Source organism: Saccharothrix sp. NPDC042600, from assembly GCF_040647305.1.
Classification (GTDB): Bacteria; Actinomycetota; Actinomycetes; order Mycobacteriales; family Pseudonocardiaceae; genus Actinosynnema; species Actinosynnema mutabilis.
In genome coordinates, this window is record NZ_JBEZBW010000069.1 from 1 (window position 1) to 44,727 (window position 44,727).

At 73.7% G+C, this 44,727-nt stretch carries 41 protein-coding genes; 16 read left to right on the forward strand and 25 right to left on the reverse strand.

Going from position 1 to position 44,727, the window contains the following annotated elements:
- Window positions 1-993, reverse strand: a 993-nt coding sequence (locus tag AB0A74_RS30355; protein WP_358254767.1) for an ABC transporter substrate-binding protein, incomplete at its 3' end; no start/stop codon positions are given.
- A gap of 48 nt (window positions 994-1,041) precedes the next feature.
- Between AB0A74_RS30355 and AB0A74_RS30360 the strand changes: the two genes are divergently transcribed.
- Entirely contained in the window at window positions 1,042-1,467 is a 426-nt protein-coding gene (locus AB0A74_RS30360; protein WP_358254769.1) for a MarR family transcriptional regulator, read from the forward strand.
- A 61-nt stretch (window positions 1,468-1,528) separates the two neighbouring features.
- Here AB0A74_RS30360 and AB0A74_RS30365 read toward each other — a convergent pair whose 3' ends face one another.
- Entirely contained in the window at window positions 1,529-1,933 is a 405-nt protein-coding gene (locus AB0A74_RS30365; protein WP_358254771.1) for a hypothetical protein, read from the reverse strand.
- A gap of 378 nt (window positions 1,934-2,311) precedes the next feature.
- Between AB0A74_RS30365 and AB0A74_RS30370 the strand changes: the two genes are divergently transcribed.
- Window positions 2,312-4,351, forward strand: a complete 2,040-nt coding sequence (locus AB0A74_RS30370; RefSeq protein WP_358254773.1) for a tetratricopeptide repeat protein — start codon at window positions 2,312-2,314, stop codon at window positions 4,349-4,351.
- A gap of 4 nt (window positions 4,352-4,355) precedes the next feature.
- On the opposite strand, the gene AB0A74_RS30375 is transcribed toward AB0A74_RS30370, so the two are convergent.
- Both AB0A74_RS30375 and AB0A74_RS30380 read right to left on the reverse strand, forming a co-directional pair.
- Window positions 4,356-4,805: a DUF1877 family protein gene (locus tag AB0A74_RS30375; protein ID WP_358254775.1), complete on the reverse strand. Its 450-nt coding sequence runs from the start codon at window positions 4,803-4,805 to the stop codon at window positions 4,356-4,358.
- A 95-nt stretch (window positions 4,806-4,900) separates the two neighbouring features.
- Window positions 4,901-5,272, reverse strand: a complete 372-nt coding sequence (locus AB0A74_RS30380; RefSeq protein WP_358254777.1) for an HNH endonuclease signature motif containing protein — start codon at window positions 5,270-5,272, stop codon at window positions 4,901-4,903.
- 90 nt (window positions 5,273-5,362) lie between these two features.
- On the opposite strand from AB0A74_RS30380, the gene AB0A74_RS30385 reads away from it, so the two are divergent.
- A complete protein-coding gene (locus tag AB0A74_RS30385; protein ID WP_358254778.1) occupies window positions 5,363-5,791 on the forward strand; it encodes an STAS domain-containing protein in 429 nt (142 codons plus the stop codon).
- A 305-nt stretch (window positions 5,792-6,096) separates the two neighbouring features.
- Here AB0A74_RS30385 and AB0A74_RS30390 read toward each other — a convergent pair whose 3' ends face one another.
- The gene (locus tag AB0A74_RS30390) at window positions 6,097-6,888 is read right to left on the reverse strand and encodes an SAM-dependent methyltransferase (RefSeq protein WP_358254779.1); all 792 of its coding nucleotides are present in this window, start codon (window positions 6,886-6,888) and stop codon (window positions 6,097-6,099) included.
- Window positions 6,889-7,400: 512 nt separating this feature from the next.
- Here AB0A74_RS30390 and AB0A74_RS30395 point away from each other — a divergent pair.
- From AB0A74_RS30395 to AB0A74_RS30405, 3 genes are read left to right on the forward strand one after another with little or no spacing between them, the layout of a single operon-like run.
- Window positions 7,401-7,949 (forward strand): sigma-70 family RNA polymerase sigma factor, encoded by a 549-nt coding sequence (locus AB0A74_RS30395; protein WP_358254781.1) that lies wholly within the window; start codon window positions 7,401-7,403, stop codon window positions 7,947-7,949.
- Complete coding sequence (locus tag AB0A74_RS30400) at window positions 7,949-10,243, forward strand: sensor domain-containing phosphodiesterase (protein WP_358254783.1); 2,295 nt, start codon at window positions 7,949-7,951, stop codon at window positions 10,241-10,243. Before AB0A74_RS30395 ends, AB0A74_RS30400 begins: the two co-directional genes overlap by 1 nt.
- Before the next feature lie 43 nt (window positions 10,244-10,286).
- Window positions 10,287-12,338 (forward strand): NB-ARC domain-containing protein, encoded by a 2,052-nt coding sequence (locus tag AB0A74_RS30405; protein WP_358254785.1) that lies wholly within the window; start codon window positions 10,287-10,289, stop codon window positions 12,336-12,338.
- A 14-nt stretch (window positions 12,339-12,352) separates the two neighbouring features.
- Here AB0A74_RS30405 and AB0A74_RS30410 read toward each other — a convergent pair whose 3' ends face one another.
- Together AB0A74_RS30410 and AB0A74_RS30415 are read right to left on the reverse strand one after the other, a co-directional pair.
- A complete protein-coding gene (locus AB0A74_RS30410; protein ID WP_358254787.1) occupies window positions 12,353-14,899 on the reverse strand; it encodes an ABC transporter substrate-binding protein in 2,547 nt (848 codons plus the stop codon).
- Between the two features lie 167 nt (window positions 14,900-15,066).
- Complete coding sequence (locus AB0A74_RS30415; protein ID WP_358254789.1) at window positions 15,067-15,813, reverse strand: DeoR/GlpR family DNA-binding transcription regulator; 747 nt, start codon at window positions 15,811-15,813, stop codon at window positions 15,067-15,069.
- Between the two features lie 49 nt (window positions 15,814-15,862).
- On the opposite strand from AB0A74_RS30415, the gene AB0A74_RS30420 reads away from it, so the two are divergent.
- Window positions 15,863-16,273: a DUF4406 domain-containing protein gene (locus AB0A74_RS30420; protein ID WP_358254791.1), complete on the forward strand. Its 411-nt coding sequence runs from the start codon at window positions 15,863-15,865 to the stop codon at window positions 16,271-16,273.
- On the opposite strand, the gene AB0A74_RS30425 is transcribed toward AB0A74_RS30420, so the two are convergent.
- From AB0A74_RS30425 to AB0A74_RS30440, 4 genes are all read right to left on the reverse strand, one after another.
- Window positions 16,270-16,704, reverse strand: coding sequence for a hypothetical protein (locus tag AB0A74_RS30425; RefSeq protein WP_358254793.1), 435 nt, complete (start codon window positions 16,702-16,704; stop codon window positions 16,270-16,272). The two genes, AB0A74_RS30420 and AB0A74_RS30425, sit on opposite strands and share 4 nt — an antisense overlap.
- Window positions 16,705-16,804: 100 nt before the next feature.
- Window positions 16,805-17,368, reverse strand: a complete 564-nt coding sequence (locus AB0A74_RS30430; protein ID WP_358254795.1) for a DJ-1/PfpI family protein — start codon at window positions 17,366-17,368, stop codon at window positions 16,805-16,807.
- A 129-nt stretch (window positions 17,369-17,497) separates the two neighbouring features.
- A complete protein-coding gene (locus tag AB0A74_RS30435; RefSeq protein WP_358254796.1) occupies window positions 17,498-19,450 on the reverse strand; it encodes a M12 family metallopeptidase in 1,953 nt (650 codons plus the stop codon).
- A 72-nt stretch (window positions 19,451-19,522) separates the two neighbouring features.
- Window positions 19,523-19,846, reverse strand: coding sequence for a hypothetical protein (locus AB0A74_RS30440; RefSeq protein ID WP_358254798.1), 324 nt, complete (start codon window positions 19,844-19,846; stop codon window positions 19,523-19,525).
- Between the two features lie 131 nt (window positions 19,847-19,977).
- On the opposite strand from AB0A74_RS30440, the gene AB0A74_RS30445 reads away from it, so the two are divergent.
- Together AB0A74_RS30445 and AB0A74_RS30450 are read left to right on the forward strand one after the other, a co-directional pair.
- On the forward strand, window positions 19,978-20,646 hold the full coding sequence (locus AB0A74_RS30445; RefSeq protein ID WP_358254800.1) for a hypothetical protein: 669 nt from the start codon (window positions 19,978-19,980) through the stop codon (window positions 20,644-20,646).
- Window positions 20,647-20,767: 121 nt separating this feature from the next.
- Window positions 20,768-21,856: an MFS transporter gene (locus AB0A74_RS30450; RefSeq protein WP_358254802.1), complete on the forward strand. Its 1,089-nt coding sequence runs from the start codon at window positions 20,768-20,770 to the stop codon at window positions 21,854-21,856.
- Between the two features lie 87 nt (window positions 21,857-21,943).
- On the opposite strand, the gene AB0A74_RS30455 is transcribed toward AB0A74_RS30450, so the two are convergent.
- Window positions 21,944-25,078: a BTAD domain-containing putative transcriptional regulator gene (locus tag AB0A74_RS30455; protein ID WP_358254804.1), complete on the reverse strand. Its 3,135-nt coding sequence runs from the start codon at window positions 25,076-25,078 to the stop codon at window positions 21,944-21,946.
- A 93-nt stretch (window positions 25,079-25,171) separates the two neighbouring features.
- On the opposite strand from AB0A74_RS30455, the gene AB0A74_RS30460 reads away from it, so the two are divergent.
- Both AB0A74_RS30460 and AB0A74_RS30465 read left to right on the forward strand, forming a co-directional pair.
- The gene (locus tag AB0A74_RS30460) at window positions 25,172-26,179 is read left to right on the forward strand and encodes an NADP-dependent oxidoreductase (protein ID WP_358254806.1); all 1,008 of its coding nucleotides are present in this window, start codon (window positions 25,172-25,174) and stop codon (window positions 26,177-26,179) included.
- Window positions 26,176-26,736 (forward strand): NAD(P)H oxidoreductase, encoded by a 561-nt coding sequence (locus tag AB0A74_RS30465; protein WP_358254808.1) that lies wholly within the window; start codon window positions 26,176-26,178, stop codon window positions 26,734-26,736. Before AB0A74_RS30460 ends, AB0A74_RS30465 begins: the two co-directional genes overlap by 4 nt.
- On the opposite strand, the gene AB0A74_RS30470 is transcribed toward AB0A74_RS30465, so the two are convergent.
- Window positions 26,733-27,638 carry an alpha/beta hydrolase gene (locus AB0A74_RS30470; protein WP_358254810.1) on the reverse strand — a complete coding sequence of 302 codons (906 nt, stop codon included), beginning with the start codon at window positions 27,636-27,638 and terminating at the stop codon, window positions 26,733-26,735. The genes AB0A74_RS30465 and AB0A74_RS30470 overlap by 4 nt on opposite strands.
- A gap of 91 nt (window positions 27,639-27,729) precedes the next feature.
- Window positions 27,730-28,632 (reverse strand): hypothetical protein, encoded by a 903-nt coding sequence (locus AB0A74_RS30475; RefSeq protein WP_358254812.1) that lies wholly within the window; start codon window positions 28,630-28,632, stop codon window positions 27,730-27,732.
- 220 nt (window positions 28,633-28,852) lie between these two features.
- On the opposite strand from AB0A74_RS30475, the gene coaD reads away from it, so the two are divergent.
- Complete coding sequence (coaD, locus tag AB0A74_RS30480) at window positions 28,853-29,263, forward strand: pantetheine-phosphate adenylyltransferase (protein ID WP_358254813.1); 411 nt, start codon at window positions 28,853-28,855, stop codon at window positions 29,261-29,263.
- Between the two features lie 152 nt (window positions 29,264-29,415).
- On the opposite strand, the gene AB0A74_RS30485 is transcribed toward coaD, so the two are convergent.
- Together AB0A74_RS30485 and AB0A74_RS30490 are read right to left on the reverse strand one after the other, a co-directional pair.
- On the reverse strand, window positions 29,416-29,796 hold the full coding sequence (locus AB0A74_RS30485; RefSeq protein ID WP_358254815.1) for an STAS domain-containing protein: 381 nt from the start codon (window positions 29,794-29,796) through the stop codon (window positions 29,416-29,418).
- Between the two features lie 33 nt (window positions 29,797-29,829).
- Entirely contained in the window at window positions 29,830-30,288 is a 459-nt protein-coding gene (locus AB0A74_RS30490) for an ATP-binding protein (RefSeq protein WP_358254817.1), read from the reverse strand.
- A 204-nt stretch (window positions 30,289-30,492) separates the two neighbouring features.
- Between AB0A74_RS30490 and AB0A74_RS30495 the strand changes: the two genes are divergently transcribed.
- Window positions 30,493-31,065: an EF-hand domain-containing protein gene (locus tag AB0A74_RS30495; protein WP_358254819.1), complete on the forward strand. Its 573-nt coding sequence runs from the start codon at window positions 30,493-30,495 to the stop codon at window positions 31,063-31,065.
- Window positions 31,066-31,071: 6 nt separating this feature from the next.
- On the opposite strand, the gene AB0A74_RS30500 is transcribed toward AB0A74_RS30495, so the two are convergent.
- Window positions 31,072-31,701, reverse strand: coding sequence for a hypothetical protein (locus AB0A74_RS30500; RefSeq protein ID WP_358254821.1), 630 nt, complete (start codon window positions 31,699-31,701; stop codon window positions 31,072-31,074).
- A 146-nt stretch (window positions 31,702-31,847) separates the two neighbouring features.
- On the opposite strand from AB0A74_RS30500, the gene AB0A74_RS30505 reads away from it, so the two are divergent.
- Complete coding sequence (locus AB0A74_RS30505; RefSeq protein WP_358254823.1) at window positions 31,848-33,131, forward strand: M14 family zinc carboxypeptidase; 1,284 nt, start codon at window positions 31,848-31,850, stop codon at window positions 33,129-33,131.
- A gap of 19 nt (window positions 33,132-33,150) precedes the next feature.
- Here AB0A74_RS30505 and AB0A74_RS30510 read toward each other — a convergent pair whose 3' ends face one another.
- A complete protein-coding gene (locus AB0A74_RS30510; protein WP_358254825.1) occupies window positions 33,151-34,551 on the reverse strand; it encodes a condensation domain-containing protein in 1,401 nt (466 codons plus the stop codon).
- A gap of 287 nt (window positions 34,552-34,838) precedes the next feature.
- On the opposite strand from AB0A74_RS30510, the gene AB0A74_RS30515 reads away from it, so the two are divergent.
- The gene (locus AB0A74_RS30515; RefSeq protein WP_358254827.1) at window positions 34,839-35,441 is read left to right on the forward strand and encodes a pyridoxamine 5'-phosphate oxidase family protein; all 603 of its coding nucleotides are present in this window, start codon (window positions 34,839-34,841) and stop codon (window positions 35,439-35,441) included.
- A gap of 108 nt (window positions 35,442-35,549) precedes the next feature.
- On the opposite strand, the gene AB0A74_RS30520 is transcribed toward AB0A74_RS30515, so the two are convergent.
- From AB0A74_RS30520 to AB0A74_RS30550, 7 genes are all read right to left on the reverse strand, one after another.
- Window positions 35,550-36,065 (reverse strand): GNAT family N-acetyltransferase, encoded by a 516-nt coding sequence (locus AB0A74_RS30520; RefSeq protein ID WP_358254829.1) that lies wholly within the window; start codon window positions 36,063-36,065, stop codon window positions 35,550-35,552.
- An 18-nt stretch (window positions 36,066-36,083) separates the two neighbouring features.
- Window positions 36,084-37,280, reverse strand: a complete 1,197-nt coding sequence (locus tag AB0A74_RS30525; protein ID WP_358254831.1) for a VWA-like domain-containing protein — start codon at window positions 37,278-37,280, stop codon at window positions 36,084-36,086.
- Complete coding sequence (locus AB0A74_RS30530; protein ID WP_358254832.1) at window positions 37,277-38,491, reverse strand: MoxR family ATPase; 1,215 nt, start codon at window positions 38,489-38,491, stop codon at window positions 37,277-37,279. Before AB0A74_RS30530 ends, AB0A74_RS30525 begins: the two co-directional genes overlap by 4 nt.
- Before the next feature lie 60 nt (window positions 38,492-38,551).
- On the reverse strand, window positions 38,552-39,967 hold the full coding sequence (locus tag AB0A74_RS30535; RefSeq protein WP_358254834.1) for a hypothetical protein: 1,416 nt from the start codon (window positions 39,965-39,967) through the stop codon (window positions 38,552-38,554).
- A gap of 81 nt (window positions 39,968-40,048) precedes the next feature.
- On the reverse strand, window positions 40,049-40,723 hold the full coding sequence (locus tag AB0A74_RS30540) for a class I SAM-dependent methyltransferase (RefSeq protein ID WP_358254840.1): 675 nt from the start codon (window positions 40,721-40,723) through the stop codon (window positions 40,049-40,051).
- 175 nt (window positions 40,724-40,898) lie between these two features.
- Window positions 40,899-41,612, reverse strand: coding sequence for a response regulator transcription factor (locus tag AB0A74_RS30545; protein WP_358254836.1), 714 nt, complete (start codon window positions 41,610-41,612; stop codon window positions 40,899-40,901).
- Between the two features lie 339 nt (window positions 41,613-41,951).
- The gene (locus tag AB0A74_RS30550; RefSeq protein WP_358254837.1) at window positions 41,952-42,671 is read right to left on the reverse strand and encodes a class I SAM-dependent methyltransferase; all 720 of its coding nucleotides are present in this window, start codon (window positions 42,669-42,671) and stop codon (window positions 41,952-41,954) included.
- Between the two features lie 460 nt (window positions 42,672-43,131).
- Here AB0A74_RS30550 and AB0A74_RS30555 point away from each other — a divergent pair.
- On the forward strand, window positions 43,132-44,727 hold a 1,596-nt coding region (locus AB0A74_RS30555; protein WP_358254838.1), incomplete at its 3' end, for an AMP-binding protein.

Sequence of the window (44,727 nt, forward strand, 5' to 3'; positions counted from 1 at the left end):
CGCCACGCGCCCCGCGTCCGACGCGGTGAGCCCGCCGGTCGCGGCCAGGGCGGCGGCCAGCAGCACCCCGTCGTAACAGCCCTCGGCGTAGGCGTCGAGCACCGGCGCGCCGCCGCCGAACAACGCCCGGTACCGCTCGGCCAGCGCGATCCGCCGGTCGTCGCCCTGGCCCGCGAACGACCGCATGGCCGCGTACAGCTCGCCGGTCTCGTCGCCGCCGGCGGCCAGCAGGACGTTCTCCTCCAGCGCCCCCGACAGCCGCACCACGCGCTGCGCCAGCGCCGACGCGGCGAACACCCGGTTGAACCGGGCCAGGTCCCGGCCGACCAGGCTGACCAGCACGGCCTGCGCCCGCGCCTGGGCCAGCGCGGCCACGATCCGCTCGGCGTCGATCCCCGGGTTCGGGAACGGCACCAACCGCTCCCACACCACCTCCGCGCCGACGTCCCGGACGATCGCCGACACCGCCCGGTGCACCGCCCGCGGCCAGATGTAGTCGCTGCCCACCAACGCCCAGCGGCGCAGCCCGCGCCCGGCCACCAGCCGGCGCACGGCGGGGGCGAGTTGGCGCGCCGGCGAGTCGCCGAGCAGCACGACGCCCGGCAGGCGCGACCCGCCCTCGTGCGGCGGGGTGAACACGTACGGCACGCGGCCGTTGAGGGAGCGTTCCAGCGCGCGGTGGACGTCGCTGGTGTGGAAGCCGACGAACGCGTCGACCAGCCCGACCACGCCGGCCGCGTCGGCGGCGACCTCGTGCGGCGCGCGCCCCGCGTCGAGCAGCACCAACTCCACCCGTCGCCCGCGCACCCCGCCCGCGGCGTTGACCTCGGTGGCCGCCAGCGCGGCGGCGGTCAGCCCCGACGGACCGGTCAACCCCAGCGCGCCGGACAGCGGCAGGAGCACGCCCAGGCGCAGCGCACCCGGGTCCGGACCGGTCACGGCGACCTCGACCCGGTCCCGCACGACCGCGCGCACGACCGCCGTGGAGTCCATGGGGGTCACAGTATGCTCGGTGTCCAGGCTCCCGGAGGAAGGCTCGTCATGGCTGGTCGGCGCGGCACCGAGGTCGGGCGTGCGGACCTGGTCGACCTGCTGATCCGGGCCCAGCGCGCGCTGGTCCGGGACCTGGGCGCGGTGCTGGAGGAAGAGGGCTTCACCGTCGACCAGTGGCGGGTCCTGCGCACGCTGGCGGCGGGCGAACGCACGATGGGCGAACTGGCCACCGCCCTGGAGATCCCGCACCCGACCCTGACCCGCGTGGTGGACGCGCTGGTCGACTCGGCGTTGCTGTACCGCTCGCAGTCCGACCAGGACCGCCGCCGCGTGTCGGTCCACGTCTCGCCGTTGGGCCACACCAAGCTGGACCGCCTGGAGTCCCTGGCCGCCGCGCACGAGGAGGCGCTGGGCGGACGGGTCGGCGCGGAGAACGTCAGCCGGCTGACCGACCTGCTGCGCACCCTGCCCTGATCCGCGGCCCAGTGGGCGTCGGTCCTCGCCGTGAGGCCGCCGCCCACCGGATTCGGCCGGGTCAGTCGAGGTAGCAGTACCAGCTGTAGGGATCCTGCTCGTTCCAGTAGCCGGGCTTGGCCCACTGCTTGTTGTACTGCCACTGGCAGGCGGCGTACATGTTGATGTCTTCCAGACCGCCGCCCTGCTTCACGCAGTACCAGGTCCACACGTTGTGCGGGTACTCGTTGGTGACGTCGGCGAAGCCGAGCTTGCGGCAGAACTCCCACAGGTTCACGCCGCCGAGCACTTGCCGCCGCGGGCTGTCCGCGGTGGCGACCCCGGTTTTCGCGGCGGCGACCCCGGTTTCCACGGCGGCGACCCCGGTGTCCGCGGCGGGTTCCGCCATCGCCGCGGCGGCCGGACCGAGGGTGAGCGCGACCCCGAGCAGAGCCGTCGCCAGCGCTCTCGCTGTTTTGGTCATCATCGACATCTCCTAGGATGGACGAAAATCACCGGGCGCACTGTTCGGCCCGACGCTTTCGAACATAGGAGCCGACTTTCCGTGTCGGCAATGCCCGCTTGGGGTGCACAAGGAACCGTTCCATGGAACCCGACAACCACCGGGAAGAGGTGAAGAAATGCGGTAACGCGCACAATTGGTGACTTTTTCCGGGCGGTTGACCAGGGCAGGCGTCACCCGCGCGTTCGACCGCCGGCGACAATGGCCTTTTCCGCATTTGTGCGTTGCGCGGACGGCCGGGAAGGGCTGGGGTGTCGGTGCTCGGCCGCCGGGGTCGGGTGGTGCGCCGGGGCGGGGTGGGCGTTGGTCGACGGTGGCGGGTACGCGTCGCAAGGGTCGAACGTGGTGCAGGTCGGGCGGGACCTCACGATCCAGGGTGACGTGGTGGCGATCGGTTCCGGGGCGCCCGCGATGGAGTCCGTGCCGCCCGTTCCATGGCTGGGGCGGGTACCGGCGGCACCGGAGTCGTTCGTGGGCCGCGAGGCGGAGTTGGCGCGACTGGCGGCGGCGGTCGCGGAGTCGTCGGGCCGGGCGGCGGTGGTGGCGGTGCACGGGCTGGGCGGCATCGGCAAGAGCACGTTGGCCGCGCGGTTCGCCGAGGTGCACGCGGGCCGGTTCGCGCCGGCTTGGTGGATCCTCGCGGACTCCCCGAGCGCTCTGGGCACCGGACTGGCGGACCTGGCGACGGCACTCGCGCCCGAGACGGCCGACCTGCCGGTCGAGCAGCGCGTCGAACTGGCCGTGCGGTGGCTGGCCTCGCACGACGGTTGGCTGCTGGTGCTGGACAACCTGACCGGGCCGCGGGACGCCGCCGGTGTGCTGGAACGTGTCCGGACCGGGACGGTCGTGATCACGTCGCGGCAGGTCGGCGGGTGGCGCGGCGTCCGAACGGTGCCGCTCGACGTGCTCACGGCCGAGGAGGCCGCCGACCTGGTGGCGCGCGTCGTGGCGGCGGAGTGGCCGGGCGCCGACCTGACCGGTGTGGACCGGTTGTGCGCGGAGTTGGGCCAGTTGCCGCTGGCGGTGGAGCAGGCCGCCGCGTACCTCGCGCAGGCCCGCATCACCCCGGAGGCCTACCTGGACCTGCTGGCCGGGTTCCCCGCGCGGATGTTCGCCGCGACCGCCGAGGGCGGTGACGCGCAGCGCGCCGTCGCCCGGATCTGGCGTGTCACGCTCGACCGCCTGGCCGACACCCCGGCGGCCGGCCGGCTGCTGCGGGTGCTGTCCTGGTACGCGCCCGACGACATCCCCCGCGACCTGCTCGCCGCGGCCCTCCCCGACCTCCCGGCCCCGGACCTGGTGGACGCGCTGGGCCGGCTGGCGGCCTACGGGATGATCACCCTCACCGCCGGCGGCGTCACAGTGCACCGCCTGGTCCAGGCGGTCACCCGGACCCCCGACCCGACCGACCCGCACCGCGCTCCCGAGGACATCGCCACGGCCCGCGAGAACGCCGTCACCGGCCTGGCCTCGACGCTGGACGGACTCGACCCCGCCGACCCGGCGGCATGGCCGGTGTTCCGGTCGGTCCTGCCCCATGTGCGCGCACTGGCCGACCGGACCACACCCGACACCGACAGCCGGGTGTTCTGCCCGGTGCTCCTGGCGATCGGCGCGTACCACTACCACCGGGGCGCCACGGCCTCGGCCATCTCCTGCTTCGCCCGCGCCGCCGAGAGCAGCGAACGCCTGCACGGGCACGACCACCCCACCACGATGGACTCGTGGAACAACCTGGCCAGCGCTCACGAGATGGCCGGCGACTCCGAGCGGGCCATCACCCTGCTGGAGGCGATCGTCGGCGACCGGGAGCGGGTCCTGGGCCAGGACCACCCCGACACCCTCCTCTCGCGCAACAACCTGGCCGGCGCGTACGAGCAGGCGGGTCGACTGGACGCGGCGATCGCCCTGTTCGAGGCGAACCTCGCCGACCGCGAACGGGTCCTGGGCCACGACCACCCGCACACGCTGCTGTCCCGCAGCAACCTGGCCGGCGTGTACGACACCGCGGGCGACCCGGCGCGAGCGATCCCGCTGTACGAGGCGGTGCTGGCCGATCGCGAGCGCGTGCTGGGACCCGACCACCCGGACACGCTGATCGTCCGGAACAACCTGGCCTACGTGTGCGGCCGGACCGGTGACCTGGACCGGGCCATCGGGTTGTACGAGACGACCCTCGCCGACCGCCTCCGCGTCCTGGGCCACGACCACCCGTACACCCTGGCCTCGCGGACCAGCCTGGCCGTGGCCTACGAACTGGCCGGCAGCGTCGAACGCGCAGTCCCGCACTTCGAGGCGGCCCTGCTTGAGTACGAGCGACTGCTGGGCCCCGACCACCCCGACGTGCGGACGATCCGCGCCGAGCTGGGCCGCCGCCGTTGACGCGTCAGAAGCTGAAGTGCCGGATCGCCGCGTCGCCCGCCGCCGCCGTCTCCGCGAAGAACGTCACCAGCGCCGGGTAGTGGTCCCGCAGGTAGTCGAGGTCGTCGGCGTCCCACATGGTCCCCATCGGGTAGACCTTCCCCTCGTTGAGGTTCTCCGGGGTGCAGTGCGGCTCCAGCACCGAGAACGGGGTCTCGCTGAGCCGCTTCGCGGTGGCGGCGACCATGGCCGCGTCCCACGCCATGAGGGTGGCCTCCTCGTCGATGGGGTCGCCGTCCTCGTACAGCTCGACGTACACGTCGGCCGAATTGAGCAGGTGCTGGATGCCGGCCCACGCCTTCTCCAGGAAGCAGTCCGGCCGCTCCTCGTCGTCCACCTGCTCCAGCGCCCACTCCGGGTCCTCGAACGCCTGCGCCAGCTCGTCCGGAGTCACCCGGGTGAAGGACAACGTCATGCCCACGAGGTCACCACTCCCCCATCAACCGTTCCGATCTCGACGCCCAGCCTCGCACGCCGGCGCCCGCCGTGGGGGCGGTTCGGTGATCTTGGTCAGTCGCTCGTGACGACCTCGGGACCGAAGCGCGGCGCCAACTCGGCCCGCACCCGCACGTGCCGCAGGAGGAACGCCCGTTCGTCCAACCGCTTGCGGCGCAGCCACCCGGTCACCTCGGCGTTGCACTTGCTGGCGTTGCAGGACGCGCAGGCGGGCACGATGTTGTCCATTGTGTACCGACCGCCGCGCGACAACGCCTGCACGCAGTCCTTCTGCAGCGGGGTCCCGGTGGCCCCGCAGTAGGCGCAACCGCCCCACGCCTCCTTCAGCGCGGTCCACTCCGCCGCGGACAGGTCGTTCTCGGCCCGCTCCATCCGCCGCTTCCGCTTGCGCGCCGCCCGCACCCGCCTGCTGCCACCCACAGCCATGCGCCGGACCCTACGCCCGGCGCGGCCGCGCGGGGACGAGGCCCGCCGGAGGCCGTTTCCGGGCGCCCCGCCCGGGGTACGTGCCAGGGCGTGAACCACGACCTTGAGCAACCAGGGTCCGTGCCGCCGGCCCGCCACCACCCCGACGCGGCGGTCCGGACCACCCGACGTCGGGGTGTGGTGTTCGCGCACGTGCGCGGCGAGGTGGACACCGCCAACTACGACGTGGTCCGCGCGGAACTGCTGGGCTGCCTGGACAACGCGTCCACGGCCCTGGTGGTGGACCTCGCGGACGTGGAGTTCTTCGGGTCGATGGGCATCGCCGTGCTGGTCGAGGTGCGCGAGCACGTGGACCGGCTGGGCATGGGGTTCGCGGTCGCCGCCGGGCACCGCGTGGTGGTCAACCCGATGCGCGTGACCCAGGTGGAACGCCTGCTGACCCTGCGCCCCACCCTGGAAGACGCCATCGCGGCCGTGGAACGCCCGCCGGACGGCGGTTTCTCGTGGTGGTCGCCGTAGCGGGAGGCGGCCCCTGACCATCGGGGGGAGAAGCCAGGGACCGCGTCCGACACCGGATCGGGGGGAGGTCCGGTGCCGCCAGGCAGTGTATGCGGCTGGGCGCAGAATTCAACAGTGCACGAATAGTGGCGCTCCTACTACGCACCGTAGTGGACGTCGCCCCTGCTCTGTCGTTCCGCCGGAACGGTGCGGCGTTGTGCGTCATATGACGCGGTGGGCCGCGGTGATCGGCGTCATTGTCGTGATCATGACCTTTGCGGACGACTCGCGGTCGATCCCCCGTCTCCCGGGGCACGGGCCTCTCCTCACGTCACCACTCCGACCGCGCAGATGACGTCGGACCGCTCCGGCGGGCGTGGTGTCGCCTCGTCCGGCCTCCACCGCCAGGGCGGCACGATGCCGGGTTCGACCAGGGTGAGCCGGTTCAGCCAGGTGGCGATCCGGTGCGGTGACCGGCGAGTCCGTTGCACCGGGTACAGCGCTGCCGGTCGCTCGTCCCGGCCGGCCGCGGGGTCCTCCTGGCCGCTGGCGTGGGTGATGGCCACCATGCCGCCGGTGGGACCGGCGGCGATGTAGGCGTCGACGGCCGCCCGGGCGCGGTCGTGATCGGCGCACGTGTCCAGCACGTCGATCGCGAGGATCCCGACCGGTCGCGTGAAGTCGAGCAGTCGTCGCGTCTCCGGGTGCCCGAGCACGGCGTCCGGGTCGAGCAGGTCGGCCTCGATGACGGTGCCGGCGGTGTCGCGGAGTATCCGCCGGCCGTGGTCGACGGTGGTCGGGTCGTGGTCGACGTAGACGACCGGGAGGTCGTCGTGGTGGTCGCGGGCCACGTCGTGGGTGGGGTGCACGGTGGGCAGCCCCGAGCCGAGGTCGAGGAACTGGCGGACACCGGTGGTGACCATGTGGTGGACGACCCGCCGGAGGAAGGCCCGGTGGTGTCGGGCGAGGTCGAGCAGTTCGGGTCGTCGGGCGACGGCCGCCGTGGCCGCGGCCCGGTCGACCGGCGTGTTCAGGGTTCCGCCGAGCAGGAAGTCGTGCATGCGCGCGGCGTTGGGCGAGGTGAAGTCGGTGGCGTGGCGGTCTGCGCGGTCGGACACGACAGGGTCCTTTCGCCGGGTCGTGGTCGGGCCCGGGCCCGGTGGCGGTGCGGACGGGATCCGTCGGTGGGGCGAGGAGATCTTCGTGTGATGACGCGGAAGGGTCCGCATTCACTCTGCCGGTGATTCCCATACCCGTCCGAGTGACTCCTTTGCTGGACACGGGCGGTCCTCGGCGTCCGTTCGAGTGAACCGGGGAAGTGGGTTCGGGATGTTCGACGGTTCGGAGGCTTGTTGGAGATGAACGTCCACACCGGACACCGTCCCCGTACGCGAGAGGGTTGAGCGTTGACCCACGAGATGAGCGCGACGAGTCTGCAGGGAACTCCCGGGTTCTCCACGTCGGGCGAAGCCGCGTCGTGCACCGTGGCGCCGAGCTTGCGCCCGCGTCGCGCGGTTCAGGACGTCACCAGATCGAGCCGCTCCGAGTTCCGCAGTCCTGCGGGAAGGGCCGAGTGGTCCGTCGTGCGCACACGGCGGTCGGGGGCTCGGACGGGGTGGGGCGTCGGTTCGTGACCCGTGTCTCCGCCGAGTTCAGCGACGAGTTCGAACGCTTCTACATCGACAACTACGAGGACGTGCGCGGCTTCATCAAGTTCCTCCACCCGAACGGCGACGACGAGGCGATCGCCCAAGAGGTGTTCATGCGCACCTTGCGGTGTTGGGACACGGCAAGGCGGAATCCGCGCGCTTATGTGTTCAAGGCCGCCCGGCACGAGGTCTACGCGACGCGGGAAAAGGCTCTGCGGCAGCCGACGGTCACCCTGCAGGACGAGCACCACGTGATGGCGGCGCCGACATCCGGGGTCGAGGACTGGCACGGTGTGCAGGAGGTGCTGGCCGACATCCAGCGCCTGCCGGAGAAGTTGGCGCAGGTGCTGATCCTCGACGTCATCGGCCTGGGCGTGGCGGAGATCGCCGAGGTCATGGCGTTGGACAAGCACACGGTGTCCAACTACAAGGTGGAGGCACGACGCCGGTTGCGGACCTCCGACCACCCCGGTGGCGGGCGCTCAAGGGTGCGTGGTGCGCGGGGGCGACAGGACAGGGGTGACGGGTGATGTGGCAGCGGGTTGTCGAGTGGGTCCCGGGCACGAGGGCGTTCGCGCGGCGTCGGGGGCTGGAAGCGCGGCTGCACCTGGCGGTCCGCCGGCTCAGGCCCGTGGTCAGTGAGGAGGACAAGGTGGCCGCCCTCCGCCGGATCGTCGCCGGGGTCGAGGCTCGGTCGGCGGCCGGGAACTCCCCCGCGGCCGAGGACGTGGAGGCCCGGCCCGTCCCCGTCACGGCGACCCGGGAGATGGTGCGGCTGTGGGCTTCCGCGATCGTCAACAGCAGTTGCCCGTCTACTTCCGTCGACACGCTGCGGGTCCGCCTGGAGGCCTTCGCCGAGGCGTTGGCGTCCCAGGCCGCGGGGGGCAACCCGCGGGAATGGCCCGCCCAGCGCATCGGCCGTGAGCTCGCGGTCCGGATGCGGTTGACGCCGCAGTCGTTCACCGACGTCCTGGAACAGGTGGTGCCGTGGCTGGAGAGCCTGCCCGGCACGAGCCCCGGCCGGCGCTCGGCGGCGATCGCGGGCTTGGCGGGCGGCTTCGCCGAGGGCGTCCGGGCGCGGGTGCTCGACGAGCAACTGGACATGGCCGAGGCGTTGCGGGAGGTGGCGCGCCGAAGCGCCCCGCCGACGACACCGCACGAACCGGAGTCCCGCACCCGGCCGACCGAGTGCGTCGTGGACGACGAAGGGCGCATCACCGCTGTGACATCGGCGTTGTGCGCCCTGTTGCACCTGTCCGAGGACCGGACGGTCGGCCGGTTGCTGCGGGGGTTCGGTGTCCGGGAACGGGATCGGGTGGCCGTGGACGCCGCGCTGCGCCGGGCCGCGGAAGCGCCGGGCCGCGCGGCGCGGGTCGAACTCGCCGTCGTCGGATCCGACGGGCGGGCTCCCATGTGGATCGCCGCGTCGGTGTTGTCGCTGGCGCCCGACACCGGTTACCGCGTCTCGATCCGCGACATGACCGCCCTGCGGGCTTGGCGGGACTCCCTGCTGCCCCGCAACACCCTCGACGAGGTCACCAGGCTGCCCGACGAGCGGAACTTCCTCGACCAGGTCCAGTCCACGTTGGACAGGATCGACGAGGAGGTCACCATCGGCATGTGCGCCCTGCGACTGCGCGACCTCAACCTCGTGACCCGCAGCATGGGACCGCAGGCGCGCGACCGCGTGGTCACCACGATCGCGTCACGGATCCAGGCCGCGGTCGCCGGGATCCCGGCCACCACGGTGGGCCGGTTGGACCGCGACACCTTCGCCGTGCTGGTGACCGACCGGCACAGTTGGAACGGCGTCACCGAGACGGTGCGCCGGCTGGTGGACTGGGTGTCGCAACCCCTGTGGGTGGACGGCGGCGAGATCGTCCTGGCCTCCGCCGTCGGGGTCGCCGAAGGCAGGCGCGGGATGAGCGCGACCCAACTGCTGGGCAAGGTGCAGGTGTCGCTGAACGTCCACGACGGCGGAGCCCGTGACCGGGTCCCGGTCCCCCAGCCGCGCTCCCGGGCGCACGACGACCCGCGGATCCACCTGTTGGCGGCCTTCCCCCAGGCGCTGGAGCGCGGCGAGATCGACCTCGCCTACACCCCGGTCGTCCGGCTGCGCGACGGCGTCCTGGCCGGGGTGGAGGTCAGCGGGGTGTGGCGGACCGCGGACGGCCGGCCGCGCCAGATCGACGACCTGATCGAGTTGGCGGACGACATCGGGCTCAACCTCGCCTGGGGTTCCTGGCTGCTGCGCCGGGTGGTCCGACAGGCTCGACGGTGGACGCAGACCCTGGGCGCGGCGGCGCCACGCGTCACCATGGCCGTACCCCGGCGGTTCGCGCGCGACGGCGACCTGGTCGGGCACGTTCGCGCCGCGCTGCGCGACACCGGGCTGCCGCCGTGGAAGTTGATGTTGTCGCTGCCCGAGTCCGCGGTCGTCGGCGACGACGGACACCCCCACCCGTGCCTGGTCGACCTGGGTGGCCTGAGCGTGCCGCTGGCGCTGGACGGGCTGGGCACCCGGTTCCGCCGCTACGACACGTTGCCCCACCTCGCCCTGCACACCATCGTGATCCCGCCCCAGCTCACCACCGCGCTCGACGGTCCCGACGACGGCACGACCCGCCGGGCGGTCGCGGCCAACCTCATCAGGATGGGCAACGACCTCAAGCACGAGATCGTCGTCAAAGGCGTCCTCTCCCGGACACAGCGCGACATCGCCCGCAGCCTCTCGGCCACGCTGGGCCAGGGCACCCTGTTCGGCGGCCCGCTGCCGCCGGACCGGATCCCGGACCTCGTCGGCGGGCAGCCGATCGCCGTGTGACCGCCCCTGATCGCGACTCGACCACCGGAAGCGCCCCGCACCCATGAACTCGTCCTCGCCACCAGCCGGCCCCGACGTCGCCAACCACTCGACCGGCGCCCGCGACTCGACGGTGCTGCAGATCGGAGCCGTGCACGGCGGCGTCGCGATCACCGACCACCACCGGCCCGAGGCCCCGGTCTCGATCGTGTCCACGATGCCGCCGCTGGACCGGTTGCCCACCGCCCTGTGCGGTCGGGAAGACCTGCTGGACACCCTCGCCGCGCACACGGCACGGCAGGCCGGCGCCCTCGTCGTGCTGCACGGCGTCGGCGGCAGCGGCAAGACCACCGCCGCGCTCGGCGCGGTCGCGCGCCTCGACCGCCTCCACCCCGACGTGCGGGTGTGGTGGCTCGACGCCTCCACCGACGCTGCCCTGTCCGCCGGGTTCCGGGAGGTGGCCCTGGACGCCGGCGCGCCCGTCGACCAGGTCGTCGCCGCGTGGACCGGTTCCCGCTCCCCCGCCGGCGTCCTCGCCCGCGCCCTGGCCGCCACCACCCGGCGCTGGTTGATCGTGGTGGACAACGCCGACGACACCCGACAGCTCACGCCGTGGCTGCCCGCCCTGCCGCGCCACAAGGGGGCCACGGTGATCACCAGTCGCGACGGCGCCCCGGTCGCCTGGCCCCCCTTCGCCGCACGCCACCAGGTCGGGCCGCTCGCCGACGACGACGCGGCGCGACTGCTCCGGGCCCTGGCACCGCACAGCGGCACCAGGCAGCAGGCGCTTCGGCTGGCCGCCGCCCTCGGCGGGCTCCCGCTGGCCCTCCACCTGGCCGGTCACTACCTCCACGCCGCGCGGCAGTTGCCGCCCGTCCACGGCGCGCAGGTCCCCATGGACTTCGACCAGTACCGCACCGCGTTCCGCGAACACTTCCCGGACGTCGACCACCTGCACGAACTCGCCGGCGGCCTGCCCGACCGGGCGCTGCTGCGCCGCACCTGGGAACTCACCCTGGACCACCTGACCGAGCGGGGACTGCACCACGCCCGGCCGCTGTTGCGGTGGCTGGCCTGCTTCGCCCCGGCCGCTCTGCCCTACGGCGCGCTCAGCGCCGACATCCTCAGCCGGTCACCGCTGTTCCCCGGCATCACCCCGGTGGAACTGCTGCGCACCCTCGGCACGCTCACCGACTTCGGGCTGCTCGACACCGTGTCCTACCGCGACCCCCGGGCGTCCACCGCCACCACGCCGTGCCTGCTGCTGCACCCGGTCGTGCGTGAGGCGAACCGCCACCAACCGGACGTCCGGACCGGTCCCCTCCCCTACGTCGCCCTGAGCGTCGCCGCCCTCGACGGCGCCACCGCCCACCTGTCCTGGGCGGACCCCGACGAACGGTCCCTGTGGGCGGCGTTGGTGCCGCACTGCGAGCACATCGTCGACCGCGTCGCCCGTGACCCGGCCGTCCCGGACGACTGGAACCTCTTCACCACGCGCCTGACCCGCGCCAACGCGCTGCTCGCCCAGCTCACCAACGCGCCGAAGCGGGCACGTGACCTGTTCACCCAGGCCCTCGCGACCCGCCGGCAGTACCTGGACGAGCACCACCCGGACGTCCTCACCCTCCGGCGTGACCTCGCCTGGCTGCGCTGTTCCACCCCTTCGACGGCACCCGACCACGTCCAACGGTGCTTCACCGAACTCGTGGCGCTGCTGCACGACTGCACCACGCACCTGGGGCCGGACCACGCGCTCACCATCGCCTGCCGGTTCGACCTCGCCTGGGTGAACTCGACCACCGACCCCGACGCCACGACGGTGATCGACCACCACCGGCAGCTCATCGAGGCCGAACACCGAGCCCTCGGTCACCACGCCCTCACCGGCCTCGTCGCGCAACTGACGATCGTCACCACCCTGTGGCGTCGGGAGCGTCATTCCCCGACGCCCGACACGACCACCGTCCTCGCCGAATTCGCCAAGCTCGACGCCATGCTGCGGGACCTCCGGGACCAGGACACGCGGCACCAGCTCCCGCTGCCGTTGGAGCAGGTCCAGGCCGTGATCACCCACACCCTCAGCACCTTCTCGATCAGCCGGCGGGACACCCGCTGAGCCCCGTCGGGCGGTCAGACGAAGGCTGCCGCGTAAGCGGCGACGACGGCCACGATGAAGGTCGGGTAGCCGATGCGCGCGGCGATGGCCAGGGTGTGTTCCGCCTGCGGTTGGCCCTGGTTGATCAGGCGTTTGCGGAGCATCGCGTTGAGCACGCACATCGCCGCCAGCAGGATGAACGCGTAATAGCCCCATTCCAGGGCCACCGTGTAGCTCACCGACGGCAGTTGCGACGTGACGTTGTTCAGCAGCACCGCCGCGCTGAGTATCGCCGTGATGCCCATCGACACCGGGGCCGCGCCGTCGGTGGCCTTGAAGAACAGCGACAGGTACGTCACCGCGATGAGCAGGGCCAGCGGGAGCAGGTTCTTGACCAGGAAGGGGCCCACGTCGCGGGCGATCTCGACTTCCACGGCGTACTGGCTGTAGTAGATGCCCGTCGCCGCGCCCACGACCTTGCTGTCGCCCAGCGCGTCGCTGCTCCCCACGGTCAGCTGGAAGAACCGCGCGGCGACGGCCTGCCAGTTCGGGACGCGGTTGATGCCGGACTCCGCGTCGGTGCCGCTGCGCAGGTAGTGGTCCGGGGTCTGGTTGAGGATCTCCTTGTCCGTCACGTACAGCACCTGGTCGGCGGGCTGGGTCCGGTTCTGCAGGCGGACCTCCAGGTGCTGCCGGTCGAACGGGAAGCTGCGGAAGTCGAAGCCCGCCTTGAACCGGCCGGCCACGCGGTACAGGCGGTAGGTCCGGCCGTCCTCGGTGATGTCGCGCAGGGGCGTGCCGGGGCGCAGGTCGGGGTTGACGGCGTTGACGAAGTGCACGTCGGCCGCGCCGTGGTCGCCGGTGTACTTCAGCCACAGGAAGAAGTCCACGTAGTAGGTGCCGTCGCGGGTGTCGAGGTCGCGGATCTCGTTGAGGTTGATGCCCGTGGACACGACCTGGCGGCGGCTCAGGTACCGGTCGCCGACGCCGATGACCGTGCCCTTGGCCAGCCCGTCGCGCAGCGCGGCCTCCGACGGCGGTTCGTAGAGGCCCAGTTGCACGGGCGCGGACATCAGCCGCGTGCCGTCGCTGGTCTGGAAGTGCACCGGCATCTGCGCGGAGCCGTTGGCGGTGAAGTACAGCGGTCCGAGCAGGGCGTGGAAGGAGTTCTTCTTGTCCTTCAACGCCGCCAGCGCGTCGCGGAGGAGGCGGCGGTCGTCGGCGCGGTGCGGTTCGTCGTACTTGAGGCCGCCGGTGGCCGCGGCGTGCAGGCCCACGTTGAGCGCCTGGCGGGCGGTGGCGGCGGGCCAGAGCGGGCGTTCGCCGTAGCGCTGCTCGTACTCCTGCGCCCACGCCAGCGCCGGGCCGGACAGCGCGTCCGCCGCCATGGGCGTGGCCAGGTGCAGCCCGCTGGTGAACAGGCCCGGCTTGCCCTGCTCGCGTTCGGCGGCGACCAGCGCGTCGTGCGCGGCCCGCGTGCCGACCGTGGCGGTGCCGACGATCGGCGCGGTGACGCCGGCGGCGCGCAGCCGTTGGATCATCCGGACGCCCTGGCGCTCCCCCGTGGCCAGCACGATCGGCATGGTCGGGTCCCCGCCGGCCAACGCCGCGACCGCGCGGTCGGGGTCGTCGGCGGCGATCGGCACCTCGGCCGCCACCGCGCCGAACCCGCCGAACACCGCGCCGAACCCGTCGCGGGTCGCCCGCCCGAACTCGTCGTCGTCGAACGCGACGGCGGCGGACTTCGCCCCGAGCACCCGCGAGGTGTAGACGGCGAGGAAGTCGTTCTGCGTGCGGCTGCCGAACATGCTGCGGAAGTACCACTCGCTCTCGTCGGTGATGCGGGAGGAGCCGGCCGTCGGCGTGATCGCGGGGATCCCGGCCTCCTTGTAGACCGGCAGGGCCGCCAGCGCGGCGTCGCTCGTGCGGTGCCCGACGACGAAGAGCACCTCGTCGTCGCGGACGATCTCCTCGGCGACGGCCTTGGCCTTGGCCGGTTGGTCGGCGTCGTCGTAGACGCGCAGCACGACCGGGTGGCCGGCGACGCCGCCCGCCGCGTTCACCCCGTCGAGGTGCATCCGCAGGCTCTGCTCCATGTGCGTGGACAGCACCGCGCCGTCGCCGGTCATCCCGGTCACCAGGGCGACGTGGACGGGCGTGCCCTCCGAGCCGTGCGAGAGCGACCACGTGCCCACCGCCGCGAGCAGCACCAGCGCGGCGGCGCCGACCCCGATCCACCTGCCCGTGCGGGAGGATCGGCGCGGCCGGGCGCGCACGGGGTCCGGCCGCGGCGGTTCCACGAGGTCGGCCACCTCGTCCGGCGCGCGGGAGGCGACCCGCTTGAGCGCCGCGCGGGCCCGTTGGGTGTCCGGGTCGGCTTTGAGGTCGTAGGCGCGGTCGAGGCAGAACTTGCGCTCGCCGACGTCGGTCACCAGGTCGGCCAACCACCGCCAGGCGGGCTCGTAACCGGCGTCGAGCGCGAGCGCCCGCCCGAGCAGCGCCCGAGCCTCGTCCGGGTCCGACTCGCGCAGGCGGATGGCGCGGTGGGTGAGCGTGACGGCGCTGTCGCGCTGTTCCGGCACGGGCGGGGCCTCCGGTCGTCGACGGACGTGCGCGTCAAGGCTAGTGGTGAATGTCCGAAGTGGACATCACACCCGCGGGTGGACCGGGGTGGTCGCGGTGCGTGCGCGGGTTCACCCGGCCGGTGCGTCGTGGCCGCGGTTCTACGGGGATGGCGGCGCTTTGGGGATCAGGCGTGGATCACCGGCACGTCCAGGGCGCGGAGGGTCGGGGTCGTGTCGGGCGCGTCCGTGATCACGCCGGCCACCTCCGGCAGCGGCACCACCGCGAACCTCGACACCGCGCCGATCTTCTCCGAGCTGGCCAGCACGTAGGTGTCCGCCGCCTGGTGGGCCAGCGCCCGTTTCATCGCCGCCTCGTCCGCGTCGTCCGTGGTCAGGCCGTACTCCTCGTGCACGCCGGTCACCCCCAGCAGGAACAGGTCCGCGTGCAGGCCCCGCGCCGCCTCGACCGCCGCCGCCCCGCACGCGACCATCGAGTGCTTGAACAGCCGTCCGCCGATCAGGTAGACCTCCACGTCCCGGTGGTCGGCCAGGGCGCCGGCGACCGTCGGGCTGTGGGTGACGACCGTGGCCCGCAGGTCCAGCGGCAGAGCCCGGACGACGGCCAGGGCCGTCGTGCCGCCGTCGATGATCGTGGTGGTGCCGGGTCGGACCAGGGCCGCCGCGCGGGTCGCGACCCGCTCCTTGCCGGACGTCTCGACGCCCTGCCGGGTCGCGTAGTCGGCGATGGCCGGCGAGATCGGCAGCGCGCCGCCGTAGACCCGTTGGCACAGCCCGGCGGCGGCCAGCTCGCGCAGGTCGCGGCGGATGCTGTCCTCGGACAGGCCCAGTTCGGCGGCCAGGTCCTTGGCCACGATCCGCCCGTCGGCGCGCAGCCGCTCCAGCAGGAGATCGCGCCGTTGTGCCGCCAGCATGCCTGTTCCTCCTTGTTTCTTCCGATTGTTGCACACTACGGTGGTCGGCATGGCGAAACCACTCATGATCCTCATCGCGGGCCCCTACCGGTCGGGCACCGGCGACGACCCGGAGTTGATGGCGCGCAACCTGGCCCGCCTGGAGGAAGCGGCGTGGCCGATCTTCCGCAGCGGGCACGTGCCGATGATCGGCGAGTGGGTGGCGTTGCCCGTGCTGCGCGGGGCCGGTGGCGACGGGCCAACCGACCCGGTGGCGGAGGGGATCATGTACCCGACCGCCGAACGGCTGCTCCGGCACTGCGACGCGGTCCTGCGGCTGCCCGGCGAGTCGACGGGCGCGGACCAGGACGTGCGGATCGCGCGCGAACGCGGGCTGCCGGTGTACCACCGGGTCGAGGAGATCCCCGGCTACCGGGCCGGCTCCGCCGGGGAGTCCGACGGAGCCGGCCCGGGTCGCTAAGCCGCCGCCGTCGCGCAGGGCGTGGTCGGCGGGGTGGTGGACGTGCCCGAGGACGGGGACGTCGTCACCGGCGGGCCGGCCGAGGCGGGCCGCGTGCCGCCGCACTGGTCGATCTCCAGGCGGCGGTCGACAAGGTCGCTCTTGGAGAACACGACGTACTCGGTGCCGACGGTCAGCTCGTACCGGCACGAGTAATTGATCTGGGTGGTGACGTAGACCCAGCGCGGGACGTCGCCCTTGTACTCCGTGTGCACCTTCACGGTGTAGCGGTACTTGTCGTTGTAGCCGTCTTTCTGCTCGATCTTCCGGGCGACGACCAACCCGCTGAAGACGTACTTCGCCTGCTGGTAGCGCAGGGCTTCGTTGCCGGGGAAGCAGACACACGCGCTGGCGGGACTGACCAGGACCGCGGTGAGCAACACGGCGGCCATGGTGACGACCCCGGCCGCGTGCGCCAGTAATCGAAGACGCGTCACAGTGATCCCCTCGGGAGGAGTGTCGCGGCGGCCCGGACCCAGCCTAACGACCGCGTCAGGCGCGCTGCGGCACCTTCGCCAAGACGCGCATGAACGCACGGGACCACTCCGGCAGGTCCGGCCAGCCGCGGCAGGACACCATCGCCCCGTCCACCACGTCGGGCGCGTCCACGAACGTCGCGCCGGCCAGCTCCACGTCCACCTTCAACGGCGGGTAGGCGGCGGTCGTGCGCCCCCGGAGCAGACCCAGCGCGGCGGGCACCTGGGGGCCGTGGCAGATGGTGCCCACGGGGAGGTCGTGGTCGAAGAAGTGGCGGACGATGCGGTCCACGTCCGGGTGCGTCCTGATGTGCTCCGGGGCCCGTCCGCCCGGGATGACCAGCGCGTCGAACCGCTCGGGCTCGACGTCGGCGAACGCCAGGTCCACGGGCAGCCGGTGGCCGGGCTTCTCGGTGTAGGCGTCGCAGTCCGGCTCGAAGTCGTGGACCACCAGCTTGACCGGCCGCGTGGTGGGAGCGGCCACGACCGCCTCGTGGCCGCCCTCGCGCAGGCGGAACACCGGGTACATCGCGTCCAGCACCTCGGCGGCGTCGCCCGTCAGCACCAGCACCCTGGCCATGCTCGCTCCCCCGCTGGGTCGAACCGGTTCCGATGTGCCGACCGTAGAGCGGGCGGGTTCGGCGCAACAATCCGCCAGGCGGGGGTTCGAACCGGTTCGCACCGGCAGGGCGGTGCGAACCGGGGAGGGTCAGTGCTTGGCCGCCTTGGCCCGGCGGTTGGGCTTGGCCGGGTGGTCGGCGCCGTTGGTGGCGTGCGGTGCGCCGCCCAGGCCGGTGGCGGTCAGGGTGACGGTCGGCTGGGCCGGCTCGACGACCAGGCCGCCGTCGCCGTCCGCCGCGGTGGCCGCGGGCCGTTCGGGCGCGCCGGACACGCCGCCCACGCCGTCACCGGTCGCAGCGCCGATCGTCAGCGGGACGGCCGTGTCGGCGCCGCCGTCGCCGTCGGTGGCCATCGGGGTGCCGTCGGCGGCGGAGACGTCGGCCAGGGCGTGCAGCGTCCCGCCGTCGAAGAGGCCGCCGACGCCCGAGGGCAGCGCGAGCGCCTCCTCCGGGGAGCCGGTGAAGTCCAGCGAGTCGGCGGCGGCCGGTTCGGTGAACTCGTAGTCCACCAGCCGCAGCCCGTTCGCGCTCTGCTGCTGCCACCGCGCCCGGAAGCTCTCCCACGGCACGTTCGCCCACAGGTAGTACCGGTCGGTGCCGGGCAGCCACACGCCGGAGTAGCGGTTCTCGCCGCCGGACTGGTGCACGTTGATGTCCACCAGCCGCAGGCCCTGCGCCGCCCACTCCTGCCACTTCGCGCGGAAGCTGTCCCACGACGCGTTGGCCCACAGCCCGTACCCGCCGGACCCCGCGAGCCACACGCCCGAGTAGCGCGCCTGCCCGTCGACCTCGTGCACGTTGATGTCCACCAGCCGCAAGCCCTGCGCGGCCCACTCCTGCCACTTCGCCTTGAAGCTGTCCCAGGACGCGTTGACCCACAACGCGTAACCGCCCGTCCCCGCGCGCCACACGCCCGAGTAGCGGTCCTCGCCGCCCGCGCGCAGCACGTGCAGGTCCACCAGCCGCAGCCCTTGTCCGGCCCACTCCTGCCACTTCGCCTTGAAGCTGTCCCAGGACGCGTTGGCCCACAACGCGTAACCGCCGGTGCCCGCCGTCCACACGCCGGAGTAGCGGTTCTCGCCGCCGACGCGGCGGACGTTGAGGTCGATCAGCCGCAGCCCCTCCGCCGCCCACTCCTGCCACTTCGCCTTGAAGCTGTCCCAGCTGACGTTGACCCACAGCGCGTGCTTCCCGCTGCCCGCGCGGAACACGCCGGTGTGGCCGCGCCCGGTGAACCGCGCGTACATGTGCGCGATGGTCACGCGGTCGCCGAAGCTCAGGCCGTCGCGCTGCCCGATCGTCACGCCCTGGCGCAGCGGCACGATCGTCGTCGCGCCGTTGACGCCGAACGCCGTCGGGCCGTAGTGCATGATCGAGTCGTAGTCGTAGTCGAAGTAGTCGGTGAAGCCGTCGCAGAACCGGTCGAAGTTGGACTCGAACCCGTCCTGGATGTTGCCGTACTCGATGCGCACGAACTGGTCGCGGTCGCACCGGCTCTGCTCGTGCAGGATGCCCAGCGAGTGCAGGCACTCGTGGACGGTGGTGCCCGTCGTCGCGCCGTCGGACAGGCGGATGCGCTGCTCGCCGCCCCGCATCCCGATCGGCGAGGAGCTCCAGCCGACGTCGGGGTTGCGCACGAACCGCACGTAGTTCGCCTGGCCGGCGCGGGCGACGAACCGGATCGCGGTGTTCTCCTCGATGTGCGCGATGGCCTGGGTGACGCGGGCCTGGTTCGGCAGCCCGGCGTCGATGACGAACGGCACGACGCCGTTGGTCCACAGCATGTCGGAGTCGGCGGGCAGCCCGATCCCCATCAGCTCGGACGGTGGTTGTCCCACGTCCGCGGGTTCGCCGGGGCGCAGTCTGGCGGCGGCGGCCTCGACCTCCTCGGCCGGGCCCATGTCGATGCACCCCTGGTAGAGCGCGATGCCGTCGACCACGCTGTAGCGGACGGGCTTGTCGCGGAACCCCGGCCCCGACAGGAACCCGGTGCGCACCTCGCGGCTGGCGGCCATGCCGTCACCGGTCACGATCTCGTCCACGGTTGATTCCTCTCCCGAAAAGTCGGCGTACGTCTGACAGAGGCATCCGGCGACGGCCAGATACGGCGTTCGTCAATGACCGACCGGGTGCAGGTCGAGAACCATCGGCCGCGGCGTGACCCGGTGCGCGGCGGTGGTGATCAGGTCACCGTCGGTGACCACTCCGGACCCGTCGCGGTCACCGTGCACGCGCACGACGAAGGTCCCCGGGCCGTCCACGTCCGCGTCCACGGCGAACGGCAACTCCAGCCCACCAGCGGGAACACGCACCGCGGGCAACGTCACCACGGCCACCGTGCGCGCGGGCGCGTCCGCCTCGGACACGTCGCGAACCTCGACGCGGACCCGGTCGAGGAGGACCGGGGCATCGGCCGACGGGAACCGTAACGTCCCCACAACGCGCACGATCCGGACCATACGCGTAATCGACCGAACACACATCCGGTCTTTTTCCCCTATTTCCCCGGTTCGTCTGCGAGCGATATTCGGGATCGTCGTCGCGGCCGGGCGTGGCACACTGCGGACAAGTGGAGATCCTTCTGCTGAAGCTGTGCCTGGCTCCCCTGCTGGTCGTCGGTTCCACGGTGGCCGGCCGCCGATGGGGCGCGGACGTGGCCGGGATCCTGGTCGGGCTGCCGATCGTCGCCGGGCCGATCCTGTTCATCACCCACCTGCTCCACGGCCCGCGCTTCACCGCCGGCGCGGCCGGGGCCTCGCTGTTCGGGCTGGTGGCGTTGGCGGTGTTCGCCGTGGTGTTCGCGCGGGTGGCGGGTCGGTTCGGGTGGCTGGTCACGACGGTGGTGAGCTGGGTGGCCGTGCTCGTGGTGGATGCCGCCCTGTCGTTCGCGCGTGTCTCGACCGTCGTGGCGTTCGCGGTCACCGTCGCCGCCGCCGCGGTCGCGTCGTCGCTGATGCCGCCGGCCGGGCCGGACGCGGGTGTGGTGCGGCGGCCGTCGTGGGACCTGCCGGGACGCGCGGTCGCGACCGCGCTGCTCGTGCTCGCGGTGACCACGGCGTCCAGTGCGCTGGGGCCGCAGTGGACCGGGTTGCTCGCACCGTTCCCCGTCGCGACGAGTGTGGTGGCGGGCTTCGTCCACGCGCAGCAAGGGGCGGCGGCGGTGACGGTGGTCGTGCAGCTCGTCGTGGTGCGGGTGAGGCGTTGGTGGTGGGGAAAAGGCGTTGCCGACCGCTGGTAGGTTGCGGGCTGTGACGAGCCCCGAGTCGGACAGAGCCGCGACGCCCGTCGCCTGAGGCCCCTGGGGTCACGGGCGGCGCCTTGTCGTCCTGTCCGCCTCTGTCCCGGGGTGTCGCTTGTCCGTGTTCGTCCTTGGCCTTGCCGTGTTCGCGCAAGGCACTTCCGAGTTCATGCTGTCCGGTCTCGTGCCGGGTGTCGCCCGTGACCTGTCGGTGTCGGTGGCCGCCGCCGCGAGCCTGACGTCCGCCTACGCCATCGGGATGGTGCTCGGCGCGCCCGTCATGGCGTTGTGGAGCGCGCGGTGGCCGCGTCGGCGCGCGCTGCTGGTGTTCCTGTCCGTGTTCGTCGCCGTGCACGTCATCGGCGCGGTGACGACGAGTTTCCCGGTGTTGTTCGGCACGCGGGTCGTCGGCGCTGTGGTCAACGCCGGGTTCCTGGCCGTCGCGATGTCCGTCGTGGTGGCGGCGAAAGGGCCGCGGGCAACGTCGGTGGTGGTGGCCGCGGTGACGTTGTCGTGCGTGGTCGGGGTGCCGGCCGGGGCCGTGTTGGCGGAGTGGGCCGGGTGGCGGTCCGCGTTCTGGGCGGTGGCGGTGTTGTGCCTGCCCGCGTTCGTGTTCCGGTTCCCGGCGACGCCGAGCGGTCACGCGTCGGTGTCGCACGAGCTGCGCGTGTTGCGGCTGGGGTCGGTTCGGGTGGCGTTGGGGCTTGCCGTCCTGGTCAACGCCGCCACCTTCGCGACGTTCGCCTACCTCGCGGTGCTGGCCGAGGTGGTGAGCCCACCGCTGCTGCTGGCCGCGTTCGGGATCGGCGCGTTCTGCGGGGTGACCGTGGCCGGACGGGTCGGTGAACGCGTGCGGTGGCAGGCGGTGGCCGCGTGTGCCGCCGGGTGGGCCGTGCTGGCGCTCGTCGGCGACCACCCCGTGGCGCTGGTGGTGGTGACCGTCGTCCAGGGCGGTCTGTCGTTCGGGGTCGGGTCGGCGCTGGTGACCGCGATCGTGCGCGCCGCCGCCGACGCGCCCGCGCTGGGCGGGGCGTTCGCGACGGCGGCGCTCAACGTCGGCGCGGTCGCCGGTCCGCTGCTCGCGGGCCTGGCGGGGCACCGCTCCGCGCCGTGGACCAGCGCGGTGCTGACGACCGCCGCCCTGGTCACCGTGCTCGCCGCACGCCCCGGCGCCACACGTCCACGCCCGCCGTCCCCGGCACCACGTTGACCCGACGTGGACGCGGACGGACCGCCGGCCCCGCCGGTCGGGCACCCGCCGGACCGGCCCGTCGCGCTCCAACGTGTCCACTGTGGACTAGCGCGGTGCCGCGCCGATCGGATCAGCGCTCAGGACGTGGGCCTCGGCCGGGGTCAGGGTGGTGCCGGTGGTGTGGTGGTGGGTGAACAGGGCCGGGGTCAGGGCGGCTCGGGTGGCTTCGGTGATGCGGTTGACGTCGGCGCGTTCGGCTTCCGGCAGCGGCGCGTCGCGGGAGCGGCGGGCGGTGTCGGCCGCGCCCAGGAGCACCGCGGCGGTCGTGGGGCGGCCGGCCAGGGCGTGGGCGCCGGCCAGGCCTTCCAGGGCCAGGGCCAGCGCGCGGGGGTCCGCGGTGGGTTCGGCGGCCGCGTAGCCCCGGTGGTGCAGGTCCAGGGCCGTGCCGGCGTCGCCGCGCAGTTCGGCGATGAAGCCGAGTTCGGCCAGGACCAGGGCGTTCGCGCTGATCAGGCCGACCTGCTCGTGCCACCGCAGGACGGTGCGCAGGTGGGTCTCGGCGGTGTCCAGGTCGCCCTCGCGGCGCGCGCCCAGGCCCAGGCCGAGCACGGCGTTGACCTCGCCCGCCCGGTGGCCGTGGCCGGCGGCCAGGTCGCGGGCCCGTTCGTGCAGGGCGCGGGCGGTGGTGTGGTCGTGGCGGAGCAGGGCGATGCGGGCCTGGCCCGCGGTCAGGTCGGCGACGTGGGTCCACAGGCCGAGCCGGCGCGCCAGGACCAGGCCCTCGTCCAGGCGGGCGCCGGCCTCGGCGTAGTCGCCGAACGCCTCGGCGCGGGCCGCCAGGGGCAGCACGGTGCGCAGCCTGCCCCACTGGTCGCCCAGCTCGGTGAACAGCTCCGCGCTGCGACCGCCGTCCTCGGCGACGCCGTCGAGGTCGCCGCGCAGCAGGCGGACGGTGGCGCGGTCGGCCAGCGCGGCGGCCTCGCCCCACCGGTCGCCCTCGGCGCGGAAGGCGTGCAGGGCCTCCTCGACCAGTCGCCCGCCCCGGGCCAGGTCGCCGATGGCGCACAGGGCGTGGCCCAGGAACCAGCGGGACCGGGTGTCGGGGTCCTCGGCCAGGACGTCGGCGACGCGGCGGGCCCGGTCCGCGCCGTCGCCGGTCAGCACGGCCAGACCCGTGCGCCACGCCCGCGCCGACGCCGACGCCACGGGTGCCAGGGCGCGTGACGCCTCCCCCAGCCGGCCGCGCAGCACCCAGTACCAGACCAGGGCGTCGGCCAGGCGGGCGGCGTGCGCGGGGTCGGCGTGGGTGAGCGCGGCGTGCAGGTTCGCGGCCTCGGTGTCCAGGAGGTCCAGCCACCGGCCCTGTTCGGGGCCGCGCAGGCGGGCGCGTTCGGCGTAGGCGGTGTAGTGCTCGACGTGCCGGCGGCGGACCTCCGCCAGCTCGCCGGCCTCGGCCAGCCGCTCGACGCCGTACGCGGCGACGGTCTCCAGCAGTCGGTAGCGCGGCCCGTCGCCGACCACGACCAGGGACCGGTCCACCAGGCGGGTCAACGGTTCCAGCACGTCGTCCACGGCGCTGACGTGCTCGGCGGCCTCCCACGTGCAGCCGTCGGCGTGGACGGCCAGGCGGCGCAGCACCCGGCGTTCGGTGTCGGTGAGCAGCTCCCAGCTCCAGTCCACGACCGCGCGCAGCGTGCGCTGGCGGGCCGGTGCGTCGCGGTAGCCGTCGCGCAGCAGGCGGAACCGGTCGTCGAGGCGGTCCAGCACGCCGCGCACGCCCAGCGCCCGGACCTTGGTCGCGGCCAGTTCGAGGGCGAGCGGCAGGCCGTCGAGGCGGCGGCACAGGGCGGTGACCGCGTCGGCGTCGAGCGGCACGCCGGGCGCGACGGCGGCGGCCCGGTCGGTGAACAGGCGCACGGCGTCGGCGTCGGGCAGCGGCGGCACGGGCCGCAGCACCTCGCCCGCGATGGCCAGCGGCTCGCGGCTGGTGGCCAGGACGCGCAGGCCGGGCGCGGCGGAGAGCAGGTCGCGGGCGAGGGCGGCGACCTCGTCCACGACGTGCTCGCAGTTGTCCAGGACGAGCAGGAGCCGCCGGTCGCGCAGGGCCCGGCCGACGCGCTCGACGGGCGGGACGGGGTGCAGGCCCCAGGTCCCGTCGTCGCGGACGTCGAGGGCGGCGGCGACCACGTCCAGCGGGGTGCGGGGGCCGGTGAGGTCGGCCAGGCGGACGCCGTCGGGGAAGCGGGCGCGGCGGCCGATCTCCAGCGCGAGCCGGGTCTTGCCGACGCCGCCGGGGCCGACGAGCGTGATCAGGCGGTCGGTGGCGAGCCGGTCGCCGATGTCGGCCACCAGGTCCGCCCGGCCCACGAGCGGGGTCGCCGGGACCGGGAGCGTGCTCGCGGGGGCGGCGGCGGAAGCGGGGACGCCGGCGGCGGTCGGCACGTGGGCGGCCAGGGCTGGGGCGTTGGCGGCTGGGGCGCGGGCGGTGGTGGGGCGTGGGGCTTCCGCCGGGGATCGGGTCAGGATCGCGTGGTGGAGGGCCAGCAGGTCGGGGCCGGGGTCGAGGCCCAGGTCGTCGGCGAGGCGGCGGCGCAGGTCCTCGTACGCCGCCAGCGCCTCGGCCTGGCGTCCCGAGCGGTAGAGGGCGCGCAGGTGGGCGGCGCGCAGGCGTTCGCGCAGCGGGTGCCGCTCGACCGGCTCGGCCAGGTCCGCGACCAGCGCGGCGTGGTCGCCCAGGGCCAGCCGGGTCTCCGCCTGGTCCTCCAGCGCGGTCAGGCGGGCCTCCTCCAGGCGGGTCACGGCCGGGCGGGCGAACTCCTCGTCGGCGAAGTCGGCGAACGCCGGTCCCCGCCACAGCGCGAGCGCGTCGCTCAGCACCGCGGCGCGCCGGGCCGGGTTGTCGGTGCGGCGGGCCAGGTCGGCGAGGGCGGTGAACCGGTCGGCGTCCAGGTCGGCGTGCACGACGTAGCCGGGCGCGCGGGACTCGACCAGCTCGCGCGCGCCGGGTTCGGCGTCGTCCAGCGCCCGGCGCAGCTGCGCGACCTTCGCCCGCACCGCCCGCACCGGGCTGCCCGGCGGCCGGTCCGCCCACAGGGCGTCCACCAGCCGGTCCACCGACACCGGCCGGCCCGCGTCGGCCAGCAGCACGGCCAGCACCAGCCGCACCTTCCGCTCCACGACGCGCACCGGCGTGCCGTCCGCCGCCCGGACCTCCAGCGGACCCAGCACCCCGAAACGCATGCCGCCCACGCTAGTCCGAGCCGGATCCGAGCCGGATCCGAACAGGTCCGGCGCAGTGTGGATCACGTCGGCGAACAACCGGAGAGGAACGACATGACCCGCACGAGCCGTGAGGTCCGCCTGGCCGCCCGCCCCGTCGGCGAGCCGGGCGCGGAGCACTTCGACCTGGTCCGCACCGAGGTGCCGGAGCTGCGCGAGGGCCAGGTCCTGGTGCGCAACACGTGGATGTCCGTGGACCCCTACATGCGCGGCCGCATGGACGACGCCCCGTCCTACATCCCGCCGTTCGAGCTGGGCGCGCCGCTGGAGGGCAGCGCGGTCGGCGAGGTGGTGGAGTCCACTTCGGACGTCCCGGTGGGCGCGGTGGTGACGCACTTCCTGGGGTGGCGGGAGCACGCCGTGCTGGACGCGGCGGCGGTGACCGTCGTGGACACCGCCCTCGCCCCGCCCCGGGCGTACCTGGGGGTGCTGGGCACGCCGGGGCTCACCGCGTACGCGGCGCTGACCCGGGTGGCCCCGGTGCGGCCCGGTGACGTGGTGTTCGTGTCGGCGGCGGCGGGCGCGGTGGGCAGCGTCGCCGGTCAGGTGGCCCGGAAGCTGGGTGCGGCGCGGGTCGTCGGCTCGGCCGGTGGCCCGGTGAAGACCAAGAAGCTGGCGGACTTCGGCTACGACGCCGCGATCGACCACCGGGAGGGCGACCTGCCCGGCCAACTGGCGACGGCCGCGCCCGACGGCGTGGACGTCTACCTGGACGCGGTCGGCGGTGACCACCTGGAGGCCGCGATCGGCGCGGCCCGGACCGGCGCCCGGATCGCGCTGGTCGGCGCTGTCGCGCAGTACAACCTGACCGAGCCGCCGCCCGGTCCGCGCAACCTCTACGAGGTGGCCAAGAAGGAGATCTCGATGCGCGGCATGCTGGTCACCTCGCACTTCGACCTGTTCGGCGAGTACGTCGGGACGGCGGCGCGGTGGCTCGCGGACGGGTCGCTGCGGGCGGAGGAGACCGTGGTGGACGGGCTGGAGCGCGCGCCCGAGGCGTTGCTGGGCGTGTTGCGCGGTGCGAACACCGGCAAGATGCTCGTGCGGCTGGGTGACCGGTGAGGGCGCTGCTCGTCGTGGCCCACCCGCGCCGCGACTCACTGACCGCGCACGTCGCCGACCGGGTGCGGGCCCGGTTGGCGGCCGGCGCGGAGGTGGACGTGCTGGACCTGCACGCCGAGGGCTTCGACCCGCGCATGACCGAGGAGGACGAGCCGGACTGGTCCGATCCCGGCAAGGCGTACTCGCCCGAGGTGCGGGCGCACATGGCGCGCGTGGTGGCGGCGGACGTGCTGGTGGTGGTGTTCCCGGTGTGGTGGTTCGGGCCGCCCGCGATCCTGAAGGGGTGGATCGACCGGGTGTGGAACCACGGTTTCGCTTACGGTCCGTCGAGCTTGGGCGGCAAGCGGATGCGGCGGATCGGGCTGGCGGGCGAACCGGAGGACACGTTCGTGCGGCACGGGATGGCCGGGCTGGTGGAGCGTCAGCTGCGGGACGGGGTGTCGCGGTACTGCGGCATCGACGACGTCGAGCTGACCATGCTGCACGGCACCCTGACCGGGGACGACCTCGGTCCGCTGGTCGCGGAGGCCGAGGAGGTGGCGGCCGCGTTGGTCTAGAACCGTCGCGCGAGCCAACCCTCGATGTCGCTTCGGGCCGCCTTCGCCATACCGGTCGAGCGGGACGTGAAGCCGTGGCGCGATTCGGGGTAGACGCGGAGGTCGACGTCGCCCCCGGCCGCCGAGACGCGGGCCGCCATGGCCATGTTGTCCTCCAGCAGCACGTCCAGGCCGCCGACGACCATGAGGAGCGGGGGCAGTCCGCGCAGGTCGCCGTAGATCGGGGAGATGTCGGGGGCGGTGCGGTCGGTGACGTGGCCGGCGTAGGCCCGGATGAAGTACTCGTCGGCGATCAACCGCCCGGCCGGCGTGCGACCGCTCAGGTCGTAGGTGCCGAACTGGAGCACGGCCCCGACGAACGGGGTGACGAGGTCGCGGTCGCGCAGGCGCAGCAGGGTCGCGGTGGCGAGCGTGGCCCCGGCGGAGAAGCCGCCGATGGTCACCCGTCGCGCGCCGAACCTCGCCCCCGCCTGCTCGACCAGCCACAGCGCGGCGGTCTCGCAGTCGTCGGGCGCGGCCGGCCAGGGGTGTTCGGGCGCGAGCCGGTAGTCCACGCTGACGACGACGATGCCGAGGGCGTCGGCGAGCTGCCGGTTGCGCACGTCCCCGCCGACCGCCGACCCCAGGTAGAAGCCGCCGCCGTGGATGTCCAGATGAACCCCGCGCGGCGCTACGCCGTCAGGCCGGAGGACCCGAACCTTCGTCCGCCGACCACCGGCCTCGACAACCTCCTCCACCGCCGCCGGGTCCGCGTTGGCGGGCACCTGCCGAGCCCGCGCCTCCCGCAACTCCTCCGGCCCGTTGGGCCCCCTGCCCGCCGGCGTGCCGGCGTTGAACTCCCGGCACTCGGCGACGTGCACCGCGAGCGCCGGATCGATCAACTGCTCCAACCCCAACCGCACGGAACTCCCCCAACGCCGAAATCGCGACGAGGGGCAGTCCACCACAGGTGGGGACCTGCGGTGAACCGCCCCGGCTCGTCGGTGCCCGCGGTCAGGCGGCGGCGCGCTCCAGGCGCACCACCGTCGTCTTGTCGATCTCGACCGCGTTGCCGTAGTGCGGGTCGATCGCGTAGCCGTGCGTGGTCACCTCGACCGGGCCGCGTTGGAACGGCGTCGTGCCCGTCGGGTCGGCCATCGCCGTCCACGGGGTCGCGGCGCCGGGGACGCAGTCGACCGCCGTGGCGTAGTCGCCGCGGATGAGGACGTTGTTCTTCACCTGCGCGACCCGGCCGTTGAGGTGGATGCGCACCGGCGCGGAGCAGTCCACCGTTCCGTTGATGGTGGCCTTGCCGTTGAGCGAACTCGCGGTGCCGCTGGTGGAGACCGCGATGTCCAGGCTCAGCTGCGCGGGCGGCGGCGGGTTGAGCACGTGCACCTCGCCGCGGGCCGCGACGGCGGCGAACTCGCAGTGCTGCTCGAACGTCGCGTCCAGCCGCTCGACGTAACCGCGCGGCCCGAACTCGATGGCCTCGATGGTGAAGGTGCCGCCGAGCTGGTTGCAGCCCCGCCCGTTGCCGGAGTAGTCCAGGCCCGGCGCGGTGCTCGGCTGGAACGGGTACCGCTGCGCGTCGGTGTACGTGCCGACGGTCGGCTGCTGCCCCTGTGGCGCGGCGAACTCGACCGACCACCAGTCCCCGTTCGCGCCGTCGATGTTGACGCGCACGTAGTCGTTGTTCTCGCTGCCGGACGCCCGCACCGAGTCACCGGCGTCGGTGTTGTACTTGTAGGACAAGCCTTGCGTGACCCAGTCGCCGGGATCGCCGGTGAACGAGGCCGAGCCCGTGGTGTCGGCCGACGCGCTCGCGGACGGCGCCAGCGACACCAACGCGGCCGCCGACGCGACGACAGCGACGACGGCACGGCGGAGTAACGAACCCTTCAAGAATCCCCTCATGTTCGGGTGAAGCTCCACGAGGATCATGGCGTGGGGGGTGCGGTTTCCTTGGCCGGCCTGCCGTTGCCCGCCAACATCGTTCGTTCCGCTGCACACCGATTGCACGTTGGGGTCGAGCGCGGCGGGGCCGTTCACCGGACATGTCGTGCCGTCGAGGCGCGGCGAGACTCCCGTCACTGGCCGACCTCGCGGTCTGCGTTGATCACTAGCATCGCGAGGCATGCGTGCCGTGTTCCCCGGCTCCTTCGACCCTGCCACGCGGGGACATCTCGACGTGGCGCGCCGGGTGGCGGGCATGTTCGACGAGGTCGTCATGTGCGTCCTGACCAACCCGGCGAAGACCGGCCGGTTCCCGTTGGCCGAACGGCTGGCGTTGTTGGCGGACCTGACGAGCGACCTGGTGAACGTCACGGTGGACTCGTGTCCCGGCCGGTTGCTGGTCGACTACTGCCGTGAGGCGGGTGTCGGCGTGATCGTGCGGGGCGTGCGCAACCTGGCCGACTTCGAGCACGAGTTGCCGATGGCGCACACGAACCGTCACTTGTCCGGGATCGAAACGCTCTTCGTGCCGTCGAGCGCCTCGAACGCGCACATCTCCTCGACCCTGGTCGTGGCGACGGCTCCGCGGTAGTGGGGGTCGCCTACTCCCTCGCCTGAGCACCGGGGCGGCCGGGAGGGATCGCCCGTTCCTCGTTCGGGTGCCGGCCGGCTCGGTCATCGCCCGGTCCACGAGCGGCTGGCCCTCGGCGTCCAGGCCCCGGACGGCGTCGGCGGTCTCGCCGGTCACCGGGCGCGGCCGTGCAGCGCCTCCTCGACGGTGTGGAAGAGGGTGAGTTCCAGGTCCAGGCCGGTGATCTCGATGGGGCGGATGACCGGCCGGTTGGCGTCCACGACCAGGTGCAGCGACCGGCCGGCGGCGTCGGCGCGCCGGGTGGCCTCCAGCAGCGCGGTCAGGCCGATCGAGCCGAGGAAGGTCACCGTGGACAGGTCCGCGACCACGACCTCGCACGGGCCCCGGTCGACGGCGTCGGTGAGCGCCGCCGCGAGGCCCTCGACCGAGTCGAGGTCCACCTCGCCCGCGACCGCGAGCACCAGCGCGCCGTCGAGGACGCGGCGGTCGATCCGCAGCGCGCCGGGCTCGGTCGGGTCCGGGTGGTCGTCCACGGCCGGCAGGCTACCGGACCGGAGCACCGGTGATCATCGGCCTTGTGCCGGGGTGTCGCCCCACGTCTGCGCGGGCGCCACGTGCGAGGGACGGCTCTGACCGGCGAGGAGGACCTCCGCCCACACCGTCTTGTGCTCCGGGTGGCGGACCACGCCCCAGTCGGTGGACAGCGCCTGCACGATCACCAGGCCGCGACCACCGGAGGCGTCCGCGGTGCGGATGCGGGGCTGGCCGGAGCCGGCGTCGTCCACCTCGACGCGCAGGCGCTGCCCGGCCCGGACCAGGCGGCACCGGCGGGGCGGCTCGCCGTGCCGCAACGCGTTGCTGACCAGTTCGTCCACCACGAGCACGGCGTCGTCCACCGCGACCCCGGCGCGGTCCGAGAGCAGATCACGCACAAGGTCACGCACCTCGCGCACGGCGACCCCGTCCAGCGCGAGCACCACCTCGTCGCCAGACTCGTCTCCCGCGTCCCACGACTGCGAGGACATGACCACATCACCCCCATCGGGCATCCCGCCGCACCAGCGGCTCACGCGACGACATACCCCGCGCGGCGACCCGCGAATCCGCCGGGATGCGGACTGCGGCCCCTCTCACGCCCTCGACGTGCGTGCGGCTGACCGGGTGAGGGCGGGTTCCCGATCCGGTGATCTTGCTTGCCCGCACCCACCGCCGACCCGAGACTCCGCCCTATGACCTCCACGGAGAACGACCTGCTCCTCGACAAGATCGGGCGGGGATTCGACCACCTCGACGCCGACGGTGACGGGCTGCTCGACGAGCGGGACCACGTCCTCATGGGCGAGCGCGTCGCGGCGGCGCTCGGGCACGGGTCCGGGTCGGCGGAAGAGGAGCGGATCGTGGACATGTACGTCCGCGTCTGGCACGACGTGCACCTCCCCCACCTGCCGGCCGGGACCACCGCCATCGGCCGGGACGAGTTCATCGCCGCCACCCGCGACCTCGCCGACGACCCGGCCGCCGCGGACGCCACGCTCGGCGCCCTCGCCCGGGAGTTCCTCCGGATCGCCGACATCGACGCCGACGGCCGGGTCACGCCCGCCGAGTTCCTGACCTTCCAGCGCGGCCACTTCCCCGACCTGAGCGACGAGGACGCCGCCGCCGCGTTCGAGCACCTCGACACCGACGGCGACGGCTCGCTGTCCCCGGAGGAGTTCATCCGGGCCACCGTCGAGTACTGGACCAGCACCGACCCCGACTCGCCCGCCAACTGGTGGATCGGTCGGCCGCGGCCGACCGCCTGAGGCGGATCAGCAGCCGGGTTTCGGGCAGGGCAACCGGGACGCCGCGCCGGTGAGCAGCCGCAGGGCGCCCTCGCGGCTCTCGTCGGCGGGCATGCCCTGCGGTCTGGCGTTGCCGTTCGCCCCGCCGTACTCGACCGTCAGGAACACGTTGTGGTCCACGGCCCTGACCCGGCTGTAGCTCTGCACCCCGTTGTACTTGTGCATGACGTCGCCGTCGTCCAGGCCGGCGCCCGTGATGGCCGGGTCCTTCGCCTGCGGGTCCGACGCGAGGTGGTGGCGGGCGTTCCCGGTGGCCGACCGGCCGTCGCCGGCGCGGTAGCGCATGACCGTGACCGTGACGTAGCGGTACAGGGGAGTGCCGGGCGTGTCGGGCGCCCAGTCGTCGTGCGGCAACACCGGCACGTTGCCGGAATCGCCGAACTCGTGGCGGCACTCGACCATGTCGACCCGGTCGTCAGAAAACCGGACCGGCTCCCGGCTCGGCGGTGCGGCGGGGAGGCCGCGCGACAGCGCGGTGACCGTCCCCGGGTCCACGAGGTCGCACGCCTCGATGAGCGAAACGTACTCGGGCTCTTCCGCCGCGCAGGCCGATGCCACCGTCGCCAACAACAGGGCGACGACCCCCAGTCTCACCATGCCGCGAACCCTAGCGCGATCACGCTCCAGATGCGGCTGACCACCGATAGTAGGTGTTGATCGTGACCGGGTCGGCCCCATACTCGCGAGCGGAGCGGCGGTCACCCCCACCCTGCACCGACCGCCGGCTCGTCTGGAGGTCTTCCATGAAACTACGGGCGGGACTTCTCACCGCGGCCCTGTTGCTGCTGGGAACCAACGCGATGGCCGCCGCACCGGACTCGACGCCGTTCTACTGGCAGGTCCCGGGAGCCGATGAGCGCACGCTCCAGGACGCCGGGTTCGACGTCGAACACGGCGTGGACGGCGGCGTGCAGGTGGTCGGGGACGCGCGGGTGGCCGGCCGGCTGACCGCGCTGGGCTACCAGCCGAAGAAGTTCGACACCGTCTACAAGCCGGTGCCGCCCGGCCGCAGCGGCGACATCGGCGTCCAGACGTTCTACGGCGGCTACCACACGGTCGCCGAGCACGAGAAGCACCTGACCGACGTGGCCGCCGCGTACCCCGCGCTGACGCAGGTGTTCGACATCGGCGACAGTTGGCGCAAGACCCGCGGCCTGGGCGGGCACGACATCAAGGCCATCTGCATCACCAAGAAGCAGGCCGGCGACTGCGCGTTGAGCCCCACCTCCCCCAAGCCCCGGTTCGCCATGATCGCGCAGTTGCACGCGCGGGAACTGGCCACCGGTGAACTCGCGTGGCGCTGGATCGACCATGTCACCCGCGGCTACGGCACCGACGCCGAGGTGACGTCCATCCTGGACACCACCGAGCTGTGGGTGGTCCCGATCGTCAACCCCGACGGCGTGGACATCGTCGCCTCCGGCGGCAGCCGGCCGCTGATGCAGCGCAAGAACGCCAACAACACCGGCGCGTCCTGCTCGGTGCCGAGCTACGGCGTGGACCTCAACCGCAACTCCACGTTCAAGTGGGGCGGCGCGGGCACGAACCGGTGCGGCGAGACCTACCAGGGCACGGCGGCCGGGTCGGAGCCGGAGACCAGGGCGCTGGAGGCGTGGTTCAAGCAGCTGTTCCCCGACCAGCGCGGCCCCGGTGACACCGACCCCGCGCCGGTGACCACCAAGGGCGTGATGATCACGATCCACAGCTACGGCAACCTGATCATGCCGCCGTGGGGCTGGACGTGGAACGCGAACCCGAACGCCGCGCAACTGGCCGCGCTGGGCAAGAAGATGGCGGCGTTCAACGGGTACACGGTGGTGGCCGAGGGCGACACGACGGGCACGACCGACGACTTCACCTACGGCACCCTGGGCATCGCCAGCTACACGTTCGAGATCGGGTCCAGCAGCGGCAGCTGCGGCGGGTTCTTCCCGCAGTACTCGTGCGTGGACAGCCTGTTCTGGCCGCGGAACAAGGGCGCTTTCCTGACGGCGGCGAAGGCCGCCAAGGCCCCTTACGCGAGCTGACGCCGGCGGCCGGTGGACGCTACCCCGCCGCGGGTGCGTCCGCCGGCCGCGCGACGGACAGGATGACCTCGCGCAGCCGGTCCACGTAGAGGCGGATGTTCTTGTACGCCACGTCGTTGTCCGGGTACCGGCACGCGAACTGGAGCCCTTCGTGCAGCCGGGTCACCCACACGCACACCTGGTCGCCGTAGGACACGCGGATCAGCCCGTACGCCTTCATGTCCCGCCAGCGCTCCGAACCCGGCGTGGGGCGGGCGTCCATGAACGAGACGATCGAGTACAGGTCGGGCGAGGTGGGGCGGAAGTCGTCGCCCAGCAGGCGCAGCACGCGCGCGACCGGCACCCGCGACGCCGGGCGGCTCGCGCGCAGTTCGGCCTGGGCCGCGCGCAGCAGGCCGTCGAAACCGCCCGCCGTGGCCACGGGCAGTTCCACCGGCACGCCGCCGACGTACCAGCCGACCGAGTCCGACCACCGCGACTTGGCCCGCGTGTGGAACGGCACGACCGTGCGGTAGACGTCGTCGCCGGTCATCTCGCGCATGATCAGCGCGGTGGCGGCGAGGACGCCGACCAGGGAACCGCCGTAGGGCCGGCAGTGCCGCTCGAACGCCGCCGCGTCGGCGTCGTCCACCAGCATCTCGTGCAACGACTTCTGCGTGGGCAGCGGGCCGCCCGGCGCCAGGCCCAGGTCGAACGGGAAGTTCGGCATCCGGCCGTCGCAGCGCGCCACGAACCGCCGCCACCGGTCCACCACCGGGTGGTCGGCGTCCACCTCGTCGGCGTCGGCGCGCTCGGTGGCGCAGAAGTCGACGTAGCTGGCGATCGGCGCGGCGTCCACGGTGCGGCCGTCGAGCGCGGCGGCGTACAGCTCGTGCAGCTCGGCGGGGACGCGGTACATGGAGTAGGCGTCGACGTTGCTGTGGTCGAACGCGAGGTAGACGCTCGTGCTGTCCTCGCGGGCCACGGCCGCGTAGATGAAGTTGGGCCAGGTGAGGGTGTCGGCGGCGACGTCGAACCGGTCCTGGAGGTGCTGCACGAGCACGTCGGCGTCGGTGAACTCGCCGACGTCCTCTCGGTGCAGCGCGACGGCGTCGGCGTCGAGGGTGAACCGGCGCATCTCGCCGTCCTCCCACCGGAAACCGCTGCGCAGCGTCTCGTGCCGCAACGTCCACACCCGCAACGCCTCCTCCAGGGCGTCGAGGTCCACCGCGCCCGGCAGGTCGAACGCGACGCCCAGCCACGTCGGGACGAACAGGCCGTCCTCGCGCAGGCTCCGGGCCGTGCGCACGTGCGACTCCTGCAGGTACGCCGGCGGTCGCGCGTCGTCCGGCGCGCCGGTCGCGGCGGCCACGGGGCGCAGCACCCACTCCACGACGCGCCCTGGCCGGACCTCACAACGCTGGACATCGGTGATGCGCATGACCTTCTCCGTCTGCCTGCCGGTGCGGCACAAGGCGGCGCGCAGGCGTACCTGAAACCTTCGGGGGGAGGGTGGCTCGTCTCACGACCACACGGCGGAATGTCGCCGTACCCGAGCGAGGACCTTAACGACGGCCCGATCAAGAAACCACCGCCGAAGACCCGAGCCACGCTATCGAGTGAACTCGTGATGTGACTGCCGTCACAGATCACCGGCAACCGGAATGACCATGACCGATCTAACGGTTGGACCCTAGGTCAAACGTTAGAACGCGCCCGGAGGCCGAGATGACCAGCCGCTTCGCCCAAGTCATGTTCACCCCGGACGTCCAGCTCCACCAGGAGCGGCACGGCAGCCGCGACGCCTACGCCCGGATGGCCGACGCCGCGCCGGTCCGGGACCGCATCGGCCCCGACGAGGCGGCGTTCATCGCCGAGCGCGACAGCTTCTACCTGGCCACCGTCGGGGAGACCGGGTGGCCCTACATCCAGCACCGCGGCGGCCCGCCCGGGTTCCTGCGCGTGCTGGACGAGCACACGCTCGGCTTCGCCGACTTCCGCGGCAACCGGCAGTACATCACCCGCGGCAACCTCGACCACGACGACCGCGTGGCGCTGTTCCTGATGGACTACGCCAACCGCACGCGCCTCAAGCTCATCGGCCACGCCCGCGCCGACGACTCGCCCGAGGTCGTCGAACGGCTCGCGCTGCCGGACTACCGGGCGAAGGTCGAACGCGCGGTGCTCATCGAGGTCGAGGCCTACGACTGGAACTGCCGCCAGCACATCCCGCAACTGTTCCCGCGCGACGCCGTGGAGCAGGCCGTCGGCGCGCTGCGCGACCGGATCACCGAGCTGGAACAGGAAAACGCCCGCCTGCGCGCGAGGTGACGCGGGCCGGCCGGGGGCGTCGCCGGGGCCGGCCGGATCGGCCGGGGTCGCCGGGTCAGGCGGGGGCGTCACCGGGTCAGGCGGGACGTCACCGGGACAGCCGGGGCGTCATCGGGACAGCCGCCACCGGACCTCGCCGTCGTGCACCTCGTCGGTGGGCGCGAGTCCGGCGGCGGTCGCGACGGCGGCCGACGCGTGGTGGTCGGGGTGGACGTGGGCGACGACCGTGCGCACGCCCTGCCGCCCGAGCCAGTCCACGAGCCCCCGGGCGGCTTCACGGGCGATCCCCCGCCCCTGGAACGGCGTCCCCACCACCCAGGCGACCTCCGCGACCGGGCCCTGGTCCGTGGGGCCGACCGTCGCCTGGACCGTGCCCGCCAGGCGGGACTCCTCGCGCAGCCGGACGACCCAGTTCAGCCAGGAGACCGCGGGATCGGGCGAGCCGGCGAGCATGCGTTCGTAGCGTGACCGCAGGGCTCGCGGGTCGTCCGGGGTGCCGCCGGTGAACGTGTGCAACGCGGGATCGGCCAACACGACGGCCATCTCCTCCGCGTGGTCCACCCGCAACGGCACCAGGTCGAGGCGGGCGGTGCCGATGGCTGGGGCGTGGAGGCGGCCGGACATGTGGGCCAACAGTAGTGCTCACCCCACGGTCACCACCCGGGCCCACGCCGGCGGTGGGTCCGGTCGGTAGTCGCCCGGTTTCGGTGGGCGGCGGAACAGGCCCACGACCGTTCGGCACGGCGGTCGCACGGTGGGCCACGGGGTCTGGCCGTCGGTCAGGGCGACGATGACGTCCGGGCGGGTGCGCAGGGCCCGGGTGAAGCCGGTGCGCAGGTCGGTCCCGCCGCCGCCCATCAGGGGGATGCCCTCGGCTCGGCACAGCGGGTGCGTCACGTGGGCGGCGGCGTCGCAGGACAGGACCGACACCAGGTCGCGCCGGCCGCCCACGGCGCGGGCGATGGCGGCGATCTCCAGCAGCGCGCTGCCCAGTTCCGCGTCGCTCACCGACCCGGAGGTGTCCACGACCACGCACACGCGCGGCGGCCTGCGGCGCAGGCTGGGCAGCACGACACCGGGCAGGGCGGTGGACCGGCGCGCCGGGCGGCCGTAGGTGTAGTCGTCGCCCGCGCCCGCGGCCGACGCGGCCGAGCGGACCGCCGCGCCCAGCAGGTCGCGCCACGGCTGGGGCGGGTGGAACGCCCGCTCCGCCCACCGCCGCCAGCCCAGCGGCACGTCGCCCGGCCGGCCGGTGATGGCCTCGGCGACCCGGAACCGCACCGCGTCCCGCTCCTGCTCGCTGAGCCCGTGCGCGCCGTCCGGCCCCAGGTCCCACTCGCGCTCCAGGCCGTCCGCGCCGCTGCCGCAGTCCAGCCACGTGAACGCGTCGGTGTACGGGCCGAGCCGGAACTGGCGCAGGTAGTCCTCCATCAACTGCCCCTCGCGCAACTGCAGCAGTTCCGGCTCCACCGCGCCCTCGGGCCGTGCCAACCCGTCGCCGAACACGTCGTCGTTGATCTCGCAGTCAGCGGCGATGTTCATCCGCAACCGCTCCCCCGGCCCGGTCAGCCCGTGCTCCGCGGCGAACCGGTCGCCGCGCCCGTGGTGGTCGCGCAGCAGGTGCGACACCTCGTGCACCCACACCCCGGCCAACTCCTCCTCCGGCGTGCGGTCCACGAAGGCCGGGGAGACGTAACAACGCCAGTGCCGGTCCACGGCCATCGTCGGCACCCGCCGCGACTCCACCACGTGCAGCGCGAACAACGCCGTCGCCAGGTACGGCCGGCAGCGCACCGCGTGCAGCCGGGCGGCGAACAGCTTGCGCTCGTCCAGGCTCACCGGCCCGCCCCGACGCGCGCCGCCGTCCGGTCGGCCAGCCGCGACACCGACACCGCGCCGGAGAGCCGCTCGATCGCCGCCGGCACCTCCCAGTCGTCGCGGCGCAACGCGGCGAGCGTCGCCGCCGGCACGACGACCAGGTCCGGCGCGCCGGTGTCCAACGCCCGCACCAACAACGCCCACGCCGCGTCCCACCGCGCCGCCTCCGGACGTCGCCGCACCGCCTCCACCACACCGTCGAGCACCGCTTGGCGCAGGTCGCCGCGCTCGGGCAGCACGGCCGCCGCCGGGTTCGCGAGCAGCGACTCGGGGTCGGGCAGGTCCATCCGGTCCAGGCTCGCCAGCAGCTCCAGGCCCGGCCCGTCGCCCACGGTCCCCCGCACGAGCATCGACAGCACGTCCCGGGACACGTCCGCCGCGGTGGCGAAGGCGATCAGCCGCAACGCCATCTCCCAGCTGCGCGGCGACGGCCACGGACCACCGCGCCGGGTCTCGTCCTTGGGCAGTTGGTGCACCAGGTTGGGGCGGGCGGCCAGCAGTTCGCACACCGCCCGACGCGCGTAGGCCACGGCGTCCGGCAAGCGGCCCGGGTCCAGGCGCGGCAGCTCGGCCCGCGGCCACGTCCCGCCCAGCCCGCGGACCACCACGTCGTGGTCGTGGGCCCACTGGAGGTGGACGAACCGGTTGGCCAGCGGCGGGCTGAGCTCCCAGCCGTCGGCGGCGGACGAGCGCGGGTTGGCGGCGGCCACGATCCGCACGCCCGGCGGGAGGGTCAGCGCGCCGATCCGGCGTTCGAGGACGACCCGCAGGAGCGCGGCCTGGACCGCCGGCGGCGCGGTGGACAGCTCGTCCAGGAACAGCAGTCCGCGGCCGGCGCGGACCAGGCGCACCGCCCAGTCCGGCGGGGCCATCGGAACGCCCTGCACCGCCGGGTCGTCGCCGACGACGGGCAGGCCGGCGAAGTCGGACGGTTCGTGCACGCTCGCGATGACCGTGGTCAGCGGCAGGTCGAGGGCGTCGGCGAGCTGGGTGAGGGCGGCGGTCTTGCCGATCCCCGGCTCGCCCCACAGCAGCACCGGCAGGTCGGCGGACACGGCCAGGGTCAGGGCTTCGAGCTGGGCGTCGGAACGGGTTTCGGTGGTCGTGCGGCCGAGCAGGGCGAGCAGGTCGGCGGCGACGTCGAGCGGTCGCGCGGACAGGGAAGTGGGCATATTCGGGCACCCTCGGGTTGCGTAGGGACGTGCGTCGGCCGAGCGAGCACGCGGGGGGATTCAGCGAGAGAACGCGTGGCGCGGGCGGACCCGTCGCCGACCGTCCTTTGTGGAGGGAGCCGGGCCGCCGGCGAGTCCGGCCCGGTACAGGCCGTGCGCCAGCCGGCGGCGGACCGCCGCGTCCAGCTCGTCGCGCAGCGCGCCGGCGCGCAGGAGCGCCTCCGGGCCGAGCAGGGCTTCGACGGCCGCGACGGCGCCGGCGGTGTCGCCGTGGTCGAGCCGGGCGCGAACGTCCACAAGGGACTCCGGTTGTCGGTGCACGTCGTCGATCGCCCGCAGGCACGGCAACGGCGGACCGCCCCACTCGGCCAGCAGCTCCTCGCGGCGGACCTCGTCGGGGTCGTGGTCCAGCGGCACCAGGACCCCGTCCACGACGCCGATCCGGTGCGTCGCGCCGCGGCACTCGACCAGGCGCGGACCCGTTGCGGGGTCGGGACTTCCGGTTGTTCGCCGGTGGCCGGGGACCAGGGCCGACGCGACCAGCGGGTGCAGCCGGTCGGCGTCGACCAGGCCGGCGCGGAGCAGGTCGAGGTCGGGTGGTGTGCGGGTGGCGGCGTCGGGCAGGACGGGCCGGGTGGGGTCTCGTCGGGGAGCGGCCGTGAGCACGGGTGTCGGCTCGTCCGGGGCCAGCGCCAACCACCGACCGGCGTTGAGCCGCACGGTGATCACGCGGTCGGCGCACCGGTCCGCGCGCAGGAGGAGCAAGGCCTCCGGCACCCAACGACCGACAGCGAAACCCTCCCCCTCGACGGCCCACGGCGCGGCGGGTCCCTCGGCTGGCGGCGGCCCGACGGCCCACGACGCGGCGGGCCCCTCGGCTGCCGGCGACCCGACGGCCCGCGAGCCGGCTGCGCGCAGCGCGGTGGTCAAACCCGGCGGGGGATCGCCGCCCGCGGACCGTTCCCGCAGCTCGCCGGCCCGGCGCGCGTCCCACAGGTGGCGGTGCAGGTCCAGGCGGAACCGCCGGTCCGGCCGGGGGTGCGGGTGCGTGCCCGCGCCGGCCCGGGGTTCGGCCGGGTCCCACCACGCCAGGCTGATCCGCTGCCCGGCTGCCGCCCACGCCGGTGGCGTGCGCGCCACGAGGTGCGGGCCCGCCGCGTACCGGGCCAGGGACACGGTGAGCCCCGGGCGCAGCAAGCCGTCCGGACCGATCCTCGGGAAGTGCCAGCGCAGCAGGTCGGGGGCCAGGTGCCGCAGGTCGGCGCGGACCTGTGCCGCGAGCTGCCGACCGTGGGTCCGGCCCACGGCCCGCAGGTCCAGGTCCACGTCGAAGCGCGCGGCGGCACAGGCCCCGGCCCAGTCGCCCACCGAGCGGCGGGCGGTCGCTGTCTCGACCATCGACGGCGGCACGGCGAACTCGCGCACGCGCGTCCAGAAGTGAAGGCGAAGGTTCTCATCCGCGGTGGTGTGGTGCATCAGCACTCACCTTGCGCGAATGAAACCCCCGATCTACCAGAGAAGGTGATCATCGCGGCCGAGCGTACCAGCAAACGGCGCTCAGGTGTGCGAGACGACGAGCCGGAAACCGGCGTCCCACTGGTCGAGGTCGAGCAGGTCGCGGTGGTCGTCGTGCCACCGGCCGCTGTCGAGGTCCGCGCGCAGGCGGCGGACGCCGCGGTCCACGGCGGCGGGGTCGGTCTGGGCCAGGGCGGAGCACGCGCGGCGGACGCGCGGGTCGAGGTAGGCGTCCGGGCGTCGCCAGTACGCGGGGAAGACGCCGTCGACGAAGTCCCACGGCAGCGGCAGCGGCGTGACGCTGTCCGCGCCCAGTTCGCCCGCGATGTCGGCCGCCGACGGGCGGGTGCGTTCCAGGTCGGCGATCTCGGGCACGTACTCGCGGACGAACCAGAACTCGGTGTGCAGGCTCGTGTCGTAGGCCAGCACGACCCGGCGCGGCGCGATCCGGCGCAGTTCGGCGAGCCCGGCCCGCCAGTCGGTCCAGTGGTGGACGGTGAGCACGGCCAGCGCGGCGTCCACGGCGTGGTCGCGCAGCGGCAGGGCCTCGGCGACCGCGCGCACGGCCGGTCCGACCTCCGGCGGGCGTTGGCGGATCATCTCCGTGGACGGTTCGAGGGCGACCACCGTCCGGTCGTCCGGCTCGTAGGAGCCGGTGCCCGCGCCCACGTTGGCGATCGTCCGCGCGCCGCCGAGCGCGTCGAGGATCGCGGTCATCCACCGCGGGTCGGTGCGGCGGCCCAGCGCGTAACCCGTGCCGATGTCGTCGTAGAGATCCGTGCCGGCCACTGTCCCCCCAGTGCTCAAGCGGAAAGTTTCGACGTGGGCGGCGACGGGCCGGTCCGGGAGGGCCCGGATCGGCCGTCGTCACCCGCGGGTTCGGCCCCGGCGGTCACGCCGACGCGCCCCGGGGCTTCACCACCTCGGGGGCCTCGCGCGCGGTCACCAGGCCCAGGCGCCAGGCCAGCAGAGCGGCCTGGACGCGGTCTCGCAGCTCCAGCTTGGCCAGCACCCGGGACACGTGGCTCTTCACCGTGGTCTCGCTGACCTCGAACTCGCGGGCGATCTCGCGGTTGGACCGCCCCTGGCCGATGGCGCGCAGCACCTGGCCCTCCCGTTCGGTCAACGACAGCAGGGCCGGCGCCGACGGGTCGGGCAGCGGGATGATCTGGAAGCTCTCGAACACCCGCTTGGTGACGTGCGCGGGCAGGTACGCGCCGCCCTCGGCCACCGCCCGGATCGCGCGCGGGAACTCCTCCCCCGGCGACCCCAGCGGCAGGTAGCCGCTCACACCCGCCGCGATCGCGGACACCAGCAGCTCGTCCGAGTCGTCCTGGGTGGCCACCACGACCCGCTGCCCCGCCAGCAGCCGCGCCACCCGGAAATCGTCCACCCGCAACAACGACGCCCCGACCAGCACCACGTCCGGCTGGTCGCGGCCGATCCGGTCCAGCAGTTCCGGCACGCCGTGCACCGCGCCGACCACGGTGATCGCGTCGTCCCGCGCGAGCACGGCCCGCAGGCCGTCCAGGATCACCTCGTGGTCGTCGGCGAGCAGCACGGCGATCCCCCGCCGCGCCCGCCCCGCCCCGGCCGGCGTCAGCACGCTTATCGCCCCGGTCTCCCGACGGTACCGGGGCCCGACTGAATACTCGTCCGACACTTCTCCGGTCACGTTCTTCCGACCCCCTCGGCCACGGGTTTTCCCCACGGCGTTTCGAAACAGTCGCGGCGGGCGCGAAAACACCACCGGAACCGCGAGCCGCCCGGGACCACCGACCCGCGGCACCCCGGCCGTCTGCTTCACCATCCCCAGGCGCCGCCGGCAATCCGGATCGACGCCACCCCAGTTGCAAACAATATGCATTAACACCCAACCTACCGGACCACCGGACGGGCGGCAACGTCCGCACGGTGTGTGCACGCACTCACACTAACGCGCCAATTAGGCGGGGAGACATGCCGCTTTAGAAGTAATCCCGGCAACGCCGGGCGTCGATCCGCCACGCGCCGCGCCCTCCACGCCGAGCACGTCGAACTCCTCCCGGCAGGCCCCCAGCCGACGGGTCCACGTGCTGGTCAACTCGCTCGCGCCGACATCGGCCAGGTACCCGGCCCGGGTAACGCGCAGGCCCGCCTCGGCGTAGACGTGGGCCAGTTCCCGGCGCACCCATTCGGGTGTCGGTTCGGCGATCCCGGTGACGGCGGGGGCCGCCGGCCGCCAGGCGTGGAGGTTCACGGTGATGTGGAACCGGGCGCCGGCGCGGCACGCGCCCGCCAGGCCGGCGAGCACGGCGGGGTCGCGCCCGAGGACACCGCGCAGCAGGCTGCCCCACGGCATCAACACGTGCATTTCGTCCACATCGCCCAGACAGGGCGGCATCTCCTCGGCGGCGGCGTGGACCAGCACCAGGTTGGGCAGCCCGCCGCGCGCGGGTTTGGCGGCGGCGCGCGCGGACACGCCCCGCATCCGGTCGGGGTTGGCGTCCACGCCGACCACCAGCCGGTCGGGGTCGGCGCGGGCGAGCCGGTAGGCGTGCTTGCCGTCGCCGGTGCCCACGTCGAGCAGGACCGACCGGTGACGGGCGCGCAACTCGGCGAACTCGGCGTCGGCGAGCGGCACGCACCGCTTGCCGACGACCTTGACCAGACCTTCGGAAGGCATGACGGGGCCCTTCGCGTGAGTGGGTGAGGACCTGCGGGAAACGGCCGGCGACGGACCGCAGAATTACGGGGAAACACCCTCCGGGACATCGCCGGAGGACCCTTGTCAATCGTTGCCGGAAATACCGGCCGCTGCCCACCCCTCCGGAGCAGCGCGGAGCCCGGTCCTGGGAAAATGTGGCCGTAAATCACGCCAATGGGGGAAGTGAACCCCGTCAAAATCACTCTGCGTGATTAGTTTTCTCCTACCAGCGGACGAGACGTCACCCTACTTCGGAAGGAACGGTGCTCGTTCGAAATATCCGCACCGGGCATTCGCCGGAATGAGCCGGCGGGCCACCCAAAGAAGTCTGTCGAAAACGGCGGAGTCGCTCATAGGCTGAGCGGCGTCCCCAATTCGCGACGACCGGAGGGCCATTTGCCCGGGCCGGGTCGGATCGACATCAGCCGGAGACGCCACCATGACCGTTGACCCCACGATCGAGCTGCGCCTGACGCTGAACGGCGACCCGGACGTGCCCGCGCTGACCCGGGCGTGGGCGGCGCTGCGCGCCCGGCACCGCGCCCTGGCCGGTCCGCTGGGTGCGCACCGGGACGTCGCCGCGTTCGAGGACGCGGTGCGCGCGGGCCCCGGCTGCCACCTGCTGCGCGCCCCCGGCCGGCACGAGTTCGCGCTGACCGCCGGGTGCGACGCGGCGTCGGTGCCCGCGGTCCTGGCCGAGCTGTCCGCGCTCTACGCCCGCGAGCTGGGCCACCCCTCCGAGGGGCTGCCCGCGCCGGCCCCGGCCGTCCCGCACGACCGCCCGCCGCACGACGTTCCCCCGCCCGGACCGGAGCTGCCGGGCCTGGAGCTGTTCGGGCGCGGCGAACCGGGCCCGCGCGTGGTGACCCGCGTGGACCTCGGCCACCCGACCCGCCGGCACGTCTCCGCGCTGGCCCGCCGGCACGGCGTGACCCGCGAGGTCGTCGTGGTCACCGCGTGGGCGCTGCTGCTGGGCGAGCTGGCCGAGCGGGACGAGTTCGTGCTGGGCCTGGTCACCGATCCCCGCGACCCGGCCGCGCACCGACCCGCCGTGGGCGCGCTGCGCGAGGCCCGCCCGCTGCGGGTGGACCTGACCGGCCGGCCGTCGTTCGCCGACGCGGTGCGCCGCACCACCGCCGCCGTGGCGACCGCCCGGTCCCGCCCCGGTGACGCGCCCGCCGACGTGGCGGTGCAGTACGGCGAGCAGCCGGCGGCGGCGCTGCGGCTGGCCGGCCTCGACCCCGCCGAGGTCCCCGCCGCCTTCTGGCTGGCCGACGACCTCCCCGGCCCGCACCGGGTCGTGCTGCGCCTGCTGGACACCCCCGACGGGCTGCTCGCCGGCGTCGCGCACCACCCCGACGCCCTGGACGGGCCCGGCGCGCGGCGCTGGGTGTCCCGGCTGGCCGCGCTGCTGGCCGGCGCGCACGACGAGTCGCCCGAGCCCGTGGTGATGTCCGAGGACGAGCACCGCCGGGTCGTGCTCGCGCCCAACGCGACCGCCGTGGACCTCGGCGCGCCCGCGACGGTCCACGACCTGGTCGCCGAGCAGGCCCGCCGCACCCCGGACCGGACCGCGCTGGTCTTCGCCGGCGCCGAGGTCGGCTACGCCGAGCTGGACGCCCGCGCCAACCGCCTCGCCCACGAGCTGCGCGAGCGCGGCGTGCGGCGGGAGACGCCGGTCGCGGTGTGCCTGGAACGCGAGACGGGCCTGGTGGTCGCGCTGCTGGCGGTGCTCAAGGCGGGCGGCGCGTTCGTGCCGCTGGACCCGCAGTACCCGCGGCAGCGCCTGGCCCACATGCTCGCCGACTCGGGCGCGGCCGTGGTGCTCACCCAGGGTCGGCTGCGCGACCGGTTCGCCGCCGACGGCCCGCCCGTGCTGGTGACCGACGACGACGCGACCCGGTTCGCCCACCACCCGAGCAGCGCGCCGCCGGCGTCGTCCGGCCCGGACGACCTCGCCTACGTCGTCTACACCTCGGGATCGACCGGGCGGCCCAAGGGCGTGATGGTCGAGCACCGGGGCATCGCGTCCTAC

What these genes read in the sequence shown, in the direction of transcription:
- AB0A74_RS30360 (WP_358254769.1), top strand. Translation starts at nt 1,042, where the DNA reads ATGGCTGGTCGGCGCGGCACCGAGGTCGGGCGTGCGGACCTGGTCGAC.
- AB0A74_RS30365 (WP_358254771.1), bottom strand. Translation starts at nt 1,933, where the DNA reads ATGATGACCAAAACAGCGAGAGCGCTGGCGACGGCTCTGCTCGGGGTC.
- AB0A74_RS30375 (WP_358254775.1), bottom strand. Translation starts at nt 4,805, where the DNA reads ATGACGTTGTCCTTCACCCGGGTGACTCCGGACGAGCTGGCGCAGGCG.
- AB0A74_RS30380 (WP_358254777.1), bottom strand. Translation starts at nt 5,272, where the DNA reads ATGGCTGTGGGTGGCAGCAGGCGGGTGCGGGCGGCGCGCAAGCGGAAG.
- AB0A74_RS30400 (WP_358254783.1), top strand. Translation starts at nt 7,949, where the DNA reads ATGTGGCAGCGGGTTGTCGAGTGGGTCCCGGGCACGAGGGCGTTCGCG.
- AB0A74_RS30405 (WP_358254785.1), top strand. Translation starts at nt 10,287, where the DNA reads ATGAACTCGTCCTCGCCACCAGCCGGCCCCGACGTCGCCAACCACTCG.
- AB0A74_RS30415 (WP_358254789.1), bottom strand. Translation starts at nt 15,813, where the DNA reads ATGCTGGCGGCACAACGGCGCGATCTCCTGCTGGAGCGGCTGCGCGCC.
- AB0A74_RS30420 (WP_358254791.1), top strand. Translation starts at nt 15,863, where the DNA reads ATGGCGAAACCACTCATGATCCTCATCGCGGGCCCCTACCGGTCGGGC.
- AB0A74_RS30425 (WP_358254793.1), bottom strand. Translation starts at nt 16,704, where the DNA reads ATGGCCGCCGTGTTGCTCACCGCGGTCCTGGTCAGTCCCGCCAGCGCG.
- AB0A74_RS30430 (WP_358254795.1), bottom strand. Translation starts at nt 17,368, where the DNA reads ATGGCCAGGGTGCTGGTGCTGACGGGCGACGCCGCCGAGGTGCTGGAC.
- AB0A74_RS30455 (WP_358254804.1), bottom strand. Translation starts at nt 25,078, where the DNA reads ATGCGTTTCGGGGTGCTGGGTCCGCTGGAGGTCCGGGCGGCGGACGGC.
- AB0A74_RS30460 (WP_358254806.1), top strand. Translation starts at nt 25,172, where the DNA reads ATGACCCGCACGAGCCGTGAGGTCCGCCTGGCCGCCCGCCCCGTCGGC.
- AB0A74_RS30475 (WP_358254812.1), bottom strand. Translation starts at nt 28,632, where the DNA reads ATGAGGGGATTCTTGAAGGGTTCGTTACTCCGCCGTGCCGTCGTCGCT.
- coaD (WP_358254813.1), top strand. Translation starts at nt 28,853, where the DNA reads ATGCGTGCCGTGTTCCCCGGCTCCTTCGACCCTGCCACGCGGGGACAT.
- AB0A74_RS30490 (WP_358254817.1), bottom strand. Translation starts at nt 30,288, where the DNA reads ATGTCCTCGCAGTCGTGGGACGCGGGAGACGAGTCTGGCGACGAGGTG.
- AB0A74_RS30495 (WP_358254819.1), top strand. Translation starts at nt 30,493, where the DNA reads ATGACCTCCACGGAGAACGACCTGCTCCTCGACAAGATCGGGCGGGGA.
- AB0A74_RS30500 (WP_358254821.1), bottom strand. Translation starts at nt 31,701, where the DNA reads ATGGTGAGACTGGGGGTCGTCGCCCTGTTGTTGGCGACGGTGGCATCG.
- AB0A74_RS30505 (WP_358254823.1), top strand. Translation starts at nt 31,848, where the DNA reads ATGAAACTACGGGCGGGACTTCTCACCGCGGCCCTGTTGCTGCTGGGA.
- AB0A74_RS30510 (WP_358254825.1), bottom strand. Translation starts at nt 34,551, where the DNA reads ATGCGCATCACCGATGTCCAGCGTTGTGAGGTCCGGCCAGGGCGCGTC.
- AB0A74_RS30515 (WP_358254827.1), top strand. Translation starts at nt 34,839, where the DNA reads ATGACCAGCCGCTTCGCCCAAGTCATGTTCACCCCGGACGTCCAGCTC.
- AB0A74_RS30520 (WP_358254829.1), bottom strand. Translation starts at nt 36,065, where the DNA reads ATGTCCGGCCGCCTCCACGCCCCAGCCATCGGCACCGCCCGCCTCGAC.
- AB0A74_RS30530 (WP_358254832.1), bottom strand. Translation starts at nt 38,491, where the DNA reads ATGCCCACTTCCCTGTCCGCGCGACCGCTCGACGTCGCCGCCGACCTG.
- AB0A74_RS30535 (WP_358254834.1), bottom strand. Translation starts at nt 39,967, where the DNA reads ATGCACCACACCACCGCGGATGAGAACCTTCGCCTTCACTTCTGGACG.
- AB0A74_RS30540 (WP_358254840.1), bottom strand. Translation starts at nt 40,723, where the DNA reads ATGACCGCGATCCTCGACGCGCTCGGCGGCGCGCGGACGATCGCCAAC.
- AB0A74_RS30550 (WP_358254837.1), bottom strand. Translation starts at nt 42,671, where the DNA reads ATGCCTTCCGAAGGTCTGGTCAAGGTCGTCGGCAAGCGGTGCGTGCCG.